This window comes from Ralstonia sp. SA306, from assembly GCF_054792405.1.
Genome location: NZ_CP096451.1, coordinates 2,625,498 through 2,679,884, shown reverse-complemented (window position 1 = coordinate 2,679,884; position 54,387 = coordinate 2,625,498). Strand labels below are relative to the sequence as shown.

57 protein-coding genes and 1 tRNA gene (2 of these 58 running past the window's edge) are annotated in these 54,387 nt (G+C 63.9%); 26 read left to right on the top strand and 32 right to left on the bottom strand.

From position 1 onward, the window contains the following. The 5 genes from ctaD to M1D44_RS12770 form a co-directional block, all read left to right on the top strand. A protein-coding gene (gene ctaD / locus M1D44_RS12790) for a cytochrome c oxidase subunit I (RefSeq protein ID WP_092973475.1) crosses the window boundary here: on the top strand, window positions 1-1,497 show its 3' portion. Its footprint begins 108 nt before the window's first position; 1,497 of the gene's 1,605 nt are visible here — the last part of the coding sequence; its start codon lies beyond the left edge, outside the window; it ends in the stop codon at window positions 1,495-1,497. A gap of 61 nt (window positions 1,498-1,558) precedes the next feature. Continuing rightward, window positions 1,559-1,687: a cytochrome oxidase small assembly protein gene (locus tag M1D44_RS12785; protein WP_239498010.1), complete on the top strand. Its 129-nt coding sequence runs from the start codon at window positions 1,559-1,561 to the stop codon at window positions 1,685-1,687. A 49-nt stretch (window positions 1,688-1,736) separates the two neighbouring features. After that, entirely contained in the window at window positions 1,737-2,345 is a 609-nt protein-coding gene (locus tag M1D44_RS12780; RefSeq protein ID WP_316852787.1) for a cytochrome c oxidase assembly protein, read from the top strand. Between the two features lie 4 nt (window positions 2,346-2,349). After that, entirely contained in the window at window positions 2,350-2,562 is a 213-nt protein-coding gene (locus tag M1D44_RS12775) for a DUF2970 domain-containing protein (protein WP_024976749.1), read from the top strand. Between the two features lie 89 nt (window positions 2,563-2,651). After that, the gene (locus M1D44_RS12770; protein ID WP_024976748.1) at window positions 2,652-3,512 is read left to right on the top strand and encodes a cytochrome c oxidase subunit 3; all 861 of its coding nucleotides are present in this window, start codon (window positions 2,652-2,654) and stop codon (window positions 3,510-3,512) included. A 126-nt stretch (window positions 3,513-3,638) separates the two neighbouring features. On the opposite strand, the gene M1D44_RS12765 is transcribed toward M1D44_RS12770, so the two are convergent. Beyond that, the gene (locus tag M1D44_RS12765) at window positions 3,639-3,848 is read right to left on the bottom strand and encodes a twin transmembrane helix small protein (RefSeq protein ID WP_024976747.1); all 210 of its coding nucleotides are present in this window, start codon (window positions 3,846-3,848) and stop codon (window positions 3,639-3,641) included. A gap of 69 nt (window positions 3,849-3,917) precedes the next feature. Here M1D44_RS12765 and M1D44_RS12760 point away from each other — a divergent pair, with 69 nt between their 5' ends. The 5 genes from M1D44_RS12760 to M1D44_RS12740 all read left to right on the top strand — a co-directional run bounded on the left by M1D44_RS12760 (window position 3,918) and on the right by M1D44_RS12740 (window position 8,129). Next, complete coding sequence (locus M1D44_RS12760; protein ID WP_024976746.1) at window positions 3,918-4,688, top strand: SURF1 family protein; 771 nt, start codon at window positions 3,918-3,920, stop codon at window positions 4,686-4,688. Between the two features lie 52 nt (window positions 4,689-4,740). Continuing rightward, window positions 4,741-5,397 carry an SCO family protein gene (locus M1D44_RS12755; RefSeq protein WP_024976745.1) on the top strand — a complete coding sequence of 219 codons (657 nt, stop codon included), beginning with the start codon at window positions 4,741-4,743 and terminating at the stop codon, window positions 5,395-5,397. A gap of 3 nt (window positions 5,398-5,400) precedes the next feature. Next, complete coding sequence (locus tag M1D44_RS12750; protein WP_316852786.1) at window positions 5,401-6,492, top strand: COX15/CtaA family protein; 1,092 nt, start codon at window positions 5,401-5,403, stop codon at window positions 6,490-6,492. A 20-nt stretch (window positions 6,493-6,512) separates the two neighbouring features. Then, window positions 6,513-7,454 (top strand): heme o synthase, encoded by a 942-nt coding sequence (gene cyoE, locus M1D44_RS12745; RefSeq protein WP_024976743.1) that lies wholly within the window; start codon window positions 6,513-6,515, stop codon window positions 7,452-7,454. Window positions 7,455-7,523: 69 nt separating this feature from the next. Next, a complete protein-coding gene (locus M1D44_RS12740) occupies window positions 7,524-8,129 on the top strand; it encodes an SCO family protein (protein WP_024976742.1) in 606 nt (201 codons plus the stop codon). A 68-nt stretch (window positions 8,130-8,197) separates the two neighbouring features. Here M1D44_RS12740 and rpoH read toward each other — a convergent pair whose 3' ends face one another. Then, a complete protein-coding gene (rpoH, locus tag M1D44_RS12735; protein WP_419177600.1) occupies window positions 8,198-9,091 on the bottom strand; it encodes an RNA polymerase sigma factor RpoH in 894 nt (297 codons plus the stop codon). Between the two features lie 235 nt (window positions 9,092-9,326). Next, window positions 9,327-12,245, bottom strand: a complete 2,919-nt coding sequence (locus tag M1D44_RS12730) for a diguanylate cyclase domain-containing protein (protein ID WP_316852785.1) — start codon at window positions 12,243-12,245, stop codon at window positions 9,327-9,329. Window positions 12,246-12,486: 241 nt separating this feature from the next. Here M1D44_RS12730 and M1D44_RS12725 point away from each other — a divergent pair, with 241 nt between their 5' ends. After that, a complete protein-coding gene (locus M1D44_RS12725; protein ID WP_024976739.1) occupies window positions 12,487-12,891 on the top strand; it encodes an OsmC family protein in 405 nt (134 codons plus the stop codon). A gap of 13 nt (window positions 12,892-12,904) precedes the next feature. Beyond that, on the top strand, window positions 12,905-13,774 hold the full coding sequence (locus tag M1D44_RS12720; protein WP_316852784.1) for a pirin family protein: 870 nt from the start codon (window positions 12,905-12,907) through the stop codon (window positions 13,772-13,774). Window positions 13,775-13,788: 14 nt separating this feature from the next. Here the strand turns inward: M1D44_RS12720 and ybiB are convergent, their stop codons facing one another. The 5 genes from ybiB to M1D44_RS12695 all read right to left on the bottom strand — a co-directional run bounded on the left by ybiB (window position 13,789) and on the right by M1D44_RS12695 (window position 19,064). Further along, entirely contained in the window at window positions 13,789-14,799 is a 1,011-nt protein-coding gene (gene ybiB, locus M1D44_RS12715; RefSeq protein WP_316852783.1) for a DNA-binding protein YbiB, read from the bottom strand. 169 nt (window positions 14,800-14,968) lie between these two features. Next, the gene (locus M1D44_RS12710) at window positions 14,969-15,772 is read right to left on the bottom strand and encodes an ABC transporter ATP-binding protein (protein WP_024976736.1); all 804 of its coding nucleotides are present in this window, start codon (window positions 15,770-15,772) and stop codon (window positions 14,969-14,971) included. Window positions 15,773-15,791: 19 nt separating this feature from the next. Beyond that, window positions 15,792-16,643, bottom strand: coding sequence for a nitrate ABC transporter permease (gene ntrB / locus M1D44_RS12705; RefSeq protein WP_316852782.1), 852 nt, complete (start codon window positions 16,641-16,643; stop codon window positions 15,792-15,794). A gap of 55 nt (window positions 16,644-16,698) precedes the next feature. Beyond that, a complete protein-coding gene (locus M1D44_RS12700; protein ID WP_316852781.1) occupies window positions 16,699-17,979 on the bottom strand; it encodes a CmpA/NrtA family ABC transporter substrate-binding protein in 1,281 nt (426 codons plus the stop codon). A 446-nt stretch (window positions 17,980-18,425) separates the two neighbouring features. After that, a complete protein-coding gene (locus tag M1D44_RS12695; RefSeq protein ID WP_045202488.1) occupies window positions 18,426-19,064 on the bottom strand; it encodes an ANTAR domain-containing response regulator in 639 nt (212 codons plus the stop codon). Between the two features lie 148 nt (window positions 19,065-19,212). Between M1D44_RS12695 and M1D44_RS12690 the strand changes: the two genes are divergently transcribed. Next, complete coding sequence (locus tag M1D44_RS12690; protein WP_024976732.1) at window positions 19,213-19,914, top strand: fumarylacetoacetate hydrolase family protein; 702 nt, start codon at window positions 19,213-19,215, stop codon at window positions 19,912-19,914. A gap of 18 nt (window positions 19,915-19,932) precedes the next feature. Further along, window positions 19,933-20,583 (top strand): maleylacetoacetate isomerase, encoded by a 651-nt coding sequence (gene maiA / locus M1D44_RS12685; protein WP_316852780.1) that lies wholly within the window; start codon window positions 19,933-19,935, stop codon window positions 20,581-20,583. Between the two features lie 42 nt (window positions 20,584-20,625). On the opposite strand, the gene ftsY is transcribed toward maiA, so the two are convergent. Then, on the bottom strand, window positions 20,626-21,810 hold the full coding sequence (gene ftsY, locus M1D44_RS12680; protein ID WP_316683784.1) for a signal recognition particle-docking protein FtsY: 1,185 nt from the start codon (window positions 21,808-21,810) through the stop codon (window positions 20,626-20,628). A 60-nt stretch (window positions 21,811-21,870) separates the two neighbouring features. On the opposite strand from ftsY, the gene M1D44_RS12675 reads away from it, so the two are divergent. From M1D44_RS12675 to M1D44_RS12655, 5 genes are all read left to right on the top strand, one after another. Further along, on the top strand, window positions 21,871-23,367 hold the full coding sequence (locus M1D44_RS12675) for a M16 family metallopeptidase (RefSeq protein ID WP_024976729.1): 1,497 nt from the start codon (window positions 21,871-21,873) through the stop codon (window positions 23,365-23,367). Next, window positions 23,367-24,719 (top strand): M16 family metallopeptidase, encoded by a 1,353-nt coding sequence (locus M1D44_RS12670; protein WP_316683783.1) that lies wholly within the window; start codon window positions 23,367-23,369, stop codon window positions 24,717-24,719. Before M1D44_RS12675 ends, M1D44_RS12670 begins: the two co-directional genes overlap by 1 nt. 76 nt (window positions 24,720-24,795) lie before the next feature. Then, a complete protein-coding gene (gene rsmD / locus M1D44_RS12665; RefSeq protein WP_316852779.1) occupies window positions 24,796-25,446 on the top strand; it encodes a 16S rRNA (guanine(966)-N(2))-methyltransferase RsmD in 651 nt (216 codons plus the stop codon). 197 nt (window positions 25,447-25,643) lie between these two features. Continuing rightward, on the top strand, window positions 25,644-26,147 hold the full coding sequence (gene coaD, locus M1D44_RS12660; protein WP_004633426.1) for a pantetheine-phosphate adenylyltransferase: 504 nt from the start codon (window positions 25,644-25,646) through the stop codon (window positions 26,145-26,147). Window positions 26,148-26,197: 50 nt separating this feature from the next. Continuing rightward, window positions 26,198-26,461 carry a YfhL family 4Fe-4S dicluster ferredoxin gene (locus tag M1D44_RS12655; protein WP_316852778.1) on the top strand — a complete coding sequence of 88 codons (264 nt, stop codon included), beginning with the start codon at window positions 26,198-26,200 and terminating at the stop codon, window positions 26,459-26,461. Window positions 26,462-26,528: 67 nt separating this feature from the next. On the opposite strand, the gene M1D44_RS12650 is transcribed toward M1D44_RS12655, so the two are convergent. The 8 genes from M1D44_RS12650 to M1D44_RS12615 all read right to left on the bottom strand — a co-directional run bounded on the left by M1D44_RS12650 (window position 26,529) and on the right by M1D44_RS12615 (window position 33,352). Continuing rightward, window positions 26,529-27,176, bottom strand: coding sequence for a DUF4124 domain-containing protein (locus M1D44_RS12650; protein WP_439004506.1), 648 nt, complete (start codon window positions 27,174-27,176; stop codon window positions 26,529-26,531). 24 nt (window positions 27,177-27,200) lie between these two features. Beyond that, window positions 27,201-27,803: an aminoacyl-tRNA hydrolase gene (gene pth / locus M1D44_RS12645; protein WP_012761087.1), complete on the bottom strand. Its 603-nt coding sequence runs from the start codon at window positions 27,801-27,803 to the stop codon at window positions 27,201-27,203. Between the two features lie 169 nt (window positions 27,804-27,972). Further along, a complete protein-coding gene (locus tag M1D44_RS12640) occupies window positions 27,973-28,596 on the bottom strand; it encodes a 50S ribosomal protein L25/general stress protein Ctc (protein WP_024976725.1) in 624 nt (207 codons plus the stop codon). Between the two features lie 152 nt (window positions 28,597-28,748). Then, window positions 28,749-29,699: a ribose-phosphate pyrophosphokinase gene (locus M1D44_RS12635; RefSeq protein WP_004633415.1), complete on the bottom strand. Its 951-nt coding sequence runs from the start codon at window positions 29,697-29,699 to the stop codon at window positions 28,749-28,751. Between the two features lie 82 nt (window positions 29,700-29,781). Continuing rightward, window positions 29,782-29,858, bottom strand: a tRNA-Gln gene (locus tag M1D44_RS12630). Between the two features lie 50 nt (window positions 29,859-29,908). Further along, window positions 29,909-30,778, bottom strand: coding sequence for a 4-(cytidine 5'-diphospho)-2-C-methyl-D-erythritol kinase (gene ispE / locus M1D44_RS12625; protein WP_316683782.1), 870 nt, complete (start codon window positions 30,776-30,778; stop codon window positions 29,909-29,911). A gap of 13 nt (window positions 30,779-30,791) precedes the next feature. Then, window positions 30,792-31,415, bottom strand: a complete 624-nt coding sequence (lolB, locus tag M1D44_RS12620) for a lipoprotein insertase outer membrane protein LolB (RefSeq protein WP_316852777.1) — start codon at window positions 31,413-31,415, stop codon at window positions 30,792-30,794. Next, on the bottom strand, window positions 31,415-33,352 hold the full coding sequence (locus tag M1D44_RS12615) for a tetratricopeptide repeat protein (protein ID WP_024976722.1): 1,938 nt from the start codon (window positions 33,350-33,352) through the stop codon (window positions 31,415-31,417). The genes lolB and M1D44_RS12615 overlap by 1 nt, the downstream gene beginning before the upstream one ends. Before the next feature lie 101 nt (window positions 33,353-33,453). On the opposite strand from M1D44_RS12615, the gene mutM reads away from it, so the two are divergent. From mutM to mutY, 3 genes are all read left to right on the top strand, one after another. Further along, window positions 33,454-34,329 (top strand): bifunctional DNA-formamidopyrimidine glycosylase/DNA-(apurinic or apyrimidinic site) lyase, encoded by an 876-nt coding sequence (mutM, locus tag M1D44_RS12610; RefSeq protein WP_316852776.1) that lies wholly within the window; start codon window positions 33,454-33,456, stop codon window positions 34,327-34,329. Between the two features lie 286 nt (window positions 34,330-34,615). Beyond that, window positions 34,616-36,559 carry a dynamin-like GTPase family protein gene (locus M1D44_RS12605; RefSeq protein WP_024976720.1) on the top strand — a complete coding sequence of 648 codons (1,944 nt, stop codon included), beginning with the start codon at window positions 34,616-34,618 and terminating at the stop codon, window positions 36,557-36,559. A 103-nt stretch (window positions 36,560-36,662) separates the two neighbouring features. Beyond that, window positions 36,663-37,811: an A/G-specific adenine glycosylase gene (mutY, locus tag M1D44_RS12600; protein WP_316852775.1), complete on the top strand. Its 1,149-nt coding sequence runs from the start codon at window positions 36,663-36,665 to the stop codon at window positions 37,809-37,811. 30 nt (window positions 37,812-37,841) lie between these two features. Here the strand turns inward: mutY and M1D44_RS12595 are convergent, their stop codons facing one another. The 12 genes from M1D44_RS12595 to M1D44_RS12540 form a co-directional block, all read right to left on the bottom strand. Beyond that, the gene (locus tag M1D44_RS12595) at window positions 37,842-38,495 is read right to left on the bottom strand and encodes an LON peptidase substrate-binding domain-containing protein (protein ID WP_024976718.1); all 654 of its coding nucleotides are present in this window, start codon (window positions 38,493-38,495) and stop codon (window positions 37,842-37,844) included. Between the two features lie 101 nt (window positions 38,496-38,596). Then, window positions 38,597-39,490, bottom strand: coding sequence for an RNase adapter RapZ (gene rapZ, locus M1D44_RS12590; protein WP_316852774.1), 894 nt, complete (start codon window positions 39,488-39,490; stop codon window positions 38,597-38,599). Window positions 39,491-39,583: 93 nt separating this feature from the next. Then, entirely contained in the window at window positions 39,584-39,925 is a 342-nt protein-coding gene (locus M1D44_RS12585) for a PsiF family protein (RefSeq protein ID WP_316852773.1), read from the bottom strand. 185 nt (window positions 39,926-40,110) lie between these two features. Beyond that, the gene (gene hprK, locus M1D44_RS12580) at window positions 40,111-41,085 is read right to left on the bottom strand and encodes an HPr(Ser) kinase/phosphatase (protein ID WP_004633393.1); all 975 of its coding nucleotides are present in this window, start codon (window positions 41,083-41,085) and stop codon (window positions 40,111-40,113) included. A 73-nt stretch (window positions 41,086-41,158) separates the two neighbouring features. Continuing rightward, the gene (gene ptsN, locus M1D44_RS12575; protein ID WP_024976715.1) at window positions 41,159-41,614 is read right to left on the bottom strand and encodes a PTS IIA-like nitrogen regulatory protein PtsN; all 456 of its coding nucleotides are present in this window, start codon (window positions 41,612-41,614) and stop codon (window positions 41,159-41,161) included. Between the two features lie 346 nt (window positions 41,615-41,960). Beyond that, window positions 41,961-42,314 carry a ribosome hibernation-promoting factor, HPF/YfiA family gene (hpf, locus tag M1D44_RS12570; RefSeq protein WP_004633388.1) on the bottom strand — a complete coding sequence of 118 codons (354 nt, stop codon included), beginning with the start codon at window positions 42,312-42,314 and terminating at the stop codon, window positions 41,961-41,963. 50 nt (window positions 42,315-42,364) lie between these two features. Then, the gene (locus tag M1D44_RS12565; RefSeq protein ID WP_024976713.1) at window positions 42,365-43,876 is read right to left on the bottom strand and encodes an RNA polymerase factor sigma-54; all 1,512 of its coding nucleotides are present in this window, start codon (window positions 43,874-43,876) and stop codon (window positions 42,365-42,367) included. A 96-nt stretch (window positions 43,877-43,972) separates the two neighbouring features. Continuing rightward, window positions 43,973-44,761 (bottom strand): LPS export ABC transporter ATP-binding protein, encoded by a 789-nt coding sequence (lptB, locus tag M1D44_RS12560; protein WP_004633384.1) that lies wholly within the window; start codon window positions 44,759-44,761, stop codon window positions 43,973-43,975. A gap of 30 nt (window positions 44,762-44,791) precedes the next feature. Further along, window positions 44,792-45,379: a lipopolysaccharide transport periplasmic protein LptA gene (gene lptA, locus M1D44_RS12555; RefSeq protein WP_112185941.1), complete on the bottom strand. Its 588-nt coding sequence runs from the start codon at window positions 45,377-45,379 to the stop codon at window positions 44,792-44,794. Window positions 45,380-45,437: 58 nt separating this feature from the next. Next, a complete protein-coding gene (gene lptC / locus M1D44_RS12550) occupies window positions 45,438-46,070 on the bottom strand; it encodes an LPS export ABC transporter periplasmic protein LptC (RefSeq protein ID WP_024976711.1) in 633 nt (210 codons plus the stop codon). 4 nt (window positions 46,071-46,074) lie between these two features. Next, a complete protein-coding gene (locus M1D44_RS12545) occupies window positions 46,075-46,671 on the bottom strand; it encodes a KdsC family phosphatase (RefSeq protein WP_024976710.1) in 597 nt (198 codons plus the stop codon). A gap of 16 nt (window positions 46,672-46,687) precedes the next feature. Next, window positions 46,688-47,671: a KpsF/GutQ family sugar-phosphate isomerase gene (locus M1D44_RS12540; RefSeq protein WP_112185937.1), complete on the bottom strand. Its 984-nt coding sequence runs from the start codon at window positions 47,669-47,671 to the stop codon at window positions 46,688-46,690. 310 nt (window positions 47,672-47,981) lie between these two features. Between M1D44_RS12540 and M1D44_RS12535 the strand changes: the two genes are divergently transcribed. Continuing rightward, window positions 47,982-49,961 carry a monovalent cation:proton antiporter family protein gene (locus M1D44_RS12535; RefSeq protein ID WP_024976708.1) on the top strand — a complete coding sequence of 660 codons (1,980 nt, stop codon included), beginning with the start codon at window positions 47,982-47,984 and terminating at the stop codon, window positions 49,959-49,961. Between the two features lie 9 nt (window positions 49,962-49,970). Here the strand turns inward: M1D44_RS12535 and M1D44_RS12530 are convergent, their stop codons facing one another. Further along, a complete protein-coding gene (locus M1D44_RS12530) occupies window positions 49,971-50,375 on the bottom strand; it encodes a ribbon-helix-helix domain-containing protein (RefSeq protein WP_024976707.1) in 405 nt (134 codons plus the stop codon). 41 nt (window positions 50,376-50,416) lie between these two features. Beyond that, the gene (locus tag M1D44_RS12525) at window positions 50,417-50,995 is read right to left on the bottom strand and encodes a DJ-1/PfpI family protein (protein WP_024976706.1); all 579 of its coding nucleotides are present in this window, start codon (window positions 50,993-50,995) and stop codon (window positions 50,417-50,419) included. Between the two features lie 107 nt (window positions 50,996-51,102). Here M1D44_RS12525 and M1D44_RS12520 point away from each other — a divergent pair, with 107 nt between their 5' ends. The 3 genes from M1D44_RS12520 (at window position 51,103) to M1D44_RS12510 (ending at window position 54,152) form a co-directional block, all read left to right on the top strand. Continuing rightward, window positions 51,103-51,711, top strand: a complete 609-nt coding sequence (locus M1D44_RS12520) for an adenine phosphoribosyltransferase (protein ID WP_045202521.1) — start codon at window positions 51,103-51,105, stop codon at window positions 51,709-51,711. A gap of 124 nt (window positions 51,712-51,835) precedes the next feature. After that, entirely contained in the window at window positions 51,836-52,456 is a 621-nt protein-coding gene (locus M1D44_RS12515; RefSeq protein WP_024976704.1) for a LysE family translocator, read from the top strand. A 19-nt stretch (window positions 52,457-52,475) separates the two neighbouring features. Further along, complete coding sequence (locus tag M1D44_RS12510; protein ID WP_024976703.1) at window positions 52,476-54,152, top strand: Na/Pi cotransporter family protein; 1,677 nt, start codon at window positions 52,476-52,478, stop codon at window positions 54,150-54,152. Window positions 54,153-54,220: 68 nt separating this feature from the next. Here the strand turns inward: M1D44_RS12510 and uvrA are convergent, their stop codons facing one another. Further along, on the bottom strand, window positions 54,221-54,387 hold the 3' end of the coding sequence (gene uvrA, locus M1D44_RS12505; RefSeq protein ID WP_112185933.1) for an excinuclease ABC subunit UvrA. It continues 2,698 nt past the right edge of the window; 167 of the gene's 2,865 nt are visible here — the last part of the coding sequence; the start codon falls outside the window, past its right edge; the stop codon is at window positions 54,221-54,223.

Sequence of the window (54,387 nt, the reverse complement as noted above, 5' to 3'; positions counted from 1 at the left end):
AAGGACATCGGTACGCTGTACCTGCTGTTCTCTTTCATGATGCTGCTCTCGGGCGGCACGCTGGCCCTGCTGATCCGCCTTGAGCTGTTCCAGCCCGGCCTGCAGTTCTTCCATCCGGAGCTGTTCAACCAGTTCACCACGCTGCACGGCCTGATCATGGTGTTCGGCGCGATCATGCCGGCCTTCGTGGGCTTTGCGAACTGGATGATTCCGCTGCAGGTTGGCGCCTCCGACATGGCCTTTGCGCGGATGAACAACTTCAGCTTCTGGCTGCTGCCGCCTGCGGCGCTGCTGCTGGTGGGCTCATTCTTCGCACCGGGCGGCGCCACGGCTGCCGGCTGGACGCTCTATGCGCCGCTGTCGGTGCAGATGGGCCCGGGCATGGACATGGCGATCTTCGCGATCCACATCATGGGTGCATCGTCGATCATGGGCGCGATCAACATCATCGTGACCATCCTGAACATGCGCGCGCCTGGCATGACGCTGATGAAGATGCCGATGTTCTGCTGGACGTGGCTGATCACGGCGTACCTGCTGATTGCCGTGATGCCGGTGCTGGCAGGTGCGATCACCATGGTGCTGACCGACCGCCACTTCGGCACGAGCTTCTTCTCGGCCGCCGGCGGTGGTGACCCGGTGATGTACCAGCACATCTTCTGGTTCTTCGGGCACCCCGAGGTGTACATCATGATCTTGCCGGCGTTCGGTATCGTCAGCCAGATCGTGCCGGCCTTCGCGCGCAAGCCGCTGTTCGGCTACAGCTCGATGGTGTACGCCACGGCTTCCATCGCCATCCTGTCGTTCATCGTGTGGGCCCACCACATGTTCACGACCGGCATGCCTGTGACCGGCCAGCTGTTCTTCATGTACGCGACGATGCTGATCGCGGTGCCGACAGGCGTGAAGATCTTCAACTGGGTCGCCACGATGTGGCGCGGCTCGATGACATTCGAGACGCCCATGCTGTTTGCGATCGGCTTCATCTTCGTGTTCACGGTGGGCGGCTTCACGGGCCTGATCCTGGCCGTGGCCCCGATCGACATCCAGCTGCAGGACACGTATTACGTGGTGGCGCACTTCCACTACGTGCTGGTGGCCGGCTCGCTGTTCGCGCTGTTCGCGGGCTTCTACTACTGGGGTCCGAAGTGGTCTGGCTACATGTACAGCGAGACGCGCGGCAAGATCCACTTCTGGGGTTCGATGATCACCTTCAACCTCACGTTCTTCCCGATGCACTTCCTGGGCCTGGCTGGCATGCCGCGTCGCTATGCCGACTATCCGCAGCAGTTCGCCGACTTCAACGCCGTGGCGTCGATCGGTGCCCTGGGCTTCGGCCTGATGCAGGTGTATTTCTTCTTCTTCGTGGTGCTGCCGTCGTACCGCGGTGGCGAGAAGGCTGCCGACAAGCCGTGGGATGGCGCGGAAGGCCTCGAGTGGACCGTGCCGTCGCCGGCACCGTTCCACACCTTTGAAGAACCGCCGCACGTGAAGTAATGCAGGTGTCGCGGGGCAGGCTGCCGATACTGGCGCCGGCCCCGCGATCCTTCGGACAACGATGTCGAATCCAGAAAAAAGCCCAACGCCCGAGCAACGCGCTGCCAATCGTCGCCTGGGGTTCATCCTCGGCACGATCGCGTTGGTTTTCTTTTTGGGTGTGATTTTCAAGCGCGTGGTGTTCGGCTAGCCCGACAGGCGACGCGCTGATCGCCGAACCGAGATTTCGCGAGACCCCTATGAGCCAGACACCGGCACAGCCGGACCCGACCCAAAACGACAAAGTATTCGAGCGCGGCCTGAACCGGTCCATGCTCGGCAAGCTGGCCGTTGTGGTCGTGATCATGTTCGGCTTCGGCTACGCGATGGTGCCGCTGTACAAGAAGATCTGCGAGCTCACGAACATCAACGTGTTGAACACACGGGATGAAGATGGCGGCGCGCTGCGCAACTCGCAGGTCGACAAGACGCGCACGATCACGGTGGAATTCGATTCGAACAGCCAAGGGCCGTTCCGCTTCCGCCCCGTCAAGAACAGCATGGATGTGCACCCCGGCGAGATCAACCAGATCGTCTACGAGGTGGTGAACAAGGAGGGGCGTACGGTCGAGGCTCAGGCCATCCCCAGTTACGCGCCCAAGCAGGCAACCGAGTTCTTCAAGAAGATCGAGTGTTTTTGTTTCAAGCAGCAGACGCTGACGGCCAACGAATCACGCGAAATGCCGGTGGTGTTTGTGATTGATCCGGATCTTCCCAAGGACGTGAAGACGATCACCTTGTCCTACACTTTCTTTGAAATCCACGCGCCGTCGGCCATTGCGCCGGCGATGCCGAACAAGGGAACGTGAGGACATGGACGAACTGAAGGAAGCGACCAAGCGACGCGCATCATTCGCACAGACGATGAAGGCGGTGTTCTGGTCCTTCTTCGGTGTGCGCAAGGGTCGCGATCATGACCGTGACATGGCGCAGTTGAATCCCGTGCACGTGATCATCGCGGGCATTCTGGCCGCGGTCATGTTTATCGTTGTGCTGCTGTTGATCGTGCGGGCAGTTGTCGGTTGAGGATTGAGAAGGTTGAGGAGACGGCCCGCGAAGCATGGGCTGGGCAACATCGAGTGGATTCCTAAAAAAATAGAGCTGGAGAAAAAGAGATGAGTGCGAATCGAGCAAACGCTCCGTACTACTTCGTGCCCGGGCCCTCGCGGCATCCGATTACGGCAAGCCTTGGCCTGCTGATCGTGCTGCTGAGCTCCGCTGCATGGGTGAATGCTCAGCCGTGGGCACCGTGGACATTCCTGATCGGCCTGCTGTGGTTCCTCTTTGTGCTGCGTGCGTGGTTTGCCGACGCCATCTCCGAATCCGAGACCGGCAAGTACGGCGACCGCGTGGATGCCTCGTTCCGCTGGTCGATGAGCTGGTTCATCTTCTCGGAAGTGATGTTCTTCGCGGCGTTCTTCGGCGCGCTGTTCTATGCCCGCACGATTGCCATGCCGTGGCTCGGCGATCTGAACAACAAGCTGCTGTGGCCCGACTTCAACGCGCTGTGGCCGAACGCCGGCCCGGCCGGCACGGTGACGCCATTCACGACGATGGGTCCGTGGCCGATTCCGACCATCAACACGGCGCTGCTGTTGACCTCCGGCGTGACGCTCACGTGGGCACACCATGCGCTGCGTGAAGGCAAGCGCGCGCAGGTCATCCAGGGCCTGCTGCTGACGATCCTCCTGGGCTTCACGTTCATGGGCTTCCAGGCGTTCGAGTACATCCATGCCTATCACGAACTGAACCTGAAGCTGACCTCGGGTATCTATGGTTCAACGTTCTTCTTGCTGACGGGCTTCCACGGCTTCCACGTGACGATGGGCGCGATCATGCTGTCGGTGGTACTGGGCCGCGTGATCAAGGGCCACTTCACGCCGGAGCATCACTTCGCGTTCGAAGGCGCTGCGTGGTACTGGCACTTTGTGGACGTGGTGTGGCTGGGTCTGTACGTGGTGGTGTACTGGCTGTAAGGCAGTATGGGACTGGGGTGGCGCTGCGTCGCCCCGTAGCTCTGCCGACGACCGGCGAAGACAATGCCGCAGACGGGACACCGCTGCGGCGTTTTCGTTTTTCTGGCGTGAGAGATTTGCCGGTGGCTATTGGCCGAAGCGGATGCCAGTACTGTGAATCCACCCCAGCCGGTTCGCGACCAGGATGAAAATGAACAGCGCGATCGAGAAACCGACGCGGAACATCAACGAGCGAACGGTGCGGTTGCTGTGGCCTTTGTCCCGCATCAGGAAGAACAGCGCGGAGGCAAGGCTGCCGAGGATCAGCAGAAACGCAATGGCAACGACGATGCGCATGGAGGGCTGCGGGTTGGGCGATGAAGGGTTGGAAATGGCTGCCGAGCATTATCTCACCGAGGCCACGCAATGACCGTGCGCGTGCCGATGCGACGTTGGTTTGCGCCTGTCCCGATGCTGGCGGGTGTGGCGCTGATCGCGCTCACGTGCTCGCTTGGGCGTTGGCAGCTTTCGCGTGCGCACGAGCGCATCGAGCGGCAGGCCCGCATCGTAGCGCTGGAAAATGCGCCCGCCCAGCGCATCACTGCTCAGCCCGTGACGGCAGATTCAGTGATGTACCGGCCGGTGCTGCTGCGTGGAACGTTCGACGTGGCGCACACGGTGCTGCTGGAGAATCGCCCACACGTCACCAACGACGTATCGCGCCCCGGTTTCGAGGTGCTCATCCCGCTGAAGCTGGAAGGGGCGGGCGGGCGGGCGGTGTTGGTCAACCGGGGCTGGTTGCCGCGCGATCCGGCCGACCGCACGCGCATCGCGCCATACACCACGCCAGCGGGCGAAGTGCAGGTCGAAGGGATGGCGGTGCCACATGCCAGCCGGGTCTTCAGTCTGGGCCGCAAGGATGGCGCGGATGAAGTTGGCCAGCGACTTAGGCAGAATATCGACCTCGACGCGTTCTCGCGCGAAATCGGCGTGCCGCTCCAACCGTTTGTGGTGCAGCAGCAATCCGACGCGCAGGACGGCCTGGTGCGCGATTGGCCGCGTGCAGACTTGGGCGCCGACCGCAATTACGGCTACGCATTCCAGTGGTTTGCGATGGCAGCGGCGGTGCTGGGGTTAATGGTCTTCTACAGCGTGCGGCGTTATCGCCGCCTGGCGGGCACGTCCGGGCCCGCTTGAACACGAACTCGCGTTGCGGCTTAGTGCCGCAGCTGAATGTATTGGGAATCACATGGTGAATCAGGAATCCGCACCCGGCGCGCCCGGCACACTCGGGGCGTCCGAAGATCCGCGCATCGACGCGCGTACGCGCCGCGGCCGCTTGATGATGCTGTTCCTCCTGCTGGTGTGCGCCTCGCCGGTGATCGCGTCGTACCTTGCGTATTACGTCTTCACCCCGGCCGGCGGCAAGGCGGCATACGGCGCGCTGGTCGATCCGCAGCGCCCCATTCCGACCGGCCTGATGGTGCAGGACGAGCACGGTGCCGAAGTGCCACTCGCCAGCCTGAAGGGCAAATGGCTGATGGTGTCAGTGGATGCCAGCGCCTGCGACGACAACTGCGCGCGCAAGCTTTTCACCATGCGCCAACTGCGCATTGGTCAGGGCCCCGACCGAGACCGCATTGTCCCCGTCTGGCTTGTGACCGACCGCGGCGAAATCGACCCGCGCCTGATCAAAGCCTACAACGACGATTACGGCGCCGTGCGCTTCCTGCGCGCGCCCGAACTGCCGAAGAACTGGCTGGGCGACGGCAAGACGCCGCCCACGGATCATCTCTTCCTGGTCGATCCGCTTGGCAACCTGATGATGCAGTTCCCGAAAGATCCGGACCCGAAGAAGGTGCGCGGGGACATGGCGCGGCTCTTGAAGTACTCGCGCATCGGATAAGCCATGCTGCTGCAACTTGCTTCCATCGGCATCCTGATCGCACTGATCCCGCTGTGCTACGTGCTGGTCAAAGGCGATCGCAACAAGTACCGCAAGCTGGTGTGGATCACTGCTTTCCTGACGCTGGACCTGATCATGTTCGGCAGCTTCACGCGTCTGACCGATTCGGGTCTCGGTTGCCCGGATTGGCCGGGCTGCTACGGCACGTCCAACCCGTTCCACGCACGTGACGACATCCATGCCGCACAGGCCGCCATGCCGAGTGGCCCGGTCACGTGGATGAAGGCGTGGATCGAGATGACGCATCGCTACTTCGCGCTTGCTTTGGGCGTTCTGATCATCACGCTGGTGGTGCTCGCGTGGCTCAAGCGCAAGGAACTGAAGCAATCCCCGTGGTATGCAACGGCCGTGCTCGCACTGGTGTGTGTGCAGGGCGCCTTTGGCGCCTGGACGGTCACGCTCAAGCTACAGCCAGCCATCGTGGTGACGCACTTGCTGTTGGGCATGTCGCTGCTGGCCGCGCTGATCTGGCTCGGCTGCAAGAACGATGTGCCGCGGGTGGTGGATGAGCGTGGCGCGTCATTGCGTGTGGCAGCGGCCATCGGGCTCGTGCTGCTCATTGTGCAGATTGCGCTGGGCGGCTGGGTCAGTACGAACTACGCTGTGCTGGCCTGTACAGATTTTCCGCTGTGCAACGGCCAGTGGGTCCCGCCGATGGACTTTGTGCATGGCTTCACGTTCTGGCGCCAGCTCGGCAAGACCGCGGGCGGCGATTTCATCTCGCACGATGCGCTGGTCGCCATCCATTGGACGCACCGCGTGTTTGCAGTCGTCGTGCTGAGCTATCTGGCGTGGCTGGGCTTGCGCGCTCGTCGCATTGGCGGCATCGGCCGTGTCGCGACAGTGCTGCTCGTCGTGCTGGCCGTCCAATTAGCGACCGGCCTTTCGAACATCGTGCTGGGCTGGCCGCTCCTGGCTGCCGTGGCGCATAACGGCGGCGCGGCCGTGCTGCTATTGCTGATGGTGCGTCTGCATTACCTGATTGGGCTCGCACAAGCGCGGGCGCCGATGTCTGTGGCGGCTGCCGTCGTCTGAAAGCTGTCTGACCGTTTTTTATGAATACCGTGGCAACCCCAACAACTTCCACTCAACTTCCTGGCTGGCGAACGACCGCATCGCAGTATGCGGCGCTGACCAAGCCGCGCGTCACGCAGCTTGCCGTGTTCTGCGCCGTGATCGGCATGTTCCTGGCCACCCCGGGCATGGTGCCGTGGCCGGTGCTGATTGGCGGCGCGGTCGGCATCTGGCTGTTTGCCGGCGCTGCCTTCGCCATCAACTGCCTGGTCGAGCGCAAGATCGACGCGATGATGCGCCGCACGGCCTGGCGCCCCTCAGCCAGCGGTGAGTTGGGCACGCGACAGATCCTGGTGTTCTCGGTGGTGCTGGGCGGTGCGGGCATGTGGACGCTGCACGTGTTCGCCAACGACCTGACGATGTGGCTGACGTTCGCCACCTTCATCGGCTACGCGATCATCTATACCTTGCTGCTCAAGCCGGCCACGCCACAGAACATCGTGATCGGCGGGCTGTCTGGGGCGATGCCGCCGGCGCTGGGCTGGGCGGCCGTCGCCAACAGCGTGCCGGCCGAGGCTTGGATTCTGGTGCTGATCATCTTTACCTGGACGCCACCACACTTCTGGGCGCTCGCGCTGTACCGCCGTGCCGACTACGCCAAGTCCGGCCTGCCGATGCTGCCGATCACGCACGGCGAGAAGTACACGCTGCTGCATATCCTGCTGTACACGCTCATCATGATCGCCGCGACCATCCTGCCGTTCGTCTACGGCATGAGCGGCTATATCTACCTGGCGACGGCGCTGGTGCTCGGTTTCGGCTTTCTCTCGTATGCGTGGCGCATGTACCGCAAGTATTCGGACGCACTGGCGCAGAAGACCTTCCGCTACTCGATCATCTACCTGTCGATCCTGTTTGCCGCACTGCTGGTGGACCACTACTTCAAGTTCGGCCCCGCGCTCATGCAAAGCGCGGCGCTGTGACGCACAGGGCCGCCAGCAAGCATGTGCCGTTGGCGTTACGCTAGGCGGTCTGTTTCCAACACGATGACCATGCTTTCTTTCCGACACTTCCGCGCCGCGCTCTTCGCCATGCTGGCCGTCACCGTGATGGCGCTGACGGCGTGCAGCGACAAGCCCGCTTTCAAGAACCTCGACATCACCGGGTCCAAGAGCTTCGGCACCGATTTCTCGCTGACGGACCACACCGGCAAGCGCCGCACGCTCGAGGATTTCCGCGGCAAGGTCGTCGTCATGTTCTTCGGTTACACGCATTGCCCCGATGTCTGCCCGACCACGCTGGCCGAACTGCGCGCAGTGATGGACACCCTCGGCAAGGACGCCGACCGCGTCCAGGTGCTGTTCGTCACCGTCGACCCGGAGCGCGATACGCAAGACCTGCTGGCCAAATACGTGCCCGCGTTCGATCCGCGCTTCATCGGCCTGCGTCCGGCAAACGAAGCTGAACTGAAGAAGGTCGCGTCCGACTTCAAAGTGTTCTACAGCAAGGTGCCGGGCAGTTCGCCCGACAACTACACCATGGACCACACCGCCGGCAGCTACATGTTTGATCCAAAGGGCAACCTGCGCCTGTTCATCAAGCACGGTCAGGGCCCCGAGCCGATCGCCCACGACATCAAGCAATTGCTCGCCGACTGATCTTCGATCGTCGCACAAAGAAAAAGCCCGCCAGTTTGGCGGGCTTTTTTATGGCGGAGGCGGGCAGCTTAGGCGAAGGCCTGCAGTGCACCCTTCATCTTCTTCATCGCGGCCGATTCGATCTGTCGAATGCGCTCGGCTGACACACCAAACTCGTCAGCCAGCTCGTGCAGCGTCGAGCCGCCCGATCCGTCGTCGTTCACGTTCAGCCAGCGGGCTTCGATGATGCGGCGGCTGCGGTCGTCCAGCTTGGCGAGGGCGGCTTCGATGCCTTCGCTTTGCATACGGTCGTTGCCACGCGCTTCGATCACGCGGGTCGGCTCATTGTGCGTGTCCGCCAGATAGGCGATCGGAGCGAAGGATTCTTCGCCGTCGTCCATCTGGCCTTCGAGCGCGATGTCGCCGCCCGAGAGGCGCGTTTCCATCTCGCGCACTTCGGCGCCCTTGACGTTCAACTCGGCCGCCACGGCGTCGATCTCATCCGACGTGAAGGTCGCCTGCGCGTCCTGCTTGTGGCTGCGCAGGTTGAAGAACAGCTTGCGCTGGGCCTTGGTGGTGGCCACCTTGACCATGCGCCAGTTCTTCAGGATGTACTCGTGCATCTCGGCTTTGATCCAGTGCATCGCGTACGAGACAAGACGCACGCCCTGATCCGGGTCGAAGCGCTTGACGGCCTTCATCAGGCCGATATTGCCTTCCTGGATCAAGTCGGCATGCGGCAGGCCGTAGCCGAGATAGCCGCGGGCGATCGACACCACCAGACGCAGGTGCGAGAGCACCAGACGGCGGGCGGCATCGAGATTGTCGTTGTCGCGGTATTCGCGGGCCAGACGTTGTTCTTCTTCGGCCGACAGCATCGGCACACGGTTGACGCTTTGGATATAGGCGTCGATGTTGCCCAGATTGCCAGGGAACGCCAGCGCCCATCCATTACCGGCGTTGCCGGACGGCTGGGTGGCGATTGCGGAAACGGTATTCACGGGGATGACTGCGTTCACTCAGGACTCCTGTCGAAATCCAGTGGAGGTTTGGAAAGGCATCTTAGCACTCCAACCGGATGAGTGCTAATAGGACATTTTTGTCCGGTTAATAGTTCCCGTAAATCAAGGTGTATTCATCGATAGTGTGATGTTTGCGACGCAACAAAAAGCGTGTCATGTCCAGTCATAGACCGTGGCGGGGGTTATCGGTTCTCGACTATGCCGCCGTGTTGCGGCCGCGTGACTTAGCCCAATAAAGTGCGCGATCGGCTTCGCGCAGGGCGGCGTCTGGGTCACGCACTTCGGAGCCCGGGCAGGCGACACCAATGCTCGTCGTGACGTGCAGGACGGTATCGCCCGACAGATTGATGGGCGGCCGGATCGCGCCAACGATCTTCTGCGCGGTGTGCAGCGCATCATCCGGGGCGTCGATCGGGTCGAGCAGGATGATGAACTCGTCACCTGCGAGGCGGGCGACGGTGTCGGTGCGGCGCACGGCACGTTGCAGGCGGTGCGCGACCTCCACCAGCACAGCATCGCCGGCGGCGTGGCCGTAGGTGTCGTTGATGTGCTTGAAGTGATCCACGTCCAGATACAGCACGCCCAGCGGCGCGGGCAGGCGCTGACGGCGTTCCAGCGCGGCGCGCAGGCGCTCGTAGAGTTCGTAGCGGTTGGGCAGGCCGGTGAGGGCATCAAAGCGCGCCATGCGCGAAAGCTCCATCTCGCTGCGCTTGGCTTCGGTCACGTCCTGCACAAAGGCGTAGAAACCGCAGCGGCCGTCGCGCGCTTCTCCGGCATCGGGGACGAGCTGGCCGCGGAAATGCCGGGTGCGGCTGCGCGGGCCGGCGGTGTGCGGCTTTTCGTACCACGGCGCGGTGATCTCGAATTGGACGGATTCTCCGCGCTGGGCGCGCACCAGATACGGTGCCAGCAAGGCGTACGTGCCCGGCGTGAACACCCGTTCCGGCGTTTGGCCGCAGACCTCCTCGGGCGTGCGCTGCAGCCAGCGCGCATGCGTGACGTTGCAGAAGGTGAAGACGCTGTCGGGGTTGATGTGCGACACCAGCAGCGGCGCGTTGTCGAGCACGAGCTTGAGTGCGCGTTCACTGCGCGCCAGGGCCAGCTCGGCGCTCGTGCGGGCCGTCAGATCCTGCAGCACCGAGAAATAGCCGCGCAGCGTGCCGCGATCATCGTAGTCAGGAAAGTAGTGGCCGCTCAGGTAGCGGGGCACGCCGGTGCGCACGGACTGGATCTCGAATTGCACCGGGTAACCGGCCAGCACCTCCGTCATGTAGGGCAGCAGCGCGCGGTAGTCCTCGGGGGTGTAGATGTCGCGCACATGGCGGTCGAGCGTCTCATCTTCATTGCGGCCGAAGGCTTCGAGCAGCGTGCGGCTGGCAAAGCGGACGATGCCGTCGGGGTCGACATAGCTGAGCTGCGCGGGCACGTTGTCGGCCACCAGGCGCAGTTGTTCGCGGCTGGCGCGCAGGGCGTCACGGCGGCGCTCGAGGCTTTCGTTGGCGGTGCGCAGCGCGCGTTCGGACGCGGCCAGCCGGTTGGCAAACGGCCGCACCGTCAGACGGATGGCCAGCACGCTGCCGATCATCAGGCACAGCATGAAGGCCGCAAGCCGCTCGAACTGCACGCGCATCGGGGCGTACAGCTCGGCGCTGGCGATCTTGCTGATCAGTGCCAGACCCGTGTGGCCGATGGGCGTATAGCTGAACGACGTCGGCATGCCGTGGATGTCCTGCCACTGGCCGTAGCCGGCCTCGCCCGCCAACGCCAGGCGCGACGGCAGGGGCCGGTGGTCGACCGTGAGGGGCGGCAGCTCGAACACATAGGCATCGAAGCGCTGCGGAAACGACATGGCGCGGCCGCGCGCATCAAAGCCCGACATCGCCAGCGTTTCCGTCATCCCCGTACCGCGTTGGCTGTTGTAGCGGCCTGTCATATGGGCGAGTGGTTGCTCGGCGACCAGCCAACCGATCTGCATGCCGTCTGCCATGACGGGCGTTTCGGTGCGCATGGCAAAACCGTGTACCCATTGCAGCGTGACACGCTCGGGCGCGAGGCCGACGTGCAGCGGTATCGACAGTTCGGGTTCAAGCGTTTGCGTCCCCAGGCTGACGATGCCCTCGCCCGCGAGCGTACGCAGTTGCAGGTACGAGTAGCCTTGCTCGCGATACGCCTGCAGCGCACGCTCGCTGCGCAGGCGCGCTGCGTTGTCGGCCGGATGGCGCAGCACTTCCTGGATGTGCGTGGCGGCGGCCACCAGGCGGGGGCTTTCCGCGCGCATGGCCAGCAGTCGGTCGAACTCTTCAGCGTAGCTGGACAGGGCTCGCGCCCGTGTGGTGCCGAATGTCAGTGTGGCGCTATCCACCTGGATGATGAACGCCGTGACAGTGGCCCCCAGGCCCGCCAGCACCACACAGCCGCCGCTGATCCACACGATGGTGTCTTCCGGCGACAAGCGCAGGCGCAACAGGCCAGGATGCCGGGCTACCGCGGCGCACAGTGTGCCCGTGATCACCAGCAGCGAGCAGACGGCGGCCGCGTCCGGGGCGTGCCATCGCAGCCACGCCGGGTACAGATATTCGAGTGCCATGGCGCGGCCGAGCAGGTCGCCAGCGCAGAGCAGCATCGCCAAGCCGATGAGTCCCCAGAACCACTGCGCGCGGTGCGGTTTGCGCAGGGTGGGCACGAGGCTGAGAGCCGTCGCCGATGCGGCTACCGCCAGCGCGTGGCTGGGGTGCATGCCGCCAATCCATCCGGTCACCCATTGGCGGCCGAGCCAGGCGTGCAGGCCAGGAAAGTCCAACCCGATCGGCCATCCCGTGATCATCTCGGCCAGCCGCAGCGTGGACAGCACCGCCACCGCGCCGCCCAGCCCGCGTGCCGCCCGGTCTGCCCACAGGGCGTCTGGTAGCACCGCTCCAACGAGCAGCGCCCCCAGGCCAGCGCCCAACAGCGTCAGGTTGATCCCCGTGGCAAACACGATCAGCAGGCGGTCCGTGCCCAGCCTCACCGCCCATGGCCAATGCTGCAGCCAGCCGACCATCACGGTCAGCCCAATCAGGACGAGGAGAAAGCCGATGCCGCCGGCAATGGCGACAAGCGGCCGGCGAGTAACCATGCAGAGGACGCGTAAGCGGGGCGGTTTCAGGGCGGATGTCTTCTAACCGGAAGATCGGCGGAAAACCGCGCCGCTTGAGCGTTTCCACCCAAATGGGTGGGCTGAATTGCCATGTCTGCAATGTCGAGTGATCGAAGCGCCAATAAATGCGCTGCACTCCGCACATCGCGCCACCTCCCGTGCCTTCACGCAAGTTAGCTACACTGCCCGGACATCGCAGACACCGTTACAGGAGCCGTCAATGACCATCGTCGTCAGCAAGGACACCGAAGGCCTTTTCCGTCACAAGGTCACCTTCCCCGAAGGCGTGACCTACACTGACGTGCCCAAGCCGACGGGCGAGGGCAGTGCGCCCGATCCGCACGCCTACTTTGACGCGGCCCTGGCCAGCTGCAAGGCGCTGACCGTCACGCTCTATGCGCGCCAGCGCAAGTACCCGCTCGATTCGATCGACGTGGCCGTCGAGCACGACGGCAGCCAGGAGCGCCAGGGCCGCTACAAGCTGCGCACCGTGCTGACCCTGCATGGCGATCTAAGCGACGAGCAACGTGCCGACCTGCTGCGCGTAGCCGGCAAGTGCCCCGTTCACAAGCTGATGACCGAGGTGGAGATCAGCATCGACACCGAACTTGCCGAGCGCGCCTGAGGAGCTTTCCGCCATGACTTCCATTCAGCACATCATCGGCCCGCACGTGCGCGATCTGGGCGGTTTCTCGGTTAAGCGCGTGCTGCCCTCGGCGGCGCGCCAGACGGTGGGGCCGTTCATCTTCTTCGACCACATGGGCCCCGTGGATTTCGCCCCCGGCGAGGGCATCGACGTGCGTCCGCACCCGCATATCGGCCTGGCCACCGTCACGTATTTGTTCGACGGCAGCATGGTCCACCGTGACAGCCTCGGCAGCGTGCAGACCATCACGCCCGGCGATGTGAACTGGATGACGGCCGGCAACGGCATCGTCCACTCCGAGCGTTCTTCGCCCGAGGGGCGTGAAAAGGGCGCCCGCGTGCATGGCATCCAGACCTGGGTGGCGCTGCCGAAGAATCAGGAAAAGGTGGACGCCAGCTTCGCCCATCACGCCGCCGACACGTTGCCCAAGCTCGAATGCCCTGGCGTGCAGGGCGTAGTCATCGCGGGGGATGCGTTCGGGCTGACGTCGCCCGTGAAGGTGAGTTCGCGCACGCTGTATGTGGCGCTGGAACTGGCGGCCGGTGCGTCGCTGGTGATTCCGCCCGAGCATGCAGACCGAGGGCTATATCTTGTCGACGGCGCCGTCAGCATCGATGGCGAGGCGCTCGACCCGCAGCACCTCGCTGTGCTGGAACCTGGCGGTGACGTGACGCTCACCGCACAGGTGTCGTCACGCGTGATGCTGCTGGGCGGTGACCCGACCGACGGCCACCGCCACATCTACTGGAACTTCGTCGCCAGCAACAAGGCTGACATTGAAGACGCCAAGCAGCGCTGGGAGAACGACACCTTCGCCCACGTGCCGGGCGAGACGGAGCGCATTCCGCTGCCGTCCAAGTAAGACCGAGCGATCGATCAGGCAGCCTGCGCCGGTCGTGCACACCGCACGATCGCGCGGACCTGCTTGGCGATCGGCTCCGGCACCGGCTGCTTGCCGTCGAGCACCGCTTCAATCCACCGCGCCGTTGCCGCCACGTCCGTCCCCGCAGGCAATTCAGGCGGCGTATCGCTCGATCCTTCCACCGCCTCAATCACGGTTTCGTGTGATCCGTCGTGCAGCCACTCCACCGCGCTGCCGCGCCGTGCATCGGCCACGGTCTCGCCTTCGGTGCCGCGTGCGAGCAGCACATTGGCCGGATGGCGCAGGAAGTAATCAGTGAGCGTGTCGCGGTATTCCGGGTGTGTGTAGCTCACCAGCCGTAGCGCCTCGTGCGGTGCGTGTCCGCCAATGGGCTGCAGCATCTTCACCACCGTGTGGGCCGAATTGCGTAGGCCGACGATCTCGCGCTTGTCCAGCAGCGACGCCAACTCGGGCGATAGCACGTCAATCGGCACGAACGCCAGCCGATCGCTCTCCAGGCGCTCACGTGCTTCGTCCATGTGTTCGCAGACGGGCCAGCCAAGCGCTTCGAACAGCGCGGCCGTGGTGATGCGGCCGTCGAAGCGGCGAATGCCATGCACCAGCACCGGCACCCCTTCGCGCGCCAGCAGCTTGGCCAGCAACGGCACGAGGTTCGGCTGGCGGCGGGCACCGTTGTAGCTGGGGATGACGACCGGCAACGCGCGCTCAGGCGTGTCCGGTGCCGGCAGCGGCCGGCAGTGCGCATGCGAGGCTTCCAGCATGCCGTCGAGTTCTTCCGGGGTCTCGCCTTTGATGCGGTAGGCCATGAGGATGGCGCCGAGCTGCACGTCGGAGATGCGGCTTTCCAGCATGGCGGTGAAAAGCGCGCGGGCGTCGTGCTTGACCAAGGCACGGGCGCCGTCTGCGCCGCGGCCGATTTCCTTGATGAAGCGGGCGGCGGGGAAGGGGCCGGTGGAGAGGGCGTCTTCAGCGGCGTTGTCGGGGAGGATGGGGGGAGCGGGCATTGTTCATGGCGCGGGTGATTGGCTTGGGGTTGATCATAGCGCTGTGGATTCTGCGCTGGCGCCATGGGGTGGTTTTTTTGCGTCCTGTGGTGCGTCCCTTGTTTCAGCCCCGGCAGGGGGGAAAGGGAGGCAGACCACCAAGGCCAAAACCCAGACCCAACAACAGACCTCAAGCCGCCTCCGCCACCGGATGCCGCTGCTTCCGATAAAGAAAATCCAGCACCGCGGTCCGACAAGCGTGATACGCCGGATCATCCGCCAACGCCATCCGATCCCGTGGCCGCGCCAGCTCTACCTTCAACACTTCACCGATGGTGGCAGCTGGTCCATTGGTCATCATCACGATCCGGTCAGCCAACAAAACAGCTTCATCCACGTCATGGGTGACCATCACCACCGTGCTGCCGGTGGCGGCAACAATCTTCAGCAGCTCATCCTGCAGATGCGCGCGCGTGAGTGCATCCAGCGCGCCAAAGGGCTCATCCATCAGCAGCACCTTCGGCTCCATGGACAGCGCCCGCGCAATCCCCACCCGCTGCTTCATCCCGCCGGAGATCTCGTGTGGATGCTTCTGCTCAGCATGCGTGAGCCCCACCAGCGCCAGCGCCGCATGCGTGCGCTCACGCAATTGGGCCTTCGTCTCGGTCTTGCCAAACACACGCTCGACGGCGAGATACACGTTGTCAAAGCACGTGAGCCAAGGCAGCAGCGAGTGGTTCTGAAACACCACCGCCCGATCCGGCCCTGGTCCGGCGATCTCCCGTTCGGCCAGGATCAACCCACCCGTGGTCGGCCGCGTGAGCCCGGCAATGAGATTGAGCAACGTCGATTTGCCGCAGCCCGAGTGGCCGATCAATGCGATGCACTCACCGCGCGCGACGGTCAGGTCGATGTCGCGCAGGGCAACGAACGGGCCCCTCTTGGTCTTGAACGTCTGCCCGACGTTTTCGATGCGCAGGAATTTGTCTGTCATGGCGATCCCCCCATTTACCTCAAACCGCGTCGTATGAGAAGCGCCGTGCAATCGCCAGCAGCGCGTGCTCCAGCAGCAAGCCCACCACCCCAATCACGAAGATGGCGATGACGATGTGCTCGACCTTCAGGTTGTTCCACTCGTCCCACAGCCAGAAGCCGATGCCGACACCGCCGGTGAGCATCTCTGCCGCCACGATCACCAGCCACGCGGTGCCGATGGACAACCGCACGCCCGTCAGCATGTACGGCAGCACGGCGGGAAACAGCACGCGCGTGAACACCTTCCACTCAGACAGGTTCAGCACACGCGCCACGTTCAGGTAGTCCTGCGGCACGCGCGTCACGCCCACGGCGGTGTTGATGACCATCGGCCAGATCGAGCAGATGAAGATCGCCCAGATGGCCGCCGGGTTGGCCGACTTGAACAGCAGCAGCCCGATCGGCAGCCACGCCAGCGGCGACACCGGCCGCAGCAGGCTGATGATGGGCGAGGCCATCGCATTCAGAAACGCAAAGCGCCCGATGATGAAGCCCGCCGGAATGCCGATGACCGCGGCCATGCCGAAGCCCGCACCCACGCGCGCCAGCGACGCCAGCACGTTCCAGCCCACACCTTGGTCATTCGGGCCATTGCGGTAGAACGGATCGGCAAACAGTGTGACCGCCGCTTTCCACGTCACCGCCGGTGTGGGCAGCGCCGGGATGGCCGAGGCGATGCCCTGCCAAGCCAGCACGAACAGTGCGAAGCCCAGCGCGGGCGGAAAACCTTTCACTACAGCTGCAACAAGCCAGTCGCGCGCAACCAAGCGGCGACGTTCAGGGGCGGCGTCGGACTGCACGCCGGACAACGTTTTGACGAGCGTGTTCATGTCGGGCTCCATCGACGTGAAGGACCGCAATCGGAAAATCAGGAGGACAGCAGCGTCAGGCTTTCAGCTTGAAGCCGTCGGCATACGCGGCGGGGTTCTTCGCATCCCACACCACGCCGTCGATCAGCTTGGCGGTGCGCATGTCGCTCTTGGGCAGCGGTGTGCCGGTGGCGGTCGCCGCCTGCTTGTAGATGTCGACGCGGTTGACCTGCTTGGCCACGGCCAGGTAATCCGGATGCGCCTTCAGCAGGCCCCAGCGCTTGTGCTGTGTGAGGAACCACATGCCGTCTGACAGGTATGGGAAGTTGACCGCCCCATCGTGATAGAAGCGCATCGGGTCCGGGTCGTCCCAGGTCTTGCCCAGGCCGTTCGAGTAGCGGCCCAGCATGCGGTCGAGAATGATGTCCATGTCGGTGTTGACGTAGGACTTGGCAGCGATGGTCTCTGCCGTCTTGCGGCGGTTCGATGCCGACGCATCGATGAACTTGCTTGCCTCCAATACCGCAGCCGTGAGCGCGCGTGCCGTGTTCGGATACTTCTGCACGAACTCCGCCGTGGTGCCCAGCACCTTCTCCGGATGGTCTTTCCAGATGGCCTGTGTGGTCTCGGCGGTAAAGCCGATGTTGTCGGCAATCGCGCGGGCGCCCCACGGCTCGCCCACGCAGAAGCCATCCATGTTGCCCACGCGCATGTTGGCCACCATCTGCGGCGGCGGCACGGTGATCGCCTTGGCGTCCTGCAGCGGGTGGATGCCGTGCGCGGCCAGCCAGTAGTACAGCCACATCGCGTGCGTGCCGGTCGGGAAGGTCTGCGCGAACACATATTCGCGCTTGTCCTTCGCCATGACGGCCTTCAACGACGTGCCGTCCTTGACGCCTGCTTCCTTGAGCTTGGATGACAGCGTGATCGCCTGGCCGTTGTTGTTGAGCGTCATCAGCACGGCCATGTCCTTCTTGGGGCCGCCGATGCCGAGCTGCACGCCGTAGATCAAGCCGTAGAGCACGTGCGCCGCATCCAGGTCGCCCGACACCAGCTTGTCGCGCACGCCGGCCCACGAGGCTTCTTTCGATGGCGTGATCTTGATGCCGTACTTCTTGTCGATGCCCAGCGTGGACGCCATGACCACCGAGGCACAGTCCGTGAGCGGGATGAAGCCGACCTTCAGCTCCGTCTTCTCGGGCGCATCGGAGCCGGCGGCCCAGGCGCCGGCACGCACCAGCGGATCGATCAATGCCACGGCACTGCCTCCTGCAATCGTCGCCGCGGCTTTCATGATGCTGCGGCGCTTGGGGTTGATCGGATTGACGAGGGCGTCGGTCTTGTCTGGCGCGGCCATCCATGGCTCCAAAGAAAAGGCGTCCCGACGCGCGCTATCGCCCATCGCAGAGGAGGGGTCGCAGAGCTGTGCGTCGGGACGCCGTTGTCCCATGCCGATACCCACGTTGGCATCGGCTTCGCAGCGACACTTGCAAGGGGTATGCCAACGTTGAGCAATGGGGCTCGGCGTTCCGAGTTCAGAGCTCGGCGCGCGAGGCTTTTAACTCGGCGGTTGAGGTTAGGAACTCAGCGCGTGAGGCTTTTAGCTCGGCGGTTGAGGTTCGGAACGCGGCGCGTGGGGCTTTTGGCTCGGCGGTTGAGGTCCGGAACTCGGCGCGTGAGGCTTTTAACTCGACGGTTGAGGTTCGGAACTGAGCCTGTGAGGTCCGGAAAGCCGCGCGCGACTGGTGCGTTTCCAGCGCCGGAGTTGTGCGACGCACCAAAACTGGGCGGTGGCCCGACCGCTCAACTGGCCATTACATCGATGACGCGTTGGGCGGCTTCCACCAGCTTGATGTTGCGGTCCATGGCCATTTTGCGCAGGCGCTTGAAGGCGTCGTCTTCCGACAGGTTCATCTGCTTCATCAGCAGGCCCTTGGCGCGTTCGAGCACCTTGCGCTCGGCCAGCTGCGTCTTGGCGGTGTCCAGTTCGGCGCGCAACGCACTCTCGTGCTCGAAGCGAGCGTAGGCCACGTCCAGCACGGCCTTGACGCGCGTGGGCTTGATGCCGTCGACGATGTAGGCCGTGATGCCGGCGGCAAACGCCGTCTTGATGCGTGTGGCGTCGTCGTTGTCGGTAAACAGCACGATCGGGCGCGGCGCGTGCTGTGTGGCCACGCAGACGTGCTCGATGGTGTCCCGCGCGGCCGATTCGGACGCGACGATCACCATGTCGGGCTGTGTCTCTGCAATGCGCTCCGGCAGCGTCAGGTCGGCATCCGCCAGGCCCACGTCAACAAAACCGGCCTCCGCAAGGCCGGCGCGGATCAGCTCCAGGTTGATCTGTTCAGCATCGAGCGGATCGCGCACGAGCAGCACGCGCATCGGCGCGGCCGGGTGCAGGGCGGCGGGCGGGGCAGATGGGGCGGGCGGTTTCGTTTGCATGGTGCAAAGTGGGGCAGGGTGCACGCCACTCATGCAAGAACCGCGCCGGGCCGGTGCGGGTGTATTCTCGCAAACTCGTCGGTCGCCGGGGGGCGGTGGCCGCAGTGTCCCCACCTGTTCCAATCCAGCTTAGTCCCAGGAGACCCGCATGACCGAGTTCGTCGTCACCCCGCCCGCCGTCAATGGCATTCCCGTCCGTGGCGGGCATGGCCAGTTTCCGGTGCGCCGCGTGTATTGCGTCGGCCGCAACTACGCCGCCCATGCCCGCGAGATGGGCTCCGACCCCGACCGCGAACCGCCGTTCTTCTTCTGCAAGCCGGCCGACGCCGTGCGCTACATCCCCGACGGTGAGACCGGCCAGTTCGTCTACCCGACCGAAACCAAGGACTGCCACTACGAGATCGAACTGGTGGTCGCCATCGGCACGGGGGGCCGCGACATCTCTGTGGAAACCGCAGCCAACCACATCTACGGTTACGCCGTCGGCCTGGACATGACGCGCCGCGACCTGCAGAACGCCGCCAAGAAGGGCGGTCGCCCGTGGGAAACCGGCAAGGCGTTCGACGGCTCGGCACCCATCGGGCCGATCGTCCCGGCCAAGGATGTCGCCCACGCAGACAAGGGCGCCGTCACGCTGTCGGTCAATGGCCGCGAACACCAGCGCGGTGACCTGTCGGACCTGATCTGGTCGGTGCCGGAAACCATTGCGTATCTGTCGCGCCTGTTCGAACTGCGCCCCGGCGATCTGATCTACACCGGCACGCCCGAAGGCGTCGGCCCGGTCGTCGTCGGCGATTTGATGGTCGGCAAGATCGACGGCGTGGGCGAGCTGCATGTGAAGGTCATTTGAGCGGAAGAGTCAGAAGCCATGTCGATCAAGCTGTATAACTACTTCCGCAGCTCGGCGTCGTTCCGTGTGCGCATCGCCCTGGAGTTGAAGGGCTTGCCGTACGACTACGCGCCGGTGCACCTGCTCAAGGGCGAGCAGATGGCGCCCGACTTCGTCAAGCTGAACCCCGACGCGCTGGTGCCCGTGCTGTGCGACGGCAACGACGTGCTGAACCAGTCCTTGGCGATCGTCGAATACCTGGAAGAGACACATCCCGAGCCCACGCTGCTGCCGGGCTCGCCAAGCAACCGCGCCCACATCCGTGCGATTGCGCTGGCCATCGCGTGCGAGATCCATCCGCTGAACAATCCGCGTGTGCTCAAGTATCTGAAGAACACGTTCAACGTGGAAGAAGAGGCGCGCAACGACTGGTACCGCCACTGGGTGAAGCTGGGGTTTGCAGCGTTGGAGACGCGGCTGTCGGCGTCACCGCTCACGGGCGCCTACTGTGTTGGCGACACGCCGACGCTGGCCGATGTGTGCCTCGTGCCGCAGGTGTTCAACGGCAAGCGGTTTGATGTGGCGGTGGAGGATTACCCGACGCTTGCGCGCATCTTTGAGCACTGCATGGCGCAGGAGGCGTTTCAGAGGGCTGCGCCTGGGGTGCAGCCGGATGCGGTTTCCGCGTAAGCAGTAAGGATTCCGGCGTCATTGCGACGCCGGGTTCATCGTTTATCCCAACAACGCGTCAGCAAATTCCCGCGCAGAGAACGGCTGCAGGTCTTCAACCTGCTCACCCACGCCGATGAAGTACACCGGCACCGGACGCTGCCGTGCGATGGCAGCCAGGATGCCGCCCTTGGCAGTGCCATCCAGCTTGGTGACGATCAGGCCCGTGAGGCCCAGCGCTTCATCAAAGGCTTTGACTTGCGCGAGGGCGTTCTGCCCCGTGTTGCCATCGATCACCAGCAGCGTTTCGTGCGGCGCCGTGGCCATCGCCTTGGCGGTCACGCGGCGCACCTTCTTGAGTTCTTCCATCAGGTGCAACTGCGTCGGCAGGCGGCCGGCGGTGTCGGCCATGACGATGTCGATGCCGCGTGCGCGTGCGGCGTTCACCGCATCGAAGATCACGGCGGCCGGGTCGCCCGATTCCTGCGCCACCACCGTGACGTTGTTGCGCTGACCCCAGATCACGAGTTGCTCTCGCGCGGCGGCGCGGAACGTGTCACCCGCGGCCAGCAGCACCGATTGGCCGTAGGTCTGGAAGTGCTTGCACAGCTTGCCGATGCTGGTCGTCTTGCCGGCGCCGTTCACGCCCGCGATCATGATCACCATCGGCTGTTCGCGGCCGAGCACCATGGTTTTTTCCAAGGGGTGCAGTAGCTCGACCAGCAAGTCGCGCAGGGCGGTCTTCACGCCTTCGGCGGTTTCGATGCGCTGAGCTTTGATGCGGCGGCGCAGTTCGCCCAGTAGGTATTCGGTGGCGTCGACACCAGCGTCGGCCATCAGCAGCGCGGTCTCCAGCTCTTCGAACAGCGCTTCGTCCACCTTCACGCCAACGAACAGCGTGGTCAGGCCCTTGCTCGTCTTCGACAGGCCGGAGCGCAGGCGCGACATCCAGCCCTTGCGGGCCTGTTCGATCACGGCGGGCGTGGGCACGGTCTCGACATCGTCGGTTTGCACGTCGAGTGCAGGCTGCACGGCAGGTGCGTCCGGCACGGCAATGTGAGCCGGGAGGGCGACAGGTACGGGAGCAGGCGCAGCGACGGGCTGGGGGGCTGCAACCGGGGCGGGTACGGGCGCGGGGGCAGGGATGGCAGCCGGGGCAGGTGCCTGCGCGGCTTCAGGCGCCGCTGCGGGCGTGGGTTCGGCGGCCGGTTGGGGCTCTGCCTTGCGCTTCTTCCAGAAACTAAACATCGTAAAAGGCAGTCTATTTCGCCGTTAGAATCAAGCGTCGAATTTTATCAGACAGCCCTTATGCGCTCTTCCATGCGAATCGTTTCAAACCGGGCTCGGTCGCGAGTCTGGCAATTGGCTGCGACGGCCCTGGCGGCAGGCCTGCTGGCCGGCCATGTTGGCGCGCAGGAACTTGCTGCTGCGCCCGGGCGCCCGGTGGCTACCGCCAGCGGCGCCAAAGTGGGTGCCAGCCAGTCCGACACGCACGAATACAAGCTGCCCAACGGGCTCCAACTGATCGTCAAGGAAGACCACCGTGCCCCCACCGTGGCGCACATGGTCTGGTATCACGCCGGCAGCATCGACGAGCACAATGGCACCACGGGTGTCGCCCACATGCTTGAGCACATGATGTTCAAGGGCACCAAGGCTGTCGGCCCCGGCGAGTTCTCTCGCCGCGTGGCAGCCCTGGGCGGCCGTGAAAACGCCATGACCACGCGCGACTTCACGATGTATTTCCAGCAGATCGAGAAGTCGCACTTGGCCGATGTGATGGGGCTTGAAGCCGATCGCATGGCCAATCTCCAGCTGACCGACAAGGAGTTCAAGCCGGAGATGAACGTGGTGAAGGAGGAGCGCCGCATGCGCATCGACGACTCCGCCCGTTCCACCGTCTACGAGCAGATGCTCGCCACGCTGTTCAACGCCGCGCCGTACCGGAACCCGACCATTGGCTGGCCGGGCGATCTCGACACGATGACGGTGCAGGACGCGCAGAACTGGTACCACGCCTGGTACACGCCCAACAACGTCACCGTGATCGTCGCGGGCGATGTCAACCCCGATGAAGTCTTCCGCCTCGCGCAGCGCACCTACGGCAAGCTCAAGCCGCATGCGCTGCCGCGCCGCTACGCGCAGGAAGAGCCCAAGCAGATTGGCGTGAAGCGCATCTGGGTGAAGGCGCCTGCCGAGAACCCGTATGTTGTGCTGGCATACAAGGTGCCGCGTTTGATCGATGTGGAAAAGGACGTCGACCCGTACGCGCTGGAAGTCCTGTCGGCCGTGCTCGATGGCTATGACAACGCGCGCCTATCGAGCCAGCTCGTCAAGGGTGAAAAGCGTATCGCCGACGACGTCAACGCCGGCTACGACGGCCTGAACCGCGGCCCCTCGATCTTCCTGATGGACGGCACGCCCGCCGACGGCCACACCACCGCCGAGATCGAACAGGCCCTGCGCGCGCAGATCGAGCGCATCGCCAAGGAGGGCGTGACCGATGCCGAACTGAAGCGCGTCAAGGCGCAGGTTGTGGCCGCCCAGATCTACAAGCGCGACTCGGTGTTCGGCCAGGGCATGGAGATCGGGATGAACGAGATGAGCGGTCTGTCGTGGCGGTCCATTGATCGCCAGCTTGAGAAGATCAAGGCCGTGACGTCGGCGCAGATCCAGCACGTGGCGCAGACGTATTTCAGCGAAGACAACCTCGTCGTCGCCACGCTGCTGCCGCAACCGATCGATCCCAACAAACCGGCGCGCAAGCCTGTTCCTGGCATGCGCGAAGAAGGAGGGCTGCGTTGATGCGCGCCATGTCTCTGACCCTGAAGACGGCGCTGGTCGCCATTGTTGCCGCGGCGGCGCAGAGTGCTCTGGCCGCGCTGCCCATCGAACACTGGACGGCCCCGACCGGCGCGCGCGTGTTTTTCGTGCCGAGCCCGTCGATCCCGATGCTCGACATCAATCTCGACGTGGATGCGGGTTCGCGCTACGAGCCAGCGGCGAAGGTTGGCCTCGCCTCGCTGACGGCCGGCATGCTCGACAAGGGCGTCGCCGCGCAGGGCAACGCACCCGCGCGCGATGAAGCGGCAATTGCCGATGCGTTTGCCGATGTGGGTGCGAGCTTTGGTGGCGGTGCGGGCGGCGATCGCACAAGCCTGCGTCTGCGCACGCTGTCCGACCCGAACGAGCGAGGCCCGGCCATCGCGCTGATGACGCAGATCATCTCGGCGCCGACCTTCCCCGACGCCGTGCTCGCGCGGGACAAGCAGCGCCTTGTGGCGGCCATCCGCGAATCGCTGACCAAGCCGTCGGTGCTGGCCGAGCGCGCGTTCGGCAAGGCCATCTACGGCACGCATCCGTACGGGCAGACCGCTTCGCCGGAAACGGTGGAGAGCATCACGCGTGACGACATCGTGCACTACTACCAGGCCAACTACACGGCCAAGCGCGCAGTGGTGACGCTGATCGGTGCGATCAGCCGTAAGGAAGCCGAGGCCATCGCCGAGCAGATCACGCGCGGCCTGCCCGCTGACGGCGCCACGCCGCCGACGCTGCCCGATGTGAAGATGCCCCTGGCTAAGGCCGAGACGATCCGCATTCCGCATCCGGCGCAGCAGGCGACCATCATCCTCGGCCAACCGGGCATTGCGCGCGGCGATAAGGATTATTTTCCGCTGCTGGTCGGTAATTACGTGCTCGGTGGTGGCGGTTTCAGTGCGCGCCTGACCAACGAAGTGCGCGAGAAGCGCGGCCTGACGTACAGCATCGGCAGCTACTTTGCGCCCGCCGCGCAGCCCGGTCCGTTCGAGTTGGCGCTGCAGACGCGCAAGGACCAGACCGAAGAAGCGTTGGGCGTCGTGCGTGACACCGTTGCCAAGTTCGTCGCCGATGGCCCGACCGACGCGGAACTGAAGGCCGCCAAGGACAACCTCGTCAACGGTTTCCCGCTACGCCTGGACAGCAACCGCAAGCTGCTGGACAACGTGGCCAACATCGGCTGGTACAACCTGCCGCTCGACTATTTGGACACGTGGACGCAGCGCATCGCGGCTGTCACGCGTGACCAGGTGCGTGCGGCATTCCAGCGCGCGCTGCAACCGCAGACCATGGCGACGATCGTGGTGGGCGGTCCGGGGAAAGTCGCTGCGAACTGACGCACGGCGGCTGAATCCGAAAAACCGGCGGCATCTCCCGCCGGTTTTTGTTTGCGCTGGCACTACAATCGCGCCCATGGCACCTCGTACCTCAAAAGGCCCTAAGGCCAAGACCACCACGTCGCATGCGCGCGCACCGCAGCAGGTTCGCATCATCGGCGGGCAATACAAGCGCACGCCGCTCCCGGTGGTCGACGCCGACGGCTTGCGCCCGACCAGCGACCGCGTCCGCGAAACCGTTTTCAACTGGCTCGGTCAAGACCTGACCGGCTGGCGCTGCGCAGATATCTTTGCCGGCACTGGCGCGCTCGGCTTTGAGGCGGCTTCGCGCGGCGCTGCGCACGTGACGCTCATCGAAAACCACGCCCCGGCCGTGCGCGCGTTGCACGCCATCCGCGACAAGCTGGGCGCACGTATGGTCGACATCGTCTCCGGCGACGCCTTTGCCTGGCTCGCTCGCCAGCCCGATGCTGCGCTCGATGCGGTGTTCATCGATCCGCCGTTTGCACAGGACTGGACGTTGCGGGCATTGGAAGCCGCAACCCGGGTGGTCAAGCCAGGAGGCGTGATCTACGTTGAAGCGGCACAGGCGTTGGTGGATGCGAGTACTGATTCACATGGCGACGAGCCGACCGCCGGTATCGCGTTGCCTGCCGATCTGGTGCTTCACAAACACCTGCGCGCCGGTGCGGTGCATGCACATTTGCTGCTCCGCAAAAACGGTTAAACTACGCCGCTCGCAACCGATGCATGAGCATCGAGCGGCACCCGCAACGCCGGTGCCCTCGGTCGGTATCGGTGGCCCAGGCGGCAGGCTCGGGACCTGCCGCGCTCGATAACGCAATGGTGTCCGAATGCAGTACCGGCGCGGCCATGTCCCACGCCGACGCTTGCGGATGCTCTTTTCCCCTTGGTGGAGGAACCATGGTGATCGCGGTTTATCCCGGCACTTTCGATCCGTTCACGCGCGGCCACGAAGACCTCGTGCGGCGTGCGTCCAATATCTTCGACGAGCTGATCGTCGGGGTGGCGCAGAGCCCGAACAAGCGGCCGTTCTTCGCGCTGGAAGAGCGCATCGAGATCGCCCGTGAAGTGCTCGGCCATTACCCCAACGTGCGGGTGGAAGGGTTTTCCGGCCTCTTGAAGGATTTCGTTCGCAAGAACGGCGCGCGCGTCATCGTGCGGGGCCTGCGTGCCGTGTCGGATTTCGAGTACGAATTCCAGATGGCCGGCATGAACCGCTACCTGCTGCCGGACGTGGAAACCATGTTCCTCACCCCGTCGGATCAATACCAGTTCATCTCGGGCACGTTTGTGCGCGAAATCGCCGTGCTTGGCGGTGATGTGAGCAAGTTCGTGTTCCCGTCGGTCGAAAAGTGGCTCAAGGAAAAGACCGGCAAGACGGAAGGGTCGGGGAAATCGGAATAAAATGACGCTTTGGCGAGCGCTGGCTCGCCGGCCATTTCAAGGAAGGCATCATGGCGCTCATAATCACCGATGAGTGCATCAATTGCGACGTATGCGAGCCTGAGTGCCCCAACGGCGCGATTTCGATGGGCCCGGAGATCTACGTGATCGACCCGGGCAAATGTACCGAATGCGTCGGCCACTTTGACGAGCCTCAGTGCCAGCAGGTCTGTCCGGTGGATTGCATTCCCAAGGACCCGGCCCATGAGGAAACGCACGAGCAGTTGATGCAGAAGTACACCCAGCTCATCTCAGCACCACCACGCGCAGCGTGAGCACACAAAAAAGAGACGGCTTTGGCCGTCTCTTTTCATTGGTACCTACCGTTCGTGGGCATTACGTTTACTGGATCGGCAGCAGATCTTCCGGCCCTTCGTACGCATAGCCCGGTTCGCAGACGATGCGGTAATGCGGGTAATGCGGATGCAGTGGGCGCGGCACGATGGGTGTGGGCGCCAACGGTGCTTGCGCGAACGGCTTCGGGCCATTGCCAGGTTGGCGTAGCGCGCCAGCAGCCGGCGCGGGAGGTTGGCGGATCACCGGCATCGGCGTCGGATAGGGTTGCGGGTATGGCGCCGGGTACGGCAACGGCCCCACGTAGACGCGACGGCAGTAGCGAACGCCTTCCTGCGCAACCACCACTTTCTGTCGTTGCTCGCGGCGCGCCTGTTCGGCAGCCTGTGCGGCCATCTGGGCTTGGCGGGCATCTTCCGCTGCCTGCGCTTTTCGGCGTGCCGATTCCATCTGCTGCACTTCGGCGGCTTCGGCGCTAGCGCGTTCGCGGGCAGCCTTTTGATCGGCGGCGCTGGGCGTGTTGTCGATCATCGGCACGGGCTGCGCGCGCGTACCGCAGGGGTGGTCAGAATAGGTCGTCTGGCCGTTTTCGCTGCAGCGATACACCTGCGCTTGCGCCGGCAGACTAGCCGCCAGGCCGAGCGCCAGACCCGCCAGCACGGCGGCGCGTGAGGTCAGTATGGCGAACCGTGTCATGGCGGTGTCCTCGGTGTTGGCGGATCAGCGTGCGGTGTGCAGGCGCATCATGGCTTTCTCGGCGTTGCCGGCAATCAGCTCGGGCAGCGCATCCAGGCTCTGATCGATGGCGCGATCGATTAGGTCCTGCTCTTCCTTGCGAGGCGCCTTGAGCACGAAGTTGGCAACGTCATGCTGGCCGGACGCTGCGGTGCCCGGCGGCAACAGGTTGCGCGGGTGGCCGATGCCCAGCCGCAGCCGCCAGAACTGTTGCGTGGTCAGATGTGCCGCAATGTCCTTCAAGCCGTTATGGCCACCGGAACCGCCACCGAGCTTGAGCTTGACAGCGCCGGGTGGCAAATCCAGTTCGTCATGCACGACCAGGATTTCATCGGGCATCACTTTGTAGAAGCGGGCAAGCGCCACGGTGGCCAGGCCCGAGCGGTTCATGAAGGTTTGCGGCTGCAGCAGCCACACCTCGTTGCCCCAAAGGTTGGCGCGCGCTGCATAGCCGTGAAAGCGCGTCTCGTTGCGCAGCGTCACGTTGCCCATGCGCGCGAGTTGGTCGACCAGCCAGAAGCCGGCGTTGTGTCGCGTCGCCGCATATTCGGCCCCCGGATTGCCGAGGCCGACGATGAGTTTGATCATGCGATTCGTATCAGGTTGAGGTGCAGGAAGCGCCCCTTGATCGTACAAGCATAGCTGCTTTCCGCAGCCTGGAGGCTGTGCGGCGCGCGCCGCTCAGGCAGAAAAAAAGCCCGGCGAGACAGGCTCGGCGGGCTTCTTTCGCTCGCACCGAAGTGCGAGGGGCGGCAACTTAGGCTGCCGGCTTGTCTTCGCCTGCAGCAGCGCCTTCTTCGGCGGCAGCGGACTTCTCGCCAGCCGGCACGCTGATGTTGGCAACAGCCGGGTTCTCATCGCCACCGTGGGTGAGGATGGTCACGCCCTTCGGCAGCTTCAGGTCAGCGATGTGCAGGGTCTGGCCGATTTCCAGCGTACCCAGATCCACTTCGATGAACTCGGGCAGGTCGGCCGGCAGGCACGACACTTCAACGTCGTTCAGGATGTGGTTCACGATACCGTGGCCCAGCTTCACGCCAGGAGCAGTTTCCTGATTCATGAAGTGCAGGGGCACCTTGACGTGGATCTTTTCCTTGGCCGACACGCGCTGGAAGTCGACGTGCAGAACCAGTTGCTTGAACGGGTGCAGTTGGAAGTCACGCAGCAGCGCCTTTTCCACCTTGCCAGCCACTTCGATGTCGAGGATCGACGAGTGGAAGGCTTCCTTCTTCAGCGCGTGGTACAGCGCGTTGTGATCGAGTTCGATCAGCTTCGGCTCGGCGCCAGCGCCGTAAATGATGGCCGGCGTCTTGCCGGAATTGCGCAGGCGGCGGCTCGCACCAGTGCCCTGAACGCTACGCTCGAAAGCGACAACTTTCATGATTGCTCCAAACGAAAAAGACGACTCGCGACCAAGCCGTCTGGTGAACGGGGCGCCATATTGCGCCCCGCAGACACCGCAGAAGTGCCGTCTAGTCGACGTTTTCTGCAGTAAAGCCTTGAATTATAACAGTAAGCCGCTCGGGTGCTGAATCATTCCGCAAACAGCGACATGATCGAGTCACCGCGCACGATGCGGGTGAAGGTTTCGGCCAGCAGCGGCGCCGTCGAGAGCTGGCGGATCTTGCCGCACTTGATGGCGTCTTCGCGCAGCGGAATGGTATCGGTCACGACCACTTCGTCGAGCGCCGAGTCTGCGATGCGGGCAGCTGCGCCACCCGACAGCACCGGATGCGTGCAATACGAAAACACTTGCTTGGCGCCGCGCTCCTTGAGGACCTGCGCGGCCTTGCACAGCGTGCCGCCGGTATCGATCATGTCGTCCATGATCACGCAGTTGCGGCCGTCGACTTCACCGATGATGTTCATCACCTCAGCGACGTTGGCCTTCGGGCGACGCTTGTCGATGATCGCCAGATCCACGCCGAGTTGCTTGGCGAGTGCACGTGCGCGCACCACGCCACCGACGTCAGGCGACACCACCAGCAGGTCTTCGTAGTTCTTCTTGCGCAGGTCTTCGAGCAGGATCGGCGACGCGTAGATGTTGTCGACCGGGATATCGAAGAAGCCTTGAATTTGGTCAGCGTGGAGGTCCATCGTCAGCACGCGCTCGACGCCGGCGACTTCCAGCATGTTGGCCACGACCTTGGCCGTGATCGCCACACGCGCCGAACGCGGGCGACGGTCCTGGCGGGCATAGCCGAAGTAGGGGATGGCGGCCGTGATGCGGCGGGCAGACGCGCGCTTGAGCGCATCGACCATCACCATCAGTTCCATCAGATTGTCGTTGGTCGGGGCGCAGGTGGATTGCAGGATGAACACGTGCTTGCCGCGCACGTTCTCCTGGATCTCAACCTGGACTTCACCATCGGAGAATCGGCCGACGAGGGCCTTGCCTAGGGGAATGCCTAGGTGCTTGACGACAGCTTCGGCGAGTTTCGGGTTGGCGTTGCCGGTAAAAACCATCAAGCCTTCGCTGCTCATCGGGGCACCTGTTTTTCGACTTCAGACGCGCCGGTTAGTTAAAGCACCAACCGGGCTATTGCTGGAAACATGAGGAAGAAAATGGCAGGGGCGGAAGGATTCGAACCTACGCATGCCGGAATCAAAATCCGGTGCCTTAACCAGCTTGGCGACGCCCCTACACAACCTATTGGTTACCGCCTCCATTGCAGAGGCGATAACTGCAAACCTTACACAGCAAATCCTGCGAGCGGGTGATGCGTCAGACCTGCCGCATACCGACCTTCCCATTCGGAAGGCACCTGATCCGCTACCGCTTGCGCATGCTCGACGTTGTCGAACGGAGCAAACACGCAGGCGCCGGATCCGGTCATTCTTGCCAGAGGGCTGAATTGACGCAGCCAGACAAGTGCTCGGGCGATTTCGCCGTATTTCCTTTCCGCCACCGCTTGTAGGTCGTTGCGACCGTAAGCGAAAACAATTTGTTGGTCAGGAAAGTCCGTAATTATGGTGAGTGGCGTATCGCGTGTCAACCCTTCATCGGAAAAAATTGCGGGGGTGGGCACATGCACGCGTGGGTGAATCACCACGAAGGCAGCCGGCGGCAGCGTGACGGGCGTGAGTTCTTCGCCGATGCCCTCTGCGAAGGCGTTCTGGCCGAACACAAAGAAGGGCACGTCGGCGCCGAGCTTGAGGCCGATCGCCATCAGTTGCGTGCGTGGCAGATCAAGGCCCCAGAGGCGATTGAGCGCGAGCAGCGTGGTGGCTGCATCGGACGAGCCACCGCCAATGCCACCACCCATCGGCAGACGTTTCTCGATGGCGATGTCGACGCCGTAGGTGCAGCCCGTTTCCGCTTGCAGCAGACGCGCGGCGCGGATGACGAGGTCATCATCGGCGGGCACGCCCGGAATATCGGTGATGCGCACGAGGCGGCCGTCGGTGCGGCGCGTGAAATGGAGCGTGTCGCACCAGTCGATCAACTGGAAGACAGTTTGCAGCAAATGGTAGCCATCGGGCCGGCGGCCGACCACGTGCAGGAAGAGGTTGAGCTTGGCGGGCGCTGGGCAATCACGCAGCTCGACGGGTGCGGAAGACATGACGAGCGAGGCGTTACTGGTCGAGCACGAGCCGCACCGAGAGCGGGCCATTGGCGCCCTGCGGGCGATCAAGGTCGAGTCGGCGGATGCTGACCTTGGCGCCGTCGGAATTGTTTCCGTCGTCAGTCCAGGCGACGTAGTGGACAGTCCAGCCGTTCTGCTCGATGGTTTCGGGGCGCGATTGCGCATCACGTGCCACGCGTGCCGGTGTGCCGGGAGCGGGGCGGGCGCGCAGCCAGTCGCGCAGGCCGGAGACAGGCAGCGAAAAGCCGAGCGCATCCTGCATCAGCGTGTCGACTTCGGGGGCGCGGCGCGGCGGCTGGTTCGGCAGCTCAAGCGTGGCGCCCTGGTTGCTCTGGCTGACGATGGCCAGCGTCTGGCCCAGCGGCGACATCAGCTCAAGCTGCACGTCGGGTCCGCGCTCACGCCAGAGGAAGTTGCCGACGGCGCTTTGCTCGGCGTTGTTCTGCGTGTAACGGGCTGAGAAGCGACCCTGATAGCGCGTGATGGAGGCATCGGCGTCTTGCGTGCCGGCGAAGAGATCGTTAGCTGGCCGCAAGCTTGCGCAGCCGCTGAACAGCGCGCAGCCAGCGCCGAGCATCAGCGCGCCAAGCGCGCGCGTGAACCGCATCGCCATCAATTTGCACTCACGGGAACATTGGGCACCGGCTGACCGAAACGGCGCAGCGTGTCGCGCAGCGTGGTGTCGTTCACGTCGAGCTTGGACGCTTCGGTCCAGATCTGGCGCGCGTCGTCCTGCTTGCCCGATTGCCACAGCACTTCGCCCAGGTGCGCGCCGATTTCGGCTTGCGGGGCGGCAGCCCACGCCTTGCGCAGGATGTCTGTGGCGGCGGGCAGATCGCCGCGACGGTATTTGACCCAGCCCAGGCTGTCGGCGATGTAGGGATCATCCGGCGCCAGCGACACCGCTTTCTCCAGCAACTCCTGCGCTTCCTGCAGGCGCACGTTGCGATCGGCCAGCGAATAGCCGAGCGCGTTGTAGCCGATGGCCTGGCCGGGGCGCAGGTCGATCACCTTGCGCAGCAGCGTTTCCATGTTGTCGTAGTGCCCGTCGTGCTCTTCGAGCATTGCCAGTTGGTACGTATACTCGACGTTGTCCGGGTCGCTCTTGAGCAGCTCGTTGACGCGGGCCCGGGCGCGGCCGTAAGCCTTGGCGTCCATCAGCATGCCAATTTCTGCCTGGCGGATGCCGTCCATCAGGGCCTGGCGGCGCGGGCCGTCGGGCACGTCTTCGGAATCGGCGACGAGCTCGTCGAAGGTCTGTTGTGCCTCGTCGATGCGGCGCAGCTTGCCGAGCAACTGGCCGCGCTTGATGCCGGCTGCCAGCGCGGTCTGGCCATCGGCGTCGCCGTTGGCGGAACCGGTGATCTTGTCGACCCAGCCCAGCGCGCCGGCGTAGTCGCGTTTTTCCTCGGCCAACTGGGCGAGGCCCTGGTAGCCAGGTTCGGGGCTGAGGGTGGGCGACTTGGCGGTGGCCGTGACGTATTCCTTCAGGTAACGCTCGGCGTCATCGTACTGGCGCTGCTGCAGGTTCAGCAGGCCCAGTGCAAGCGTGATGCGCGCATCGTTGGGCGCGATCTTCTTGAGCGTTTCGAATTCAGCGCGCGCCTTGTCCTGCTGATTGCGCACGAGGTACATGCGTGCGAGCGCCAGGTGGCCATCGATGGAGGCTGGCGCGGCTTTCAGGAAACTGCGCAGGCCGGCGATGGCGGCATCGGGGTCGCCGTCGGCACGCAGTTCGGCAGCGAGGATGGCGGCGTCTTCATAACCGGGGCGCAGCTTGAGCGCGGTGTCCAGTTCCGTCAGTGCGCCGGGAACATCCTTGGCGGCAACCTTCGCGCGGGCCAAGGCCAGATGCGTTTCGGGGCGCTGCATGTCATGCGAGGCGATGCGCTGCAGCGCGCCTACGGCACCCGCCGGATCGCTGCTCTTGGACATCTGCTGCTGCAATTGCAGCAGGGCATCGGCACGCTGGCCGGGCGAGACCTTGTTCAACTGCGCCTGCAGCATCGGCTCGACTTCCGACCACTGGCCCGTCGCCACCAGCAAGAGTTGCTGCACCTGGCGTGCCGGCATGGAGGTTGGCGACAGTTCCACCCACAGGCGCGAGGCGGTCAGCGCTTGCGCGGGGGAGCGCGTCAGAAACGCGATTTCCGTGGCGCGCTGGGCAAAGCGGGGGTCGCGCGTGTCCTGTGCGAGCGCGAGGTAGGTGCGGTACGCCGGCTCGACCAGCCCACGCTGCAGCGACACTTCCGATGCCAGCACGCGGTACATGATGTCTTCAGTAAGCGCGACGCGCGGCAGATCGGTGCGCTCCGAGCTCGGCAGGCCGGTGCGCGGGCGCGAGCGTTCAATCTGGATGGCTGCGCGGCCGCCCGTACCGCCTTCCTGTGCCGCCTGGGCAAGGAGCGGGGCGCCAGCAACCGACTGCGACGACCAGGCCGGCAGGCTCGTCAGCCCTCCCGCCACCAGCGCGGCCAGAAGGGCCGTTCGGCTGCGCAGGAATCGCCGCGGGCGTTGCGTCGCGGGCGAACGGGAGAGGGCGTGAGGCATGGTCTCGAAGCTCCGGATGGGGGTTCGGGGCATTGTAGCCTGACCGCTACAATCGCCCGCATCGTAAAAAAGGTTGGAGCAGCACATGGGATGGAGGTTCGATGCCTGAGTTGCCGGAGGTCGAGGTCACTCGCCTGGGTTTGCTACCGCATATTACGGGGCGACGTATCGTGCGCGCCGTGGTGCGCCATCACGGCTTGCGCTGGCCCATCGATCCGGCGTTGCCGGAGTTGCTCGCGGGCTTGACTGTCACGCGCTTGCTGCGCCGGGGCAAATACCTGCTCATCGAATGCATGCCCGCGGTGGAACAATCCGGCCGCCGCGCTGGCACCGCGGGCGGCTGGTTGCTCATCCATCTTGGTATGACGGGCACCTTGCGTGTGCTGGAGGCGCCCGTGCCGCCCGGCCCACACGATCACGTCGATATCGAACTCGCCGATGCAACCGGCGTATCCATCACACTGCGCTATCGAGACCCGCGCCGCTTTGGTGCCATGCTCTGGCACGCTGGGGACGAAGCCGGGTTGGCCGAACACCCGCTGCTGCGCAATCTCGGCATTGAGCCGTTCGACGCGCGATTCGACGGCGACTGGATGTTCGCCCGCACGCGCGGGCGCCGGGTTGCCATCAAGTCGGCGCTGCTGGCGGGCGACATCGTGGTCGGCGTGGGCAATATCTATTGTTCGGAGAGTCTGTTTCGCGCCGGTATCCGGCCGACCACGGCGGCGGGCCGCATCAGCCGGCCACGCTATGCGGTGCTCGCCGAGGCCATTCGCGCTACGCTGGCCGATGCCATCGCGCGTGGCGGCAGCACGCTGCGCGACTTTGTCGGGTCAGACGGACAAAGCGGCTACTTCCAGCTCGAAGCCTTCGTGTACGACCGCGCTGGTCTGCCGTGCCGAGTGTGCGGCACGCCAATCCGGCAGATCGTGCAGGGGCAGCGCTCCACTTTCTACTGTCCGACCTGCCAGCGCTGATCGGTCTGCCAAGGGCATCGAAAGCCGCCTGAAAACGTGGCGCTGGAGCGATCTGGCCGCCATTTCGCAAGGTTTTTGAAGTGGGGTGTCCGGCCGCCGATGGCATCCCGCAACACTTGACTGCCCGGGCTGGGGAACCTTGTGGAAAGTTCGCCCGGAAGCTGGCGGTTCGCTGTATCGTTCCACCTAAATTTGTGCATTTCTGTGCCGTAATTGGGCGGAACAGCAATGTCGAGGGGCGCGCGCATTTTTCGCGGTCGGGTCGCGCACACAATAAGACAGAACGATGAACAACACACTGAGCACACAGTTCGAGCAGTACAGCGCCTGGCGCGCTTCGGTACTGCAGTCGGTGGGGGAATTCCAGGACTGGCTGCAAGCCCAGGAGCTGTACGACGCGCAAGCTGACATGCGCGCACAGCGCATCCGCGGCGTCCTGCGCAGCGACAAGCTCAAGGTCGCCTTCATTGCCGAGTTCTCGCGCGGCAAGAGCGAGCTGATCAACGCCATCTTCTTTGCGGACTTTGGCCGCCGCATCCTGCCATCGTCGGCGGGCCGGACCACGATGTGTCCGACCGAGCTGATGTACGACGAAAGCTATCCGCCGTCGATCCGCCTGCTGCCGATCGAGACGCGTCTGCATGACGCATCGACGGCCGATTTTCGCGATGCGGGCAGCCACTGGCTGTCGGTGCCGCTCGATCCGTCGTCGCCCGAGGGCATGCTCGAAGCATTCCGCCACGTGGTGGAAACCGTGCGCGTGCCCAAGGAAGAAGCCGAGCAGTTGGGTCTCTATAACGACGCCGATCCTGACGCCGCGTTCTCGGTGGATGCCGCCGGCACGGTCGAAGTGTCGAAGTGGCGTCACGCGATCATCAATTTCCCGCACCCGATGCTCAAGCAGGGACTGGTGATCCTGGACACCCCGGGCCTGAACGCCATCGGTACCGAGCCGGAACTGACGCTGCGCCTGATTCCGGATGCGCATGTCGTCGTGTTCGTGCTGGCAGCGGATGCCGGCGTGACCAAGAGCGACCTGGAACTGTGGCGCTCGCATGTGGGCGGTGGCCAGCGCAAGGGCTGCATCGCGGTGCTCAACAAGGTCGACGGCCTGTGGGATCCGCTCAAGTCCGAAGAGGAAGTCGAGAGCGAAGTCAGCCGCCAGATCATGACGACGGCGCAGGTGCTCGATATCGATGTCGAGCGCGTGTATCCGGTGTCGGCGCAGAAGGGGCTGGTGGCCAAGGTCAACCATGACCATGAGCTGCTGGCCAAGAGCCGGCTGCCGGAGCTGGAGTCGGTGCTATCGGATCAGTTGATTCCGCAGCGTCGCGAGATCGTGACCGAGCAGGTTCAACTGGCCGTGAAGGACATGGCCACCGGCGCGCAGCAACTGCTGCAGATGCGCCGCCGCGACATCGTCGAGCAGTTGTTCGAGCTGCGCGGCCTGCGCGGCAAGAACCACACGATGGTCAAGCACATGCTGATGCGCGTGCAGGGCGAGAAGGAAGAGTTCGAGCAGAGCATCGCCAAGTTTCAGGCGCTGCGTACGGTGTTCGGCCGGCACAGCGCAGAGATCATCAAGAGTGTGCAGCTCAAGCAGATCCGCTCGACGATGCGCGAAGCACGCGAGAAGATGAAGGAGCGCGTGTTCTCGCGCGGTCTGCGCGACGACATGGACAAGCTCTTCGGCCACCTGACGGGCCTGGTGCGCGATGCCGCTAACCGCATCGACCAACTGCACCAGATGGTGGATGGCATGTACAAGAAGTTCAACGCCGAGCACGGCTTCACGCTGTCGCCGCCGCTGCGCTTCCTGGGCACGCGCTACGACGCCGATCTGAAAGAGACGCTGATGCTCGCGCACAACCACTTTGGCGCGTTCAGCTTCCTGACGCGTCCGAAGCCGCAACTCGTGCACGGCGCATTCTCGACGGTGGCCAGCCGCGTGTTGGATACCTTCCAGGACATGAACCGCGACATCGAGATCTGGCTGAAGTCGGTCATGACGCCGCTCGAAGCGCAGGTGCGCGATCATCAGAAGCAACTGCGCAAGCGCGTCGATTCGATCGAGCGCATTCATGAGGCGACCGATACGCTGGAAGCGCGCATCACCGAACTCGAAGCGCTGCTCAATACGCTGGATGAGCGCAGCGGCACGATCGCCCAATACACCGATCGCATTCTCGCGGCCGGAACGATTCTGGAGCGGCAGTCGTTCGCGGCTTGACGCATAGCGTTGTTCATGGAGAAAGCGCCTGTGGGCGCTTTTTTCGTTCTGGTAGGATCGCCGCCAGCGCGCATCTTCGGCTCGCCGTTTCCTCATCACACGCATGACCGCCACCCCTCGCCGCACGCGCCGCGCCGCGCAACCTGCTGCCGTATTGCCTTCGCTCCCCGATGATTTTGCCGTGCGCGTCATCGCATGGCAGCAGCGTCATGGCCGCCACCATTTGCCGTGGCAGAACACTGGCGACGCGTATCGCACGTGGCTGTCAGAGATCATGCTGCAGCAGACGCAGGTGAGCGCGGTGCTGGGCTACTACGCACGCTTCATCGAGCGCTTCCCGACCGTGCAGGCGCTGGCCGCTGCGCCTGCAGACGATGTGATGGCTGCGTGGGCCGGTCTCGGTTACTACACGCGTGCGCGAAACCTCCATCGCTGCGCGCAGATCGTGGTGGTGGAGCACGACGGCATCTTCCCGCGCGATCCCGACGTGTTGGCGACGCTGCCGGGCATCGGCCGCTCGACCGCGGCGGCCATCGCAGCGTTTTCGTACGGCGTGCGCGCGGCCATTCTGGACGGCAACGTCAAGCGCGTGTTTGCGCGTGTGTTTGGCATCGATGGCTTTCCTGGCGACAAGCGCGTGGAAGACACGATGTGGCGCATCGCCGAAGCCGTGCTGCCGCCGACCGAAGGCATTCAGCCGTACACACAGGGTTTGATGGACCTGGGGGCCACCGTTTGCACGCGTGGCAAACCGGCATGCCTGACCGGCGAACGGTCCTGTCCGCTCGAATCGCTATGCGAAGCGCGCAGTACTGATCGCGTGATGGAACTGCCCGTGCCGCGTCCGCGCAAGACGATACCCGAGCGTGCCGCGACACTTGTTATCGCCCTACACGCCGACGCGGTCCTGCTGCAGCGTCGTCCGCAACGCGGCATCTGGGGTGGGTTGTGGTCTTTGCCGCTGGTGGGCGAGATGGACGACGTGCTCGACGCGCATCCGTTGGAGGTGGGCACCGTGCGTCGTGCCGCGCAGGCATATGGCGCGGTCTCGACCGTGGAAATGGCTGGCGCGCTCACGCACACCTTCACGCATTTCCGCCTGCATATGCACTTGCTGCGCGCGGAGATCGCCACACCCGTCGCGCTCAATGACGACTGGCGTTGGGTACCGCTCGCGCAACTCAATTCAGTGGGATTGCCTGCGCCGGTGAAGTTGGCGCTGGAGACGCTGGTGCAGCCAAGTCTGATCTAGCCAGACTGATCTGGCTCGGCTGAAGCAGCATCACAGAATGTGATGCTGCTTCATGTAGCGATGGACGATCTCGATGCGCATGCCGGCGTCCATCAGTTCCATCAGCTTCTGCTTGGCCTTGAGCGGCACCGGCAGCAGTTCGCACAATCGATTCGCGACCCAGCTCGGGCTGGACCACTCATAGGGTTCCGCCATCGGGACGTTGCCATCTTCGCGTGATCCGAGTGTGGTGATGATGCGGCGCAGGGCACCCACGCAATCGTCGAAAAGTTCGCCCTTGCAGTCTTCCACGTCTGCGCCAATGGGCTCGACCGTGCCGCGCATGAGGCCGTCGGGCGTAGTCTCGAACGACAGCACCTTGAAGCGCTGCGTGCCGCGCACCTTGATCATCAGCAGGCCGAGCTGCTCCATGTCGCACTCGACGATGTGGGCGATGCAGCCCACGTCGACCGGTACGGTCGTGCCGTCTGTGGTGGCCACTTCGTTGCCGCGCTCGATCAGGCAGACGCCGAACGGCGTCTTGTCGCGCAGGCACGTGCGCACCATATCGATGTAGCGGGCTTCGAAAATGCGCAGCGGGAGAAGGCCGCCGGGAAACAGCACCGTATGCAACGGAAACAGCGACAGCTCGGTGGGCAGCGGCGGCAGCGGCGAGAACGGTGAGAGAGCGATGTCTTCTTGCATGGACGGACTTTGAGCAGGCGGCAAGATTTTCGCGTGGTGCCGCGCAAGAAGCCGCATCCAAATGAGGCTGGCCGGCGCGCGGGCTGTGTCTGGCGCGCGGTTCAGCCGTCTACGGCCAATTCGCGGTGGCGGACCAACACATTACCATGCGCGCGAAAGTACGTGGCAAGCCGTTCCGCGATGTACACGGAACGATGCTGGCCGCCCGTGCAGCCGATCGCGACGGTCAGGTAGCTGCGGTTGTCGGCGATGAAACTCGGCAGCCACTTTTCCACGTAGGCGCGAATGTCCTCTGCCATCGCAAGCACCATCGGCTGGCTTTGCAGGAAATCGATGACGGGCTGGTCGCGCCCGGTGAGTGGGCGCAGTTGCGTGTCGTAGTAAGGGTTGGGCAGCGAACGCACGTCGAAGACGAGATCAGCATCGGTCGGCACGCCATGCTTGAAGCCGAACGATTCGAACATCAACGTGATGTCATGCGGCTCGTCGCTGATGAACTCTTTGATGTACGCGCGCAGGGCGTTCGTGCGCAGCGTGCTGGTGTCGATGCGATGCGCCGGATCGGCCAGCGGGCTGAGCAGCTCGCGCTCCATTTCTATCGCTTCGATGAGCGAGGTGTCGAGGCCCTTGGCAGCCGCCTGCACATTGGCGGCGCTATCAGGGCGGCCGTTACGGATCGACAGCGGATGCCGACGGCGCGTCTCGGAATAGCGCTGCACCAGCGCGTTCGTACTCGCTGTCAGGAACAGCATGCGCACGTCGTGTTCCTTGCGCAGCACGGTGACCGTCTCAGGCACCTTGCGCAGCGATTCACGGCTGCGGATGTCAGTGGCCACACCCAGATGCGTATAACCCTGGTCCGACAGATAGCGCGCCAGTTCGGGGATGAACTGCGCGGGCAGGTTGTCGACGCAATAGTATCCTGCGTCTTCGAGCACGTTCAGGGCGACCGATTTCCCTGAACCCGACATACCGGTGATGAGAATGATCCGCATGCCGCGAGGATAGCATCCCTGTATTGCAAAGCAGCGACCAGTAAAAAAGGCGACCGATCTGGCCGCCTTTTTTAAACGAAGCTAAAGGGATGCTCAGCCCTTCGAGAGGCACTCCTTCTGGGCGTTCTTGTAGGCGTCACCCTTCTTGCCCTTGTTGGCCTTGGAGCAGGCGGCCATCTTTTCCTGCTGCGTCATCGGTTTGGCGGCGGCAGCCGGCTTGTCAGAGAGGCAGCCTTTCATGAAAGCCTTGCGCTCGTCGCCCTTCTTGCCGGCGGCGTCCATGTTGCATTGCTTCATCTTTTCTTGCTGCGAATTCTTGGCTGCCGGAGCGGCAGCAGGTGCGGCCGGCGCAGCTGCCGGTGCGCTGCCTTGGGCGAAAGCCTGGCCGGCCATGAATGGGAGCGCCAGGGCGCAAGCGGCAATCAGTTGTTTCATCGTCGTGTTCTCCTTGGGTACCGTCAGAAGAGCGGGCGAAGACAGCCACCGCGCTCGCGATGAACGCCGCCGCGTGCGTGCTCGGCGCATTCCCTCCCACAACGGAGAGGCCGCACGTCGGGTTGACGTTTCGCACCAAAAACTAGGGTAAACCGGCCCGACGGCGAAACTTTGTGGCGACTTTGTTAAAGCAGGCGACCCTGAGGCGAGTGCGAGGCGGCTTCGGCCTGCATGGCGGCGCGCTGGCGGTCCATGAAGTCGCGCAACGTATCGATGCCGCGTAGGCGCAGAATCGTGTTGCGCACGGCGGCTTCGACCAGCACGGCCAAGTTGCGGCCGGCCGCCACCTGGATCTTCACCATGTGGATCGGCAAACCGAGCACATCGAGGTACTGCGAATCGAGCGGCAGGCGCTCGAACTCGCCATCGTTGCGGCGCACGAGCTGGACGATCAGCTTGATCTTCATCTTCCGGCGCACAGCCGTCTCACCGAAGATCGTCTTGATGTCGAGCAGGCCCAGACCGCGCACTTCCAGCAGATTCTGCAGCAGCGGCGGGCAGCGGCCTTCAATGAAATCCGGCCCTAGGCGCACGAAATCGACTGCGTCATCGGCCACCAGACCGTGACCGCGCGAGATCAGCTCCAGGCCCAGTTCGCTTTTGCCCAGGCCCGAATCGCCCATGATCAGCACGCCCATGCCGAGAATGTCGAGAAATACCCCGTGCATCGTCACGCGCGGCGCAGAGATGCGCGACAGATACAAACGCAGATGATCAATGACCGCGGCCGACGAAATCGGTGACGTGAACAGCGGCGTGGACGAGCGGGTGCAGCGCAGCTCCAGGTCCGGCGGCGGATCCACGCCATCCGCCACGACCAGAAAGGGCGGCTCCAGCAGGATCAGCTCGCCCATCTGGCGCTTGCGGTTTTCTTCCGATAGGCGCTGGTAGTAGGTGATCTCGGGTTTGCCGAGCACCTGGATGCGATTCGGGTGGATGAGGTTCAAGTGCCCGACCAGGTCCGCCGCAGATGTCGCTTCCTTGGCGAAATCCACGTCGAACGCGCGGTCCGCGCCCTCCAGGCCGGCGACCCACGACAGCTTCAGATCGGCTGCGTTGTCGTCAAAGATCGATTGGGCGATGACGCCGGTCAGTTCCATAGCAGGGCACAGTGGTGCCGACGGGGCATAGCGCGCTCGCAATCGGTTGCGCTTGCCACCGATCGCGCTGCGCTCAGGGCCGCCACTCGGTCAGTAGCTGGTGAATCGCCTCGGGCGACGGCAGGGTGGCGAGGCCTTCGCGCATGTCACGGTCGGACAGCAGTTGGGCGATTTCAGAGAGGATTTCCAGATGCTGCTGGGTGGCCTGTTCGGGTACCAGCAGAAAGATCAGTAGCGAGACAGGCTTGCCGTCCGGTGACTCAAAAGGCACCGGCTCGGACAGACGCATGAATGCAGCCAGCGGTTGCTTGAGCCCCTTAATACGGCCATGCGGAATGGCCACGCCGGCTCCCAGGCCTGTGGAGCCAAGCGACTCGCGCGCAAACAGGTTGTCGGTGACGACTGCGCGCGTCATGCCGTGGTTGTTCTCGAACAGCAGGCCAGCCTGTTCAAATACCCGCTTTTTGCTGGTTACGCTGACGTCGAGGGCGATGTTCCCGGGCGGCAGCAGTTTGGCCAAGCGATTCATGTGCAATGCGTGAAATGAGCGGCATCCTTCTGCACCAAGATGGCGCGCGGACAATGAGGTCATTATAGACCACGTGTCGCGCGGCTTTGTGCGGCGCACCAGCGGTGCACCACGCAGGGCAGAGAAGCGAATCCCCCAGGGCTGCAATCAGCCGGTGCCGGCAATGTGCGCGCGGCATCGACCCTGTTTTTGCCAGCATCGCGTCAAAAGCCGCGCCACGCCAGCATTCATACTTTCGTCAGATTTTAGCCCGACTTAAATCCGTTGCAATCGGATTCGTCACGAATGCACCACGGCATAAAAAAACCGCGCCAACTCGGGGCGCGGTTTTTGCGGTGCCGTCCTGCTATTGCTGCATCTGCACGGCCTGGAAGGCTTGGTGCTTCATGCTGTCACGGTCGTGCCCCTGCACGCGGTCCTTGTACTTGATCACTTGCCTGTCCAGTTTATCGACGAGTAGGTCGATGGCCGCATAAAGATCTTCATGGTGTGATTCGACGAAGACATCCTTACCCTTGAGGTGCAGGTTGATTTCCGCGTACTGACGCCGATCCTTCTCCTTGTGGTTATCGACCGATAGCAACACGCTGACGCCAATCACCTGATCGAAGTGCCTGATCACACGCTCCAGTTTCGTTTCCACGTACTCACGCAAAGCGGGCGTGATGTCCAGGTGGTGTCCACTGAGTTTGAAGTTCATAGCGGTTCTCCTTCTCAAGATGAGCCGCACCGGAACTGCCCGCGATGCGGCTATAAAGACTTGCGCAAATTCACTGCAGGGATCTTGAGGGCTTCGCGGTATTTGGCCACCGTCCGACGGGCCACCACGAATCCTTGTTCGCCTAACAGCTCGGCAATTCTGCTATCGGACAGAGGATTCTTCGGGTCTTCGGCTCCTACAAGTTGCTTGATGAGCGCGCGTATCGCGGTGGATGACGCGGCCCCGCCGGTTTCCGTCGATACATGGCTGCCGAAGAAGTACTTCAACTCGAACGTCCCCATCGGGGTCGCCATGTATTTGTTGGTTGTCACACGGGAGATCGTGGACTCGTGTAGACCCAGTGTATCGGCTATTTCCCGCAAAACCAAGGGGCGCATGGCGATTTCGCCGTGCGTGAAGAAGCTCTTTTGACGCTCGACAATGGCTTGCGAGACACGCAGGATCGTATCGAAGCGCTGCTGAATGTTCTTGATCAGCCAACGGGCTTCCTGCAGCTTCTGCTGCAGATTGGCGGCGCCCGATTCACCGCGGCTGCTGCGCAGGATCTGCGCGTACATGTCGTTGATGCGCAGGCGCGGCATGACGTCGGGGTTCAGTTGCGCCATCCAGCCTGCGCTTGTCTTGCGCACGATCACGTCAGGCACCACGAAATCAGCTTCCGCGCGACCGAATGCATGACCCGGGAACGGCGCCAGTGAACGAATCAGCTCATGCGCTGCCTTCAATGCTGGTTCGTCGACGGACAGTGCCTTCTTCAGACGCGTGTAGTCGCGCGCGGCTAGCAGTTCGAGATGCTGATTGACGATGATGAGCGCCAGCGCTTTCGCAGGCGAATCGAGCCGGTGCAATTGCAGTGACAGGCACTCGGCGGCTGAGCGCGCGCCGACACCGGGCGGATCAAAGCTCTGCAGCATGCGCAGCGCGGCTTGCAGTTCGTCCAGTTCGACTTCGAGTTCGGCGGGCAGATCCGCGAGGATTTCGTCGAGCGTGCCCGAGAGATAACCTTCGTCGTCGAGCGATTCGATCAGGAAGATGACGAGGCCTTTGTCGAGCATCGACAGCTTGAGCGGCGCGAGTTGTTCCATAAGGAATTCGCGCAGGCTTTGTTCGGCTTCGCGCAACTGCAGCGGGGCGCGGTCGTCTTCGTCGGATTGCGGTTTGCGGGCGAAGTCGTCAAGGCTCCAGTCGGAGCGGTCGGAGCCGTAATCGCTGTCGAAATCGGCGCCGCTGTCGTGACCGTTCTCGTAGCTGCTGTCCGAGCTGTCGCTGCTGTCGGCACCGTTGGGTGCGGGCGGGGGCGATTCGGTGGGCAGGGGCGTGGCGGTGTTGCTTTGCAGCGCGTTGACGGAGCCGTCTGAGCCAATGCGAGCGGACGTGTCAAGCCACTCGTTTTCCCGCTCCAGCAGCGGGTTTTCGGTCAGGGCCTGCTCAACTTCTTGTTGCAGTTCGATGGTCGACAGTTGCAGCAGCCTGATCGATTGCTGCAACTGCGGCGTGAGCGCGAGATGCTGAGAGAGACGGAGCTGGAGCGACTGTTTCATGCGGGCTATTCTATGCCCAACACTCGGTCGATGGAACGGATTTTGCTTTAAGGTGCGGCTTTGCCACGTCCTTAAGGCGTAGGCGTGCGGTGTGGCTTACATCCGGAAGTTATCGCCCAGATACACCTTGCGTACATCCTCGTTCTCGATGATCTGTTCCGGCATGCCCGCAGCCAGCACGGTGCCTTCGCTGATGATATAGGCGTGATCGCAGATGCCCAGCGTTTCTCGCACGTTGTGATCGGTGATCAGCACGCCGATATTGCGGTCTTTCAGGAAGCTGACGATGCGTTGAATCTCGCCCACCGCGATCGGATCGACGCCGGCAAACGGTTCATCGAGCAGGATGAAGCGCGGCGATGAGGCCAGCGCGCGGGCAATCTCCACGCGGCGGCGTTCACCACCCGATAGGGACAGCGCAGGGTTGTCGCGCAGGTGGGCGATCTGCAAGTCGTCGAGCAGGCCGTCAAGGCGGCGGTTGACTTCGTCTTGCGAGAGCTTCTTGCCGTTCTGTTCCTGCAGCTCGAGCACCGCGCGGATGTTTTCCTGCACGTTGAGCTTGCGGAACACCGACGCTTCCTGCGGCAGATACGACAGGCCCATGCGCGCACGCTGGTGGATCGGCAGGCGGCTGATGTGTTCGCCGTCGAGCACGATGTCGCCGGCGTCCAGCGCCACCAGGCCGACGATCATGTAGAAAGAGGTCGTCTTGCCCGCGCCGTTGGGGCCGAGCAGGCCGACCACCTCGCCACTTTTCACGTCAAGCGACACGTCCTTGACCACCGTGCGCGTGCCGTAGCGCTTCTTCAGATGGCGGACGACCAGCGTGCTGGACGTCGTGGCCTGCGGCGCTGCAGTTTTGGGGGCGAGGGTGGTGGCAGACATAAGCGAAACAGAAAAGACAGGCAGTACAGATCAGGGCTTGGCGGCCGGGGTAGATGCCGGCGCGGCAGGTGTGCTTGTGCGCGGTGCGAGAACGGCGCGCACGCGGCCCGACGGATTGGCGGAGGTGGCGTTTTCCGCGCCGCCCGAGGCCGTGTAGAACTCCTTCTGTCCATCGTACGTGATGACCGCGCCGCGGATTTCGTCGAGCTGCGTCGCACCTTGCAGGCGCTCCATGCGTGCGCGGGTGATCAGCTTGGAAATCTCTTGCTTGCCGTCGTATTCGATGCGCTCGCCCCAACCCTGGATGTATTCGTCGACGTTGTCCCGCTTCTGGCGAATGAAGGCGAGATTGCCGGGCTTGGATGTGGCGACGGCGTAGTTGTAGCCCTCGGGATCGGTCCGCAGATCGGCCTCGTCGGAGCGCAGCACCATGGTGCCCTTGGTCAGCACTACGTTGCCGGTCAAGTGATAGACCTGCTTCAGATCGTCGTAGCTGGCGTTGTCGGCTTCGAGTACGAGCGGCTTGTCGCGGTCGGCGCGCTCGGCGTGCGCGGGCAGGGCCGGTAACAGCAGCGCAGCGACGATGGCGAGGCCGGCAGCACGGAGGGAGTCAGTCATGGGGATCACGTCGGAGAAGGGCGCGGTCGGTGGGCGTTGTCAGGTTCGGGGGCAGAGTTTACTGCTTCGGCGCCCCCAGCCCTTCGATTCGGCCGCGCACGTTGCCAAGCAATTGTACTTGGCGCGTCACGTTGTTGAAGGTGAGGCCGTTGGCGTTCATGATCGACGGCCCCCGGTGCAGCTCGACCGGCTTGTCGGTACGCACGATGTCGTCGTTGAGCAGCACCTGGAAGTACGTCGAATCGGCCGTCATCAGCGGGTCCTGGCGGGCGTCGGGGCCCTGCGCGCGGATGACCTTGGCGTTGTTGTACAGATCAACGATGGTGCCGTCGCCGTTCATCTTGCCAAGGTCTGCACGGGCGGTGACCTGCGGGCGATCGGGCGCATAAACGCGCAGTGCGGGATACGTGACGTCGTAGGTCAGGTCGTCCTCATAGTGATTCATGTGGACGCCGGTGAAGCGGTATTTGGTCGTGCCGGTCTCGTCCAGGGCAGTGGCCGAGATGCCGTCCATGGTGTAGTCAGCGATGTGGCGCTTGGGCTGGGTGGCGGCTTCGTCGGTTTGTGGCGTATTGACCTGCACGAGCAGGAACGTGACGCCGCAGACGATCGCCATCAGCAGGATCGGCAGCCCGCGCAGCATGACCTGCAGCACGGTGGAGACGAGGCGTTGGGAGCGTTCGCTGGCCATGGAGTCAGAAGGATTGCGGGGCCTGCAGCAGTTGCGCAAGCAGGGCGTCATAGGCGCCTTGAGCCTTGAGGATCAGGTCGGCCACTTCCCGCACGGCGCCGCGTCCTCCCGTAGCCTGGGCGACGTAGTGGGCGCGGCTGCGCAGTTCGGCATGGGCCTGGGCGGGGCAGGCGGTAAAGCCCACCATCGTCATTACCGGCAGGTCGGGCCAGTCGTCGCCCATGTAGCCGGCGTCGGTGGCCTGAAGTTGCGTGGCAGCCAGCAGGCGGGCAAATGCCTCGCGCTTGTCGGCTACGCCTTGGTACAGATGTTCGATGCCGAGTTCCCCGGCGCGCCAAGCTACGATTTCGGATTGCCGTCCGGAGATGATGGCCGTGGTGACGCCGGCCTGTGCCAGCAGCTTGATGCCGTGGCCGTCGAGCGTGTCGAACGCCTTGCTGATTTCACCCTCAGGGCCGACAAGCAGGCGGCCGTCGGTCAGCACGCCATCCACATCGAACACCATCAGACGCACGCGCGCGGCGCGTTCCATTGCCTGCGGAAAGCGTGCGTCGATGTTGCTGTGGACGCTGTCGGTGGGAAATGGGGCCGGAGTGATCATCAGTGGCGTGGGCGGGTCAGATGACCTTGGCCCGCGTCAGGTCGTGGATGTGCAGCGCGCCGACCAGCAGGCCGGCGGCATCGACCACCAGCAACTGGTTGATGCGGTGCGTTTCCATGACTTCGACGGCTTCAACGGCGAGCTGGTCGGGGCCGACCGAGCGCGGGTTGCTGTGCATGACCTCGTGGATGGGCACGGTGCGCCAGTCGCGCGGGGTTTCGAGCAGGCGGCGCAGGTCGCCGTCGGTGAACACGCCCACGGCGCGGCCTTGGGCATCGACCACGGCGGTCATCGCCATGCCCTTGCGGGTGATTTCCATCAGCGCCTGCGACAGCGACGTGTCTTGGTCCACGCGGGGGATGGCGTCGCCGGCGCGCATGACGTCACGCACGTGCGTCAGCAGCTTGCGGCCGAGCGATCCGCCCGGATGCGAGCGTGCGAAGTCTTCTGCACCGAAGCCGCGTGCGTCGAGCACGGCCACGGCCAGCGCATCGCCCAGCGCGATCTGCGCGGTGGTGCTGGCGGTGGGAGCAAGGTTCAGCGGGCAGGCTTCGACATCGACATGCGAGTTGAGCACCACGTCGGCGTGCTTGCCGAGCGAGGACTCCGGGTTGCCCGTGATGGCGATCAGCTTGGCGCCCATCCGCTTGACCAGCGGCAGGATGACGTTCAGCTCCGACACTTCGCCGGAATTGGAAAAGCCGATGAAAACGTCGTCGTGGGTGACCATGCCGAGATCGCCATGGCTGGCTTCGGCCGGGTGCACGAAGAAGGCCGGCGTGCCGGTCGAGGCCAGCGTGGCGGCAATCTTGCGCGCCACGTGGCCCGATTTGCCCATGCCGGACACGACGACACGGCCGGTGCAGCCGAGCACCATTTCGACCGCGCGCGCAAAGTCGGCGGACACCTGGGTTTTGAGACCGAGTACGGCTTGCGCTTCGATGTCGAAGGTTTGCTGCGCCAGCGCAAGCGCTCGGTCCGGATTGAAATTCGCTATCATGGCGGCGAAGTATAACAACGATTGACACAGTCCTCGGCCGCTGGCGGCGCGTTGGGACTTGACTTGCGGGGAGTGGGCGGAGCGTGCGGGCGCTCCGTTTTGCTGCGCCGCGGCATTCGGCTTCCAAATCACTTTCTTCCCGTCGCCACGCCGTCATTTTTTGCTCTGCGGCGTCTCGCGTATCGCGTTCTTCGTTTATATCCTGGCATCGGTCTTGCAGCGCCTGCGTGCTCGCTTGCGCACGCACCGTCTTGATGCGCGGCATCCGGCCCTCCTGTCCAACCCCTTTCGATTGGTTTTTTCGCGTCGCATGCATTCGCCGCTGGAACTCACCCTCGTGTTGCTGGCCGCCGCCGTGATCGGCGTGGTGCTGTTCCGGATGCTGCAATTGCCGCCGATGCTGGCGTACCTCGTGGTGGGCGTCCTCATCGGGCCGAAGGCGACAGGGCTGGAATCCGATACGGCGCAGACGCGCTACCTGGCGGAATTCGGGGTGGTCTTCCTGATGTTCTCGATCGGGCTGGAGTTCAACCTCTCCAAGCTGCGTTCGATGCGGCGGCTGGTGCTGGGGCTCGGGGCGTCGCAGGTGGGACTGACCATCCTGCTCACGATTCCCGTTTCGATGGTGCTGTCCCACTGGTACCCGCTATCCTGGCAGGCAGGCCTGGCACTGGGCGGCGCGTTGGCCATGTCTTCCACGGCCATCGTCTCAAAAATGCTGGCCGAGCGTCTGCAACTCGAGACCGAGCACGGCCGCAACATCATCAGCGTGTTGCTGTTCCAGGATCTGGCGGTCGTGCTGTTGCTGATCGTGGTGCCGTCATTGGGCAAGAACCCAACGGACCTCGTGCTAGCGCTGTCCATTGCCGCGCTCAAGATCACCGTCGCGCTGGTGCTGATCCTGTTTCTGGGGCAGAAGCTGCTGTCGCGCTGGTTCCACCTCGTGGCGGCGCGGCGCTCGCAGGAGCTGTTCATGCTGAACCTGCTGCTGGTCACGCTGGGCATGGCGGCGCTGACGGAGCGGTTGGGCCTCTCGATGGCGCTAGGCGCATTCCTGGCCGGCATGCTGGTGTCGGAAACGCCGTACAAGCTGCAGGTGGAAGAAGACATCAAGCCGTTCCGCGACGTGCTGCTGGGGCTGTTCTTCGTGACGGTCGGCATGCTGCTGGACCCGCGCGTGGTCTTCGAGCACTGGGCGCTGGTGTTGGGGCTGGTGATGGCGCCGGTGCTGTTCAAGTTTGTGTTGATTGCGCTGCTGGCGCGGGCCTTCGGTTCAGGTGGCGGTGCGGCGATCCGTACGGCCCTGGGGCTGGCGCAGGCCGGTGAGTTCGGCTTCGTGCTGCTGAACCAGATTGACGGCATGAGACTGATCGACCCGCTGCTCGGCCAGGCGATCCTGGCGGCGATGCTTTTGTCGATGCTGCTGGCGCCGTTCCTGATCCAGTACAGCGACGTGATTGCCATGCGGCTGTCGCGCACGGACTGGCTGATGCAATCGCTGGCCATGACCAAGATTGCCGCGCAGAGCATTGCCACCGAGCGCCACGTCATCATCTGCGGCTACGGGCGCAGCGGCCAGAATCTGGCGCATATGGTGGAGCAGGAAGGCATCGGCTATGTCGCGCTCGATCTGGACCCCGACCGCGTGCGCGAGGCTGCGGCCGCGGGCGAGCACGTCGTCTATGGCGACGCGGCGCGGCGCGAGTCGCTGGTGGCCGCCGGTATCCACCGCGCAGCGGCGGTCGCCATTACCTATGCCGATACGGCTTCAGCATTGAAGGTGCTGCACCACGTGCAGGCGCTGGAGCCGACCCTGCCCGTGATCGTGCGCACCATCGACGATGCCGACCTGGATCGCCTGCAGCAAGCCGGCGCCACCGAGGTCGTCCCCGAGATCATCGAAGGGAGCCTGATGCTGGCCTCACACGCGCTGGTGCTGCTGGGCGTGCCGCTGCGCCGCGTGGTGCGCCGTGCGCAGGAGATGCGCGATGCACGCTACAGCCTGCTGCGCGGCTACTTCCATGGTCAGGATGACGAGGAGGACATGCTCGAGCGCGACGCCGTGCGCCTGCACTCGGTGCCGTTGGTCAAAGGCTCGCCTGCCATCGGCCATAAGCTCGGCACGATGGGGCTGGAAACGTTCAAGACGTCGGTCACGGCGATTCGGCGCCAGGGCATTCGCGCGCTCGATCCCGATCCAGATACGGTGCTGGAGCTGGGCGATATCGTTGTGCTGCGCGGCACACCCGAGGGGCTGCAGATGGCCGAGGAGCGGCTCTCGCCGCGTTGATGCCAGCGCTTACTTGATGAACGTTTCCAGTAGCGGCCCGCGCGAGCGGCGCGGCGGTGGGGCATCGGCCATGTTGGCCGGCAGGCCATCCAGCACCGCCGCGGCATCGAGCGAGCTGATCGACACCCGCGTATCGGCCGGAATGCGCCCCTCCTGCTTCAGCATGAGATAGCGCAGGCAGCAGACGCGCAGGAACGACGCGAAGTTCGCCACCTCGCCGCGACGCTCAAACAACTCGTCGTAAAGCTTGCTGATGAGCTGGTTGACCGTCAGGCCATCGCGCTGGCCAATCTCTTCGAGCACCTCCCAGAACAGGCACTCCAGCCGCACGCTGGTCGCCACGCCGTGCAGGCGTAGCGAACGCGCGAGGCTGTCGTAGGAATGGGGATTGGCGCGGATGAAGATTTCGCACATGGCCGGGGGCTCCTGGGGCGCCCGGCGTGCGGGCAACCGAATCAGTGTAGAACCCGCGTGCCCAGGACTTCAAGAAACTGTGCCAACCACGCCGGATGTGCCGGCCAGGCGGGCGCCGTGACCAGCTTGCCGTCGGTGTGGGCCTGGTCGACGGGGATGTCCTTGAAGGTGCCGCCCGCCGCCGTGACTTCGGGGCCACATGCCGGATATGCCGAGCACGCCTTGCCTTCCAGCACACCCGCCGCCGATAGCAGCTGTGCACCGTGGCAGATGGCCGCGATGGGTTTGTCCGCATGGGCGAAGTGCCGCACGACATCAAGCACGCCGGCGTTCAGTCGCAGGTATTCGGGCGCGCGGCCGCCGGGCACGACAAGTGCGTCATACGCTGCCGGGTCGATGTCGGCGAAGGTGGCGTTGACGGTGAAGCGATGGCCGGGTTTTTCGGAGTACGTCTGCGCGCCTTCGAAATCGTGAACGGCGGTCGCGACGGAATCGCCAGCGCGCTTGTCCGGACAGACGGCGTGCACCGTGTGGCCGACCATCTGCAGCGCCTGGAAGGGGACCATGACTTCGTAGTCCTCCACGTAGTCGCCGACCAGCATCAGAATTTTCTTTGCCATCGCCGTGTCTCCTGTATGGTTTGGGTTTGCCCATTGTGGTTCGGCGCCATTCGGCCCGGGTGGTAGCCCATTACCGCAGACCACGTTCCTGCTTTCCTGTTTTTGCCATGAACCAAGTTCCTCCTCACCAGGCGGCGCTGCTGACGCCGTCGTCCATTCCCGCTTCCACCGAATTGGGCGATGTATCGCGTTACCTGCGCGACCGCATCCGCACGGTGCCGGATTGGCCGCAGGCCGGGGTCATGTTTCGCGATATCACGCCGCTGCTGCAGGACCCGAAGAGCCTGCGCGTGCTGGTGGACGTGTTCGTCCATCGCTACATGGGGCAGGGGCTGAATCTGGTGGCGGGCATCGATGCGCGCGGATTCATCCTCGGCTCAATCGTGGCGTATGAGCTGAACCTCGGATTTGTGCCGATCCGCAAGAAAGGCAAGCTGCCGTTCAACACGGTGGCCGAGGAGTACATGCTCGAATACGGCAGCGCGACGGTGGAAATCCACGCCGATGCCTGCAAGCCCGGCGATCGCGTCCTGTTGATCGACGACCTGATCGCCACCGGCGGCACCATGATGGCCGGCAAGCGTCTGCTTGAACGGCTGGGCGCGACAGTGGTGGAGGGCGCGGCGATTGTTGACCTGCCCGAATTGGGCGGCTCGCAATTGCTGATCGATGGCGGGCTGCCGCTCTTCACGGTCTGCCGCTTTGATGGGCACTGAGCAGCCCCCACTGCCTTTGCGTGATGCGCGAGTCGCATACGCTCATGTGACAAAAGTATGACGTTCTACTGCCGCGCGCAGTAGCATGATCCTTTCCATTTCCGCCGCACCCTGGGAGACGTCGATGCCCCACGTATTGCTATTCCTGCTGACTTCGATTGCCATTACGGTGATGCCGGGGCCGGACAACCTGCAGGTCATTGCACGCGGCGCAAGCCAGGGCCGTCAGGCGGGTCTGTCGGCGGCAGCGGGGTTCGCGTCAGGCTGCCTGTTTCACACGACACTGGCGGCGCTCGGGCTGGCAGCCGTGCTGCAATCGTCCCCGGTGGCGTTCCAGGCGATCCGCTGGCTGGGCGCGGCGTACCTGATCTGGCTAGGCATTCGGGCACTGCGCAGCAAGGGCGGCATCGGCCCGAATCATGCTGGACCGCAGGCGGTGCCAGACTTGTGGCAGGTGTATCGCCAGAGCGTCTTTGCCAATCTGCTCAACCCGAAGGTGACGTTGTTCTTCGTGGTGTTCCTGCCGCAGTTTGTGGATGCGCAGGCCGGCCATGCGGCGCTGCAGATGTTGCTGCTGGGCGGCGTGTTCATGGCGCAGACCATCGTTGTGTTCGGCATCTACGGCTGGTGCGCGGCCGCGCTGGGCGGTTGGATGCGCCGCACGCCGCGCGCCTCTCTGTGGCTCGACCGGGTGAGCGGCTGCATTTTCATCGGGCTGGGCCTGCGGGTCGCCCTGACCAAATAAGCAAGACTGCACGGCAACAATGATCACCCTGCTCAAGCTGCTTTCCGGCGTCGCCCTGTTGGTATGGGGCACGCAGACCGTCAAGGTCGGCATGTTGCGCCTCTACGGCGCGGACTTGCGCCGCCTGTTGTCGCGCAGCGTATCGAACCGATTCTCTGCGCTGCTGGCCGGCATTGGCGTGACGTGCCTGGTGCAGAGCAGTAACGCGACGGCCACCATCGTCGGGGCGTTTGTTGCTCAAGGACTGATGGGCGTGTCGTCGGCGCTGGCGATTCTGCTGGGTGCCAACGTGGGCACGGCCATCATGGCGCAGGTATTTGCGTTGGACTTGTCGTGGCTGTCGCCGCTGCTGATCTTCTTTGGCGTGATCCTGCATCTGTCGCGCAAGGGCAATGCAGTGGGGCACTTCGGGCGGGTGCTGATCGGCCTGGGCCTGATCATGATGGCGCTGGAGCTGATCTCGGTCGCGTCGAGCCCCATGGTGGAAGCCAATGCGCTGCGCGTGCTGCTGAGTTCCTTCTCGTCAGACACCGGCCTGAACATGCTGATTGGCGCAGTGCTCACGCTGCTGTGCTATTCGAGCCTGGCGGTGGTGCTGTTCTGCGCGACGCTGGCGACGTCGGCGGCGGTGTCGGTCAAGGTGGCATTTGCGATTGTGCTGGGCGCAAATATCGGGAGTGCCGTGGCGGCGTTGGCGACCACGCCGTCATCAAGCCAGGCCGCACGCCGCGCAACGCTCGGGAACCTGCTTTCGCGCATGCTTGGCGCCGCGCTGGCGCTGCCCTTTCTGGACAAGCTGGCGGAGTGGGCGCCGCACGCGGGCGTCGCGCCGCAGCACGTGGTTGTGGCGTTTCACGTGGTGTTCAACGTGGCGCTGGCGGTGCTGCTGATCGGCTTTACCGATACGATGGCGCGGCTGTGCGCGCGCATCCTGCCGGGCGGCGCGCATATCGACGATCTCGTTGCGCCGCGCTATCTCGATCCTTCCGCGCTGGCCACGCCAACGTTGGCGCTGGGCAACGCGGCGCGCGAAGTGCTGCGCATCGGAGATCGCGTTGAGCACATGCTCGACAACACCCTGCGCGTGCTCAAGACCAACGACGTGCGCCTGCTGCAAACCACCCGCGCCATCGATGACGAGGTGGATGCGCTCTACACCGCCATCAAGCTTTATCTCACGCAGCTGAGCCACGAAGCGCTGGACGCACGCGAGGGCAAGCGCTGGGCAGACATCATCTCGCTCACCATCAACCTGGAGCACGCTGGCGATATTCTCGACCGCCTGCTCCAGGACGTACGCGAGAAGAAGATCGCACACAAGCTGGCCTTTTCCGAGGCCGGCATGGAAGAGTTGGAAGACATGCACGCACGCCTCGTCACGAACCTGAAGCTGTCGCTGTCGGTGTTCCTGACGGGCGACCTGCGCAGCGCGCAGAAGCTGATGCTGGAAAAGGCCCACTTCCGCGATCTGGAAAAGCGCTACTCGCGCAGTCACCTCACACGGGTGTCCGCCCAGACGGCCGAGAGCATCGAGACCAGCTCATTGCATCTGGACATCATCAGCGATTTCAAACGGTTGAATTCGTTGTTCTGCGCCGCCGCGTATTCCGTGCTGGACGAAGCAGGGGCGTTGAACCGCAGCCGTATGAAAGACGCGGATGAGGTGGTGACCGAGACGGCACCAGCCGGCCACTGACGCCCGGCATTGTCGAAAAAAAAAAAGCGCAGCCCAAGCTGCGCTTTTTTGTTGCCGGATGACCGCGCTTACTTTCGCTTGAGCAGCGGCGCGAGGTATTTGCCGGTAAAGCTCGCCTTGCTCTTCGCCACATCTTCGGGGGTGCCCTTGGCGATGATCTGCCCACCGCCCGCACCGCCTTCGGGCCCGAGATCGAGCAGCCAGTCCGCCGTTTTGATCACGTCGAGGTTGTGCT

Excerpts from the sequence above, each read along its gene's own strand:
- M1D44_RS12785 (WP_239498010.1), top strand. The coding sequence starts at position 1,559 with ATGTCGAATCCAGAAAAAAGCCCAACGCCCGAGCAACGCGCTGCCAAT.
- M1D44_RS12780 (WP_316852787.1), top strand. The coding sequence starts at position 1,737 with ATGAGCCAGACACCGGCACAGCCGGACCCGACCCAAAACGACAAAGTA.
- M1D44_RS12775 (WP_024976749.1), top strand. The coding sequence starts at position 2,350 with ATGGACGAACTGAAGGAAGCGACCAAGCGACGCGCATCATTCGCACAG.
- M1D44_RS12770 (WP_024976748.1), top strand. The coding sequence starts at position 2,652 with ATGAGTGCGAATCGAGCAAACGCTCCGTACTACTTCGTGCCCGGGCCC.
- M1D44_RS12765 (WP_024976747.1), bottom strand. The coding sequence starts at position 3,848 with ATGCGCATCGTCGTTGCCATTGCGTTTCTGCTGATCCTCGGCAGCCTT.
- M1D44_RS12760 (WP_024976746.1), top strand. The coding sequence starts at position 3,918 with ATGACCGTGCGCGTGCCGATGCGACGTTGGTTTGCGCCTGTCCCGATG.
- M1D44_RS12755 (WP_024976745.1), top strand. The coding sequence starts at position 4,741 with ATGGTGAATCAGGAATCCGCACCCGGCGCGCCCGGCACACTCGGGGCG.
- M1D44_RS12750 (WP_316852786.1), top strand. The coding sequence starts at position 5,401 with ATGCTGCTGCAACTTGCTTCCATCGGCATCCTGATCGCACTGATCCCG.
- cyoE (WP_024976743.1), top strand. The coding sequence starts at position 6,513 with ATGAATACCGTGGCAACCCCAACAACTTCCACTCAACTTCCTGGCTGG.
- M1D44_RS12740 (WP_024976742.1), top strand. The coding sequence starts at position 7,524 with ATGCTTTCTTTCCGACACTTCCGCGCCGCGCTCTTCGCCATGCTGGCC.
- M1D44_RS12730 (WP_316852785.1), bottom strand. The coding sequence starts at position 12,245 with ATGGTTACTCGCCGGCCGCTTGTCGCCATTGCCGGCGGCATCGGCTTT.
- M1D44_RS12725 (WP_024976739.1), top strand. The coding sequence starts at position 12,487 with ATGACCATCGTCGTCAGCAAGGACACCGAAGGCCTTTTCCGTCACAAG.
- M1D44_RS12720 (WP_316852784.1), top strand. The coding sequence starts at position 12,905 with ATGACTTCCATTCAGCACATCATCGGCCCGCACGTGCGCGATCTGGGC.
- ybiB (WP_316852783.1), bottom strand. The coding sequence starts at position 14,799 with ATGCCCGCTCCCCCCATCCTCCCCGACAACGCCGCTGAAGACGCCCTC.
- M1D44_RS12710 (WP_024976736.1), bottom strand. The coding sequence starts at position 15,772 with ATGACAGACAAATTCCTGCGCATCGAAAACGTCGGGCAGACGTTCAAG.
- ntrB (WP_316852782.1), bottom strand. The coding sequence starts at position 16,643 with ATGAACACGCTCGTCAAAACGTTGTCCGGCGTGCAGTCCGACGCCGCC.
- M1D44_RS12700 (WP_316852781.1), bottom strand. The coding sequence starts at position 17,979 with ATGGCCGCGCCAGACAAGACCGACGCCCTCGTCAATCCGATCAACCCC.
- M1D44_RS12695 (WP_045202488.1), bottom strand. The coding sequence starts at position 19,064 with ATGCAAACGAAACCGCCCGCCCCATCTGCCCCGCCCGCCGCCCTGCAC.
- M1D44_RS12690 (WP_024976732.1), top strand. The coding sequence starts at position 19,213 with ATGACCGAGTTCGTCGTCACCCCGCCCGCCGTCAATGGCATTCCCGTC.
- maiA (WP_316852780.1), top strand. The coding sequence starts at position 19,933 with ATGTCGATCAAGCTGTATAACTACTTCCGCAGCTCGGCGTCGTTCCGT.
- ftsY (WP_316683784.1), bottom strand. The coding sequence starts at position 21,810 with ATGTTTAGTTTCTGGAAGAAGCGCAAGGCAGAGCCCCAACCGGCCGCC.
- M1D44_RS12675 (WP_024976729.1), top strand. The coding sequence starts at position 21,871 with ATGCGCTCTTCCATGCGAATCGTTTCAAACCGGGCTCGGTCGCGAGTC.
- M1D44_RS12670 (WP_316683783.1), top strand. The coding sequence starts at position 23,367 with ATGCGCGCCATGTCTCTGACCCTGAAGACGGCGCTGGTCGCCATTGTT.
- rsmD (WP_316852779.1), top strand. The coding sequence starts at position 24,796 with ATGGCACCTCGTACCTCAAAAGGCCCTAAGGCCAAGACCACCACGTCG.
- coaD (WP_004633426.1), top strand. The coding sequence starts at position 25,644 with ATGGTGATCGCGGTTTATCCCGGCACTTTCGATCCGTTCACGCGCGGC.
- M1D44_RS12655 (WP_316852778.1), top strand. The coding sequence starts at position 26,198 with ATGGCGCTCATAATCACCGATGAGTGCATCAATTGCGACGTATGCGAG.
- M1D44_RS12650 (WP_439004506.1), bottom strand. The coding sequence starts at position 27,176 with ATGACACGGTTCGCCATACTGACCTCACGCGCCGCCGTGCTGGCGGGT.
- pth (WP_012761087.1), bottom strand. The coding sequence starts at position 27,803 with ATGATCAAACTCATCGTCGGCCTCGGCAATCCGGGGGCCGAATATGCG.
- M1D44_RS12640 (WP_024976725.1), bottom strand. The coding sequence starts at position 28,596 with ATGAAAGTTGTCGCTTTCGAGCGTAGCGTTCAGGGCACTGGTGCGAGC.
- M1D44_RS12635 (WP_004633415.1), bottom strand. The coding sequence starts at position 29,699 with ATGAGCAGCGAAGGCTTGATGGTTTTTACCGGCAACGCCAACCCGAAA.
- ispE (WP_316683782.1), bottom strand. The coding sequence starts at position 30,778 with ATGTCTTCCGCACCCGTCGAGCTGCGTGATTGCCCAGCGCCCGCCAAG.
- lolB (WP_316852777.1), bottom strand. The coding sequence starts at position 31,415 with ATGGCGATGCGGTTCACGCGCGCGCTTGGCGCGCTGATGCTCGGCGCT.
- M1D44_RS12615 (WP_024976722.1), bottom strand. The coding sequence starts at position 33,352 with ATGCCTCACGCCCTCTCCCGTTCGCCCGCGACGCAACGCCCGCGGCGA.
- mutM (WP_316852776.1), top strand. The coding sequence starts at position 33,454 with ATGCCTGAGTTGCCGGAGGTCGAGGTCACTCGCCTGGGTTTGCTACCG.
- M1D44_RS12605 (WP_024976720.1), top strand. The coding sequence starts at position 34,616 with ATGAACAACACACTGAGCACACAGTTCGAGCAGTACAGCGCCTGGCGC.
- mutY (WP_316852775.1), top strand. The coding sequence starts at position 36,663 with ATGACCGCCACCCCTCGCCGCACGCGCCGCGCCGCGCAACCTGCTGCC.
- M1D44_RS12595 (WP_024976718.1), bottom strand. The coding sequence starts at position 38,495 with ATGCAAGAAGACATCGCTCTCTCACCGTTCTCGCCGCTGCCGCCGCTG.
- rapZ (WP_316852774.1), bottom strand. The coding sequence starts at position 39,490 with ATGCGGATCATTCTCATCACCGGTATGTCGGGTTCAGGGAAATCGGTC.
- M1D44_RS12585 (WP_316852773.1), bottom strand. The coding sequence starts at position 39,925 with ATGAAACAACTGATTGCCGCTTGCGCCCTGGCGCTCCCATTCATGGCC.
- hprK (WP_004633393.1), bottom strand. The coding sequence starts at position 41,085 with ATGGAACTGACCGGCGTCATCGCCCAATCGATCTTTGACGACAACGCA.
- ptsN (WP_024976715.1), bottom strand. The coding sequence starts at position 41,614 with ATGAATCGCTTGGCCAAACTGCTGCCGCCCGGGAACATCGCCCTCGAC.
- hpf (WP_004633388.1), bottom strand. The coding sequence starts at position 42,314 with ATGAACTTCAAACTCAGTGGACACCACCTGGACATCACGCCCGCTTTG.
- M1D44_RS12565 (WP_024976713.1), bottom strand. The coding sequence starts at position 43,876 with ATGAAACAGTCGCTCCAGCTCCGTCTCTCTCAGCATCTCGCGCTCACG.
- lptB (WP_004633384.1), bottom strand. The coding sequence starts at position 44,761 with ATGTCTGCCACCACCCTCGCCCCCAAAACTGCAGCGCCGCAGGCCACG.
- lptA (WP_112185941.1), bottom strand. The coding sequence starts at position 45,379 with ATGACTGACTCCCTCCGTGCTGCCGGCCTCGCCATCGTCGCTGCGCTG.
- lptC (WP_024976711.1), bottom strand. The coding sequence starts at position 46,070 with ATGGCCAGCGAACGCTCCCAACGCCTCGTCTCCACCGTGCTGCAGGTC.
- M1D44_RS12545 (WP_024976710.1), bottom strand. The coding sequence starts at position 46,671 with ATGATCACTCCGGCCCCATTTCCCACCGACAGCGTCCACAGCAACATC.
- M1D44_RS12540 (WP_112185937.1), bottom strand. The coding sequence starts at position 47,671 with ATGATAGCGAATTTCAATCCGGACCGAGCGCTTGCGCTGGCGCAGCAA.
- M1D44_RS12535 (WP_024976708.1), top strand. The coding sequence starts at position 47,982 with ATGCATTCGCCGCTGGAACTCACCCTCGTGTTGCTGGCCGCCGCCGTG.
- M1D44_RS12530 (WP_024976707.1), bottom strand. The coding sequence starts at position 50,375 with ATGTGCGAAATCTTCATCCGCGCCAATCCCCATTCCTACGACAGCCTC.
- M1D44_RS12525 (WP_024976706.1), bottom strand. The coding sequence starts at position 50,995 with ATGGCAAAGAAAATTCTGATGCTGGTCGGCGACTACGTGGAGGACTAC.
- M1D44_RS12520 (WP_045202521.1), top strand. The coding sequence starts at position 51,103 with ATGAACCAAGTTCCTCCTCACCAGGCGGCGCTGCTGACGCCGTCGTCC.
- M1D44_RS12515 (WP_024976704.1), top strand. The coding sequence starts at position 51,836 with ATGCCCCACGTATTGCTATTCCTGCTGACTTCGATTGCCATTACGGTG.
- M1D44_RS12510 (WP_024976703.1), top strand. The coding sequence starts at position 52,476 with ATGATCACCCTGCTCAAGCTGCTTTCCGGCGTCGCCCTGTTGGTATGG.